Here is a 56,562-nt window from a genome sequence, read left to right on the forward strand (position 1 = left end):
CGCCCCATGGCGGCGTCCTCGCGCAGCGCCTGACGACGCTGGCGCGCCTTGCGTCACTGACCGGCAGCGACAAGCCGCTGATCGTGCTGACCACGGTGAACGCCGTCGTCCAGCGCGTGCCGGCGCGCGAGCTCGTCGCGGCGCAGGCGCTGTCGGTCGCGCCGGGCAACGTCGTGCCGATGGACACCATCATCGCCTGGCTCGAGCACAACGGCTACAACCGCTCCTCGACCGTGCGCGAGCCCGGCGAATATGCCGTGCGCGGCGGCATTCTGGACCTGTTTCCGGCCGGCCTCGACCAGCCCGTCCGTTTCGATTTCTTCGGCGACAGCCTGGAATCGATCCGCACCTTCGATGCCGAGACCCAGCGCACGCTGCTCGACATGCGCGCGCTCGATCTCGTGCCGATCTCCGAATTCCAGCTCGTCACCGACACCATCCGCCGCTTTCGCATGGGCTATGTCGCCGAGTTCGGCGCGCCCGAGCGCGACGATGCGCTCTACGAGGCCGTCAGCGAGGGCCGCCGTCATCCGGGCATGGAACATTGGCTGCCGTTGTTCCAGGACCGGATGGACACGCTGTTCGACTATCTGCAAGGAGCTTGCGTCGCGATCGAGCCGCAGGCCGAGGATGCGATCCGCGAGCGCTTCAAGCAGATCCTCGATTATTACCAGGCGCGCCGCGATGCCATGGAGCATCCGGGCGGCGGCGCCATCTACAAGCCGCTGCCGCCTGACCGGCTCTATCTGACCGAGGAGGAGTGGAGCAAGCGCGAGAGCGGGATGCCGCTGGTGCGGCTGACGCAGTTTTCGGTTCCGGCTGATGGAGTGACGGTCGTCGATGCCGGGGCACGCAAAGGCCGCGACTTCGCGCCGGAACGCAACGACAGCAAGGTCAACGTCTTCGAAGCCGTCGTCGCACATGTGCACGGGCTGCTGACAAGCCGCAAGAAGGTGGTCATCGCGCTCTGGACGGAAGGCTCGCGCGACCGCATGACCTCGATGTTGCGCGATCACAAGCTCACGCCCGTGACCAGCGTCAACAGCTGGCGCACGGTGCAGGCGACCCCGCGCAACGAAACCATGCTGGCCGTGCTCGGCCTCGAAAGCGGTTTCGAGACCGACGAGATCGCGCTCATCAGCGAGCAGGACATTCTTGGCGATCGCCTGGTCCGGCCGCGCAAGGCGAGCCGCAAGCTCGACAATTTCATCTCGGAGGTGACGAGCCTCGCCGCCGGCGACATCGTCGTCCATGTCGATCACGGCATCGGCCGCTTCATCGGCTTGCAGACGCTCGACGTCGCCGGCGCGCCACATGACTGCCTCGAGCTGCATTATGCCGCCGAGACCAAGCTGTTCCTGCCGGTCGAGAACATCGAGCTGCTGTCGCGCTATGGCTCCGACCAGACCTCGGTCGAACTCGATCGTCTCGGCGGCTCGGGCTGGCAGACGCGCAAGGCCAAGCTCAAGAACCGCATCCGCGAGATCGCGGGCGAGCTGATCAAGATCGCCGCCGAGCGCCACCTGCACGAGGCGCCAAAGCTGCCGGTGCAGCCGGGCCTCTACGACGAGTTCTGCGCGCGCTTCCCCTATGACGAGACCGAGGATCAGCTTGGCGCGATCGAGTCCACGCTGAAGGACCTCGAGCTCGGCCGTCCCATGGACCGGCTGATCTGCGGCGACGTCGGCTTCGGCAAGACCGAGGTGGCCTTGCGCGCCGCCTTCGCGGTCGCGCTGGAAGGCAAGCAGGTCGCGGTCGTGGTGCCGACCACGCTGCTCGCCCGTCAGCACTACAAGACGTTCACCGAGCGTTTCAAGGGTTTCCCGGTGCAGGTGGCGCAGGCCTCGCGGCTGGTCCCGGCCAAGCAGCTCAATCTGGTCAAGAAGGGCCTCACCGACGGCGCGGTCGATATCGTCGTCGGCACCCACGCGCTGCTCAGCAAGTCGATCAAGTTCCGCGATCTCGGGCTGCTGATCGTCGACGAGGAGCAGCATTTCGGCGTCACCCACAAGGAGCGGCTGAAGCAGCTCCGCGCCGAGGTGCACGTGCTGACGCTGTCGGCGACGCCGATCCCGCGCACGCTTCAATTGGCGCTCACCGGCGTGCGCGAGCTCTCGATCATCGCATCGCCCCCGGTCGACCGCCTCGCGGTCCGCACCTTCGTCGCCCCGCACGATCCGCTGATGATCCGCGAGGCGCTGCTGCGCGAGCGCTATCGCGGCGGCCAGGCGTTCTACGTGGTGCCGCGTATCGACGACCTCGCCGAGGTCAAGGACTTCCTCGACAAGAACGTGCCGGAGATGAAGGTCGCGGTCGCGCACGGGCAGATGCCGCCCGCCGTGATCGAGGACATCATGACCGCGTTCTACGACGGCAAGTTCGACATCCTGCTGTCGACCACGATCGTGGAATCCGGCCTCGACATCCCCAACGCCAACACGCTGATCGTGCATCGCGCCGACATGTTCGGCCTCGCCCAACTCTATCAGCTCCGTGGCCGCGTCGGCCGTTCCAAGCTGCGGGCCTATGCGCTGTTCACGCTGCCGGCGCAGCAGAAGATCACGGCGCAGGCCGAGCGCCGGCTCACGGTGCTGCAATCGCTGGAGACGCTGGGCGCAGGCTTCCAGCTCGCCTCGCACGACCTCGATATCCGCGGCGCCGGCAACATCCTGGGCGAGCAGCAGTCCGGCCATATCAAGGAGGTCGGCTTCGAGCTCTACCAGTCGATGCTGGAGGAGGCGATCGTCAACCTCAAGGCTGGCGTGTCGGAGCCCGCCGCCGATCGCTGGTCGCCGACCATCACGATCGGCATGCCCGTGCTCATACCGGAGGACTATGTCGGCGATCTCTCGGTGCGGCTGTCACTCTACCGGCGGCTCGCCGACCTCGACAGCGAGGAGGAGATCGAGAACTTCGGCGCCGAGATGCGCGATCGTTTCGGCGTGCTGCCGGACGAGGTGCGCTATCTGTTCAAGGTCGCCGCGATCAAGGCGTTCTGCCGGCAGGCCAATGTCGGCAAGATCGACGCCGGCCCGAAGGGCGCCGTCATCGCCTTCCGCGACAATTCCTTTGCTCACCCCGATCGCCTGGTGAGCTTCATCCGCAGCCACGGCCAGGCCGCGAAGGTGCGGCCCGACATGAAGGTGGTGTTCCTGCAGGACTGGGAGACGCCGGAAGAGCGTCTCGCCGGCACCACCGAGATCATGCGCCAGCTGGCGCAGCTCGCGCAGAGCAAGAAGGCGGCGTAGAAGTTTCCGGAGGCGGCGCGTCGTTTCGCGCCGCATCCGGATCCCCGAACAGCGACATATGATCACTTGCGGAATGATCGAACAGTTGCTACGTTCAGTCTATCGAGTTTCGGCCGAACGACTTGGCCTCGCCGCTGAAAAGCGCGCCTGACTGACGACCCTCCCTCCAGATCTCGACGACACACGCCGCGCTTCTGAGCGCGGCTAAACGTTTATCTATCTTAAAGGACGATCCCCATGACGACGGGAACTGTGAAGTGGTTTAACAGCCAAAAGGGCTTCGGATTCATTCAACCGGACGAGGGCAGCCAGGATGTCTTCGTTCATATCAGCGCCGTTGAACGCGCCGGCATGAATACCCTCAACGAAGGGCAGAAGGTTTCCTTCGAAATCGTTGCAGATCGCCGGACCGGCAAGTCTGCTGCTGAAGATCTGCGCGCCGCATAGGCTGCCGCAATCTCAATGACGTTGCTTTGACCACGGATGTACTGGCAGAGCTTCGGATCTTTGGACCCGCGACCGTTTATCGGCCGCGGGTTTTTTGCGCCGGCTGTCGCCCGCCGCGAATGAGAATGCGAACGGTCACGCAACGATTCCATATATGAGCAGTCGAGCTCCGACGGCAGCGGGCGCTGGCGGATGACTACGACGCCGCCCGCGACGCGTCGGCCGACAGCCGTCCCAGCAGCGACCTTGCCGTATCCGACGGCGACAGCGAATCCACCGAGACGACGGGATCGCTGCGCATCTCGTGCTTGCCGTTCGACGTGTGCCGCATCACCGCGGAGAGACGGCGGGCGATCATGTGGGCGGTGCGGAAGTCGGTCTCGGCGAACACGACGATGACCGAGCCGTCCTTCTGCGCCACGCCAAAATCCATCTGCCGCATCAGGCGGCTGAGAATGCGGGCGGCATCGAGCTGGGCGCGGGAATTGCCGGGGTCGAAGGCGAAGCGCGCGACCGAGAGGCCGCCGCCGCGGGCCAGCGTCTGCTCGACCGTCTTGGCAAAATCGCGCGCAAAAGCTTCCGCCGTGAGCAGGCCGCTGCGCGGATCGAGCCAGCCGCCGGCATCAATCGAGCGCAGCGTGCGGCTCAGCTGGGCTTCCATGGCGTGCTGGCGGATCAGGGGCAGCGCGTTGGCGGCGACCTTCGTCGGCTCGCCCGGGATCAGCTCGAGATTGGGCAGGTCGTAGGTCTGCGTCAACTGATGCGCAGTGACGATCACGGGCAGGCTGCGGAAGCGGGTGTCCTCGGCGAGCACCGTGAGGAAGGCATCGGTCACGCGGGGGGTAAAACCTTCGGCGAGCACGACGCCGTCGAGATCGCGGGTGTTGAGATGCTTGGCCGCCGCCTCGATCGAGAGCGCCCCGATGACGCCGACGCGCTCGCCGAGCGCAACGGAAAGCGCGGGGTAAGCCGCGCCGCGACCGATCAGAAGCACCGTGGCATCGCGAACGGGATCGGCCTCCGGCAGCGCGACTTTCACCTCGGGCAGCCGGCGCAGCACCGTGGCATGGAGCGTGCGAATCCGTAGTGCGGCGCGAAGCCGCGCGATCAGGCGTTCGGAATGGCCGGCGCGCGAGGAAGAGAAGGGCAGGGCGTTGTGAGGGAGCGCGCCCGCCGCATCCAGCGCCACGAAGGGGAGGTAAGGCGATTGCTCCGCGATCTTCTTGGCGAGCGGCGCCAGATGCGGCTCGTGCCCGGTGTGCATCGCGGCGAGAACCGCGGCCGGCTGTACCTCTTCGACCGCGCGCACCGCGCCGGCCCAGCTGGTGTCGATCACGGGGAAGAATCGCGCCTCGTCCAGCGCCGCAATGAAGGCCGGCCGCTCGGCATTGGACACAAACAGGATCGGGCCGGCCTGGGACATCGAGAGACTCTGATCACGCGACAGGTGCCGCGCAATCTAGTCCGGCCGCCTTAATGCAGCGTCAATGGAACCGTCGAACTACGCTTAGACCGGCCCGGAACGGTCGCGAAAAGCCTCGACCATCAGGGGGTTAAGCCCGAGTTCGCTGAGCGCTTCGCGGGCGCGGGCATTGTCCTGGGCCCGGCCCGCGAGCCGGTGACCGGAGAGCCGGTCGGGCAGCGCGGTCAGCAGGGCGCCCTGGCCGAGCCGGCGCGCCCATTCCTGGAGGTCGTTGGAGAGGAAGCGGTAGCCGCCGACGGCCATGATCCCGGAGGGCGGCGCGGTAATGCAGATCGCGCCGCTGGGGCGGTCGAGCCGTGCGGCATAGCCGGTGTCGACATAGTCGCGTGGCGGCTGCGCGATCAGGCTGTCGCCGACCGGCGGCGGAGGGGCGTAGGCCGCGATCGGCACCATCGGGCCGCGCAGCCCGAGCGTGCCCTTCGGTGTCAGCAGAATCTCGCCGGCGATCGACGAACCCGACTGCTCGCGCGGCGCGCCGTGCGGTCCCGGCATCACCGGCACCGGCATGCCGTCCTCGCCACGCCGGGCGCCGAACAATCCGGCCTCGCCGAACAGATAGACGTCAGTGAACGGCGCGTGCGGCGCGATCCATGCCTCGCTCGCCGCCACCTGCTCGGGGGCACGCCACAGGCCGATGACGTTGCGCAAGGTCGGCATCCGCGCCGCCAGTTCGGAATCGCCGAGCCGCTGGGCGAACTGTGCCGGTGCGATCAGCACGTCGCATTCGTGCGCGTTGACCTGCTGCTCCAGCACGTCGTTCTCGAACGGATGATGCAGCGCCAGCGTGCCGCCGCACAGCAGCCACACCGCGAGCGAGGAGGCGAGCCCTGCGAACGACATCGGCGTGAACGCCGCCATCACGGTCGCGCCCTGCCTGATGTCGGCTTCCAGCGACATCGCGAGCCCCCCGGCGATCAGGCTGAAATGCGGCCGCGGCACCGGACGAAAGCCTTCCGCGGTGACGTCGAAGGAGATCATCGCCGCCTTGCGACCATCCTGAATCACGGCGCGCGCGGTGCCGGGCGGACGGGCCTGCACGTCGTCGAGCGAGGCCATGCCTTCGGGCAGGTTGGTGCCGAAGCCGCAGACATGGCGGATCGAGAAGGCCTCCGCGGCCGCGTGCATGGCGAGATCGGCATAGCTGACGCTGTCGACCGTGCTCATGGTGACGATGGCGCGCGCCGCGGTGCGGTTGAGAGCGGCGGTCAGTTCGGCATGGCGCCAGAGCAGCGGCAGCACGGCGACGACGAGGCCGGCGCGATGGGCGGCGAGAACGGTGAGCACGAACTCGACCGTATTCGGCAGCTGGATGGCGATGACGGAATTGGCCGGCAGGCCCGATTCGACGAAATAGGCGGACAGCGCCTCGATGGCCGTGTCAGCCTCGGCATAGCTCATCCGCCGCGGCTGGTGCCCGGTCACGCGGAACTTGTTCAGGGGGTCGAGCAGAGCGGTCGCGTGCGGCTGCCGCATCAGCGTGCGCTGAAACAGCGTGTCGAGCGTCGGCGATACGGCTGGCTGGTTCACGGCGTCACTTTGCTTGATGAGCTTCCGGCTGCCCCTTCGACCACCAGGTCTCCGGCAAATAGCCGGACAGCGAGGTGGCCTCTGGCCGTTCTATCCGATTCCAGCGCGCGATCCATTGCTCGGATACGTTAAACAGGGGGATTGTATAGAAACCGGAGATCAAAGCGCGATCGAGCGCCCGTACCGCGGATACGAAATCCGTATGTTCACGGGCTTCCAGCAGTGCGGCAATCATCGCATCGACCGCGGGATCCCTGGCCCCCATGTAGTTGCGGGTGCCCGGATTGTCGGCGGCAGCGCTCCCCCAGTAGAAATATTGCTCGTTGCCGGGCGACAGCGACTGGTCCCAGCGGTTCTGGATCATGTCGAATTCGTAGGCGAGCCGGCGCTGGTCGAACTGCACAGGGTCGACCGATCGTACGCTGGGCTCGATGCCGGCGCGCCTGAGGTCGCGCTGGAAGGCAAGCGCGACGCGTTCCTGGTCGCGGGTCGTGACCAGGATCTCGAAGGTGAAGGGCGCCTTGGTCGCGCGATTGCGCAGCACGGTTCCGTCGAGATCGTAGCCGGCCTCCGATAACAGCTTCAGCGCCGCGCGCAGCGTGGTCCGGTCGCGCCCAGAGCCGTCGGTTACCGGCAGGCGGTAGCTGCCGTCCAGGATGTCAGGCGGGATCTGCGCGGCGAACGGCTTGAGCAACTCGCGCTCGCGAGCATCCGCAGGCTTGCCATACGCTGACAGGTCCGAGCCGGCAAAATAGCCGGCGACGCGCGAGTAGAGGTTGAAGAAGTAGTTGCGGTTGACCAACTCGAAATCGAACAGCAGCGTCAGCGCCTGGCGCACGCGGATGTCGGCGAAGATGGGACGCCTCGTGTTGAACACCAGAAATTCGGAAGGTTGCGGCACGCCCGGCTTGAAGGTGTCGCGGATCACGTCGCCATTCTTCGCCGCGGGGAAGTCATAGCCGTCGTGCCAGCGCAGCGGCTCGTGCTCGATGCGGAAATCATACAGGCCGCGCTTGAAAGCTTCGAACTGGCCGTTGGCCTCGCGAAAATAGTCGAGCCTGATCTCGTCGAAATTGTAGAGCCCGCGATTGATGGGCAGGTCACGGCCCCAATAGTCGGGATTGCGGGTGAGCGTCACGCTGGCACCGGGCCTCACCGCGGTGGCGCGGTAGGGGCCGGAGCCGACCGGGGCCGTCAGCGTCGTCTCCTCGAAAGCCGCGACGTCGACGGCGTGTTTCGGCAGGATCGGCATCAGGCCGAGGATCAGCGGCAGTTCGCGGTCATTGGCTCCCGCAAGGTCGAAGCGGACGGTGAGGGGATCCTGCGCCTCGGCGCTTGCGACCTTGCTGTAATATTGCCGGTGGTTGGGGCGGCCGTGGTCGCGCAGCAACTGCCAGGAGAACAGCACGTCCTCGGCGCGGACCGGCTTGCCGTCGGAGAAGCGGGCGCGGGGATCGATGTGGAACGCGACAAAGCTGCGCGCGTCATCGGTCTCGACCGATCTGGCGAGCAGGCCGTAGAGCGTGAACGGCTCGTCATTGCCGCGCGCGAGCAGACTCTCGACCACGTAGTTCCGCATCTGCTGCACGGCCAGTCCCTTGACGATGAAGGGATTGAGGCTGTCGAACGTGCCGAGAACGCCCCAGGTCAGCCGGCCGCCCTTGGGGGCGTCAGGGTTGACGTAAGGCATATGGGTGAAATCGGCAGGCATCGCCGGCTTGCCGTGCATGGCGATGGCGTGGGCTGCCTCGGCCCCTGCGCCGCTGGCCGGGAGCCCCAAGGCGAACGGGAGCCCCAAGGCGAAAGCCAGGATACGGAGGCGGACGCAAAGACCTTCAGGACGGCCCTCGAGAAGGCGCTGGAACATGAACATCTGCACACGTTGATTCGAGGACCGCAGGCCTGAATCCTATCACAGGGATTTTCCCCGGGGCGTACGCCAGCGCGCGGCCAAAGACGCTTGTCGGCATTGATCTTTTCGTCGGCCACGTTAAGAAGGCGGGCAATCGCGCACGAGCGCCGAGCCGTCACTTATCCGCCTCATTTGACGGGGAGAGAGCCGCGCCCAACGTGGCCAGGCTCGGTGCGTCGAAGCGGTTCGGGCGCTTCCCGTTCAGAAAGGGTTTTCCGCAATGAATTTCCGTTACTTGGCCGCGTCCGTCCGGCCGCGCGGGCGACTTCTCGCCCTGTTGACGGCGACGGCGTTGGCCGTCCCGTTTGCCGCCGAGGCCCAGGCTCCCGCTCCGGGTGCGCCCGCGCCCAAGGCGGCCCCGAAGGCCGCTCCGAAGGCCGCCCCAAAGGCGCCGGCCCCGGCCGCTCAGGCACCCGCCCAGCCGGCTCCCGCCCAAGGCGCTCCGGCGCAGCAGGGCGCGGCCCAGCCGGCCGATCAGCAGATCCAGCTGATCTACGCCCCCTGGACCAAGTTCTGCCTCAAGGGCCAGGACGCCAATGCCAAGCAGGTCTGCTTCACCGGCAAGGACGGTCGTATCGAGTCGGGCCAGCCGGTCATTGCGGCCGTCATCATCGAGCCGGAAGGCGAGCCGAAGAAGATCCTGCGCGTGACGCTGCCGCTCGGCATGCAGCTGGTGCACGGTACCCGCATCATCGTGGACAACAATCCGCCGTTGCAGAGCCCGTATGTGATCTGCTTCCAGAACGGCTGCATGTCCGACTACGAGGCCACGCCCGAGTTCATCAACAACATGAAGAAGGGCCAGAACCTCGTTGTTCAGGCGATCAATGCCAACGGCGCACCGCTGACCTTGCCGCTGCCGCTCGCCGGCGAATTCCAGAAGGCCTATGACGGTCCGCCGACGGATCCGAAGGTGTTCGAGGAAACCCAGAAGAAGCTTCAGGAAGAGCTTCAGAAGAAGGCTGACGAGCAGCGCAAGAAGCTCGAGCAGCAGGGCACGCCGCCCGCCGGCCAGAAGTAATCGGGGCCCGATCCCGGACATGAAAAAGGCGCTCGGTTTCGAGCGCCTTTTTTGCTGGCCAGTTGATGGCTGCGAAAACTCAGTTCAGCGACGGATTCCGAGGGCGATAGCCGCCGGTCTTGTCCTTGACGAAGATCTCGGCGACCTGGGAATGCCGGACGGGCTCGCCGGAATCGTCCGGCACGAGATTCTGCTCGGAGACATAGGCGACGTATTCCGATTCCGAGTTCTCCGCGAGCAGGTGATAGAACGGCTGGTCCTTGTGGGGCCGCACCTCCTCCGGGATCGACAGCCACCACTCCTCGGTGTTGTTGAATTCCGGATCGATGTCGAAGATCACGCCCCGGAACGAGAAGATCCGGTGGCGCACGACCTGTCCGATCTGGAATTTGGCGGTCCGCGCTTTAATCATTCCCCGTCGATAGACCAGGATTGTGGCCGATGCTAGTGCCCTGATCTGGAATTAACCCGCGGTTGCGGGGCAGATAACCCCCCAATCTTCAGAAAACGCTTCATCAATGGTCGATATCCTCAATCTGGCTCTACCTTATTTCGGCTTGATCTTCGTTGGATTCGCCTGTGGCAAGGTCAAATCCCTGCCGGAATCGGGCCTCGCCTGGATGAACTTCTTCCTGCTCTATGTGTCGCTGCCGGCGCTGCTGTTTGCGATCATGTCGAAGACGCCGTTCTCGGAATTGAACAACCCGCCATTCCTGGTCGCGACCACGCTGTCGACCGTTGCGGCGTTCACACTCGCGCTGGTCGTCGGCAAGGTTCTCGGCGGGCTGACGCTGCGCGAGGCGACGCTCGCCGGGCTCTCCGGCGGCTACGGCAATATCGGCTACATGGGACCTGGGCTGGCGCTTGCCGTGCTCGGGCCGAAGGCCTCGGCGCCGACCGCGCTGATCTTCTGCTGCGACAGCATCTTCCTGTTCACGATCGTGCCGCTGCTGATCGAGCTTTCCGACCGCGATCATCCCTCGATCGTGCATGCCTTCGGCGTCGTGCTGAAGCAGATTGTGCTCAACCCGCTGATCATGTCGGCCTGTTTCGGTGCGGCCTTCGCATCGCTGCATGTCGAGATGCCGGTCGCGCTCGATCGCACCATCACGTTCCTCCAGAACGCAGCCGCCCCGACCGCGCTGTTCGTGCTCGGCGTGACCGTGGCGCTCCGTCCGTTCGATCGGGTCCCGTGGGAGGTGCCGGGCGTGATCGCGATCAAGCTCCTGGTCCATCCGCTCGCAGCGTTCGGCCTGATGCTGGCGTTCGGCCCGTTCGCGCAGCCCTGGGCCGCGACCGCCGTGCTGATGGCTTCGCTGCCGCCGGCGCTGAACGTGTTCGTCATCGCCCGGCAGAACGACGCCTGGATCGAGTCCGCCTCCGTCGCGGTGTTGCTCGGGACGTTTGCGTCCGTGGTTACGCTGACCAGCGTGATGTGGGCGATCCAGACTGGCCGGTTGGCGTTTCCCTGAGCGGCGGTTACTTCCGCCAAGTTGGCGTGAGCCCCTCGCGCATTGCAAAACGGCGGAGCGGGCCGATCGCGCCGAGCAGGTGCATGCCGACCGCGCGGACCGGCTGCAGCGGGAGGAAATCGTTGAGCAGCGAGCGGTTGGCGATGTCGATCGCAAAGGTCCGGCTCAGAATGTCCGGACGCCGGGCCCGGTCGTAACGCTTGAGCACGTCTGCTGCGCCAGGATCCTGACCGGCCGCGATGGCCTCGCCCGCAAACCTCGCAATGTCGGCGGCATCGCGGAGGCCGAGATTGAGACCCTGGGCGCCGATGGGGGGAACCACATGGGCGGCTTCGCCGACCAGCGCGATGCGGTCGCGGCCAAAGGATTTGGGACGCTCGATCGCCAGCGGGAACAGATGGCGGCCCGGCTCGACCGTCATCCGTCCGAGGATCGAATGCGACTGCTTCTCGATCGCGGCGGACAATTCCTCATCGCTCAGGCCGCGAAGCCGCTCGGCGTCCGCAGGCGCCGAGACCCAGACGACGCTGGAGCGATCGCCGGGCAGGGGCACGAACACGCAAGGACCATGCGGGGTGTGGAACTCGGTCGAGACGTTACGGTGGGGCCGCGCGTGGCCGACATTGAAGGTCAGCGCCGTCTGGGTCAGCTCGCGCCGCGTCACCGCGATGCCGGAGGCTTCGCGGCACAGCGAATGCCGGCCGTCGGCGCCGACCACGAGGCGGGCCGAGAGGAATTGCGCAGCGGCGGTGCGGATGGCGACGTCATCGGCTTCGATGATCACAGTTTCGGCCTCGTCATCGAAACGGACGACCTGGGGCAGTTCGGCCGCGCGCGCTTCCAGCGCCAGCATCAGCGAGCGGTTGTCGATGTTGTAGCCGAAGGCATCGAGGCCGATTTCGTGGCAGGAGAACCGGACCTCCGGGCTGCGAAACAGCCGGCCGGTGTCGTCGACGAGCCGCATGATTTCGAGCGCGGCCGCCTTGTCCTTGCAGCGCGGCCAGACGTCGAGGCTCTCCAGCAGATCGACGGAGGCACCGAGTAGCGCCGTAGTGCGATTGTCGGCATAGGGCACGCGACGCGCCACCAGCGCGGTCCGTGCGCCCGCCTGCGCCAATGCGATGGCCGCGCTAAGTCCCGCCGGTCCGCCGCCGATCACGGCCGCGTCAAAGAGTGTCGATGCATCTGTCATGGAACGACATTGGACACGCCCCGCAGCAAATTCAAGCCCGCTGATATTTCCCTGATTTTATGACGAATTGTGCGACCGGACGCCGCAATGGCTTATGTGCAAACCGGTGTCATTCTGATAGCAGAAGCCATGGACAGCCAAGAGGATTCCCTGAAACCCAGGCCCGCGATCCGCGCCGCTGCCTTCTCGGTGCATATCTTCACCGCGTTCGGTGCGGCGATCGCGCTGCTGGCGATGCTTGAGGCCGTGCGCGAGCACTGGGCGGCGATGTTTCAGTGGCTGGGCGTCGCCCTCATCATCGATGCGATCGACGGGCCGATCGCGCGCCGACTCAACGTCAAGGACGTGCAGCCGAACTGGTCGGGCGACGTGCTCGATCTCGTGGTCGATTTTGTCACCTACGTCTTCGTGCCGGCCTATGCGATCGTGGCCAGCGGGTTGCTGCTGCCGGTCGCGGCTCCCTTGCTCGGCGTCGCCATCATCGTCACCAGCGCATTATATTTCGCCGATCTGCGCATGAAGGCGGACGACAATCATTTCCGCGGTTTTCCGGCGCTGTGGAATGCGGCGGCGTTCTACCTGTTCCTGCTGCACTGGCCGCCGTTGCTGTCGACACTGCTGGTAGCGGCCCTGGTGGTGCTGACCTTCGTGCCGTTCCACGTGCTGCATCCCGTGCGCGTCGTGCGGCTGCGCCGGCTGACGATGACGTTGATCGCCATCTGGGCTCTGCTCTCCTTCTACACGCTGCAGATGGACTTTCGCGTCGGCACCGGCGTGACTGTCGCGCTCTGCGCGATCGCGCTCTGGATCAGCTTCAGCGACGCATTGATACGGCTGACAAGATCCTTTGCATGATGCACCTGTTGACCAGCCCCGAAGCCTGGGCCGCGCTCCTCACTTTGACCGCGCTCGAGATCGTGCTCGGCATCGACAACGTCATCTTCCTGTCGGTGATCGTCTCGCGCATTCCCGAGAAGCAGGCGCACCGCGCCCGCCAGATCGGGCTCGCGCTGGCGTTGATCTTCCGCATCATCCTGCTCAGCGTCCTGGTCTGGCTGATCGGCCTGACCGCGCCGGTGTTTTCGTTTTCGGGTTACGGCTTCTCCTGGCGCGACCTCATCCTGATCGGTGGCGGCCTGTTCCTGATCGCGAAGGCGACGCACGAGATTCATGGCGAGGTCGAAGCAGACGAGGGCGCGGGCGACGCGAAGTCCCCTCGTAACGCTTTCTTCTGGGTCATCGTCCAGATCGTGATCATCGACATCGTATTCTCGCTGGACTCGATCATCACGGCGATCGGCATGGCGCAGGACATCGAGATCATGATCGCGGCCGTCGTGATCGCCTGCCTGATCATGTACATTTCGGCCGGGCCGGTGTCGCGATTCGTCGCGGAGCACCCGACAACGAAAATGCTGGCGCTGGCCTTCCTGGTGCTGATCGGCGTCGCGCTGGTTGCGGACGGATTCCAATTCCACATCCCGCGCGGCTACATCTATTTCGCGATTGCGTTCTCGGCGACGGTCGAGTTCTTCAACGTGCTGGCGAAACGCAACCGCAGGAACACCCGCAAGCGGTCGGTCTAGGCGTTCCAGCCGGCGTCGAGTTGACAAGGCGGGCGCGATGTCTTTCGCTGGCCCGCGAGAAGAGGAGGTCAGGTGATGACCAAAGCCGTCCGTGTGCACAAGGTCGGAGGCCCCGAAGCCCTGGTCTATGAGAGCGTCGATGTTCCGGCGCCCGGCCCCGGCGAGGTGCGCATCCGCCAGCATGCCGTCGGCCTGAATTTCATCGACGTCTATTATCGCACCGGCCTCTACAAAGCGCCGGGGCTGCCCTTCATCGCCGGCAACGAGGCCTCGGGCGAGGTTCTCGCGGTCGGGCCGGGCGTGACGAATTTCCATCCGGGCGACCGCGTCGCCTACTACCACAATCTCGGCGCCTATACCGGGGAGCGCAACATCCCCTGGGAGCGGCTGGTCAAGCTGCCCGACCACATCACCTACGAGCAGGGCGCCGTGCTGATGCTGAAGGGGCTGACGGTCTGGTATCTCCTGCACAAGACCTTCAAGGTCGAGCCGCATCATCGCGTGCTGATCCATGCCGCGGCCGGCGGCATCGGCCTGCTCGCCTGCCAATGGGCGAGGGCAATGGGTGCCCACGTCATCGGCACCGTCGGCTCGCGCGAGAAGGCTGCGCTTGCCGAGGCCAATGGCTGCGACCATGTCATCCTCTACAACGAGGAAGACTTCGTCGCGCGCGTCAAACAGATCAGCCGCAACGAGGGTTGCGATGTGGTCTATGACGGCGTCGGCAAGGCGACGTTCCCGGGCTCGCTGTCCTGCCTGAAGCCGCGCGGGATGTTCGTCTCCTTCGGCAATGCCTCGGGCCCGGTGCCGCCATTCTCGATCGCCGAACTCAACACTCACGGATCGCTGTTTGCGACCCGGCCCAAGCTCAACGACTATATCGGTACCCGCAAGGAGTTGCTGGAAGGCGCCGACACGCTGTTCGCCGCCGTGATCAACGGCAAGCTGCACGTGCCGATCAACCATGCCTACGCGCTCAAGGACGCCGCCAAGGCGCATATCGATCTCGAAAGCCGCAAGACCACCGGCGCGTCGATCCTGAAGCCGTAGCTCGCCGTCATTGCGAGCGAAGCGAAGCAATCCAGAATCTTTCCGTCGAGGCAGTCTGGATTGCTTCGTCGCTTCGCTCCTCGCAATGACGAACGCGTCACGCCACGCGCCGTGCCGCGCCTGCCCTGGTCAAAATCGCGTCGAGACAATCGATCATCTCGGCGATCTCGGCCCGCGTGACGTTCAGCGCCGGCATGAAGCGCAGCGTGTCGACCTGCGGCGCGTTGAGGAGCACGCCGGCCTCGAACGCCTGTGCGACGATGCCGGGTGCGATCGGCAGCTTGAGGTCGAGCGCCAGCAGGAGCCCCCGGCCACGCACTTCGCCGAGCCCGTGCCGCGCCGAGACCTTCTGCAATTCGCTTTCGAGCAGCAGTCCGGTTTCGGTCGCCGTCTTCAGGAAGTCCGGCTTGCTGACCTCGTCGAGCACCGCGAGCCCCACCGCACACATGATCGGGTTGCCGTTGAACGTGCCGCCCTGGTCACCGTGCTCGAAGCAGGCCGCGCGTTCGGTCGCGAGCAGCGCCGCGAGCGGCACGCCGCCGCCGATGCCCTTGCCGAGCGTCATGATGTCGGGCGCGACGCCGGTGTGCTCGTAGTGGAAGAGCTTGCCGGTCCGGCCCATGCCGGTCTGGATCTCGTCGAAGATCAGGAGGAGGCCGTGCGCGTCGGTGAGGGCGCGCAACTCCTGCAAGAACTGATCAGTCGCCGGCCACACGCCTGATTCACCCTGGATCGGCTCGAGCATCACAGCGACGGTGTTGTCGTTGATCAGCTTTTTGACTGAAGCAATGTCGTTGAGCTTCGCCTTCTTGAAGCCGGCGACCTTCGGCTCGAACAGCGGCTCAAAGGCCTTCTTGCCCGAGGCCGACATCGTCGCCAAGGTGCGCCCGTGAAAGCCGCCTTCGAAGCTGATGATCTCGAACGCGCCGCCTCTGTGGATGCCGCCATATTTGCGCGCGAGCTTGATCGCGCCCTCGTTGGCTTCCGCACCGGAATTGGCGAAGAACACCTGGTCGAACGCGCTGTTTGCGACAAGCTGCTCAGCGAGCTTCAGGCTGGGCTCGTTGTAGAAGGCCGGGCTTGGCGTCAGCAGCCGCTTGGCCTGCGCGGCAAGCGCGTCGGCGATTGCGGGCGGGGAGTGGCCGAGGCAGTTGACGGCCCAGCCCTGCACGAAATCGAGATAGCGCTTGCGGCTGTCATCCCAGAGGTAGGAGCCGGCGCCGCGGACGAACACGGCCTTGGGCCGGGCGGTGATGTCCATCAATGCGTCATACGGATGGGTGGCGCTGGTCATGTCGAACTCCTCTGGAGGCGGGGGAAAAGGGCGCGCGAAAAGCAAAAAGGCCGCACCTTGCGGGTGCGGCCTTTTCGAAAACTGACGCTGAATTCAGCGCTTCAGCGGCGTCTTCGGACATGGCGCACCCTCTCATCGTCGCGGGAGCGACGGCGGAGCATTTCGGTGCGCTGATGGGTCCGAGCGTTGATCATGGGGCGCGGCAATACAGGCGAATGGTGCGGCTTGTCAAGCGGGCGCTTTACAGACCACCCGCCCAGCGTGCATGGGCAGGAGAGAGATGCGTGCCTGGAAACCATTACGTCTCTAGCGCGTTTGTGATCACAGGACGCGAATTGGTTCGAACCGACCGCATGACGGTTCAGACCAAGAGGGGCGGGACCAACCAGATAGTTCAAAGCCTTGTCCGAGACGCCTTATCCGATCGACCTCGACAGCATTCGCGGCGCGTTTCCGCCGGGTGTCGAGGCACCGTCGCTCCTGGTCGACTTCGCCGGGTGGCTGAACGGGCGCCCCTGGGGCAGCGTCGGCTGCTTTTCCTTGCAAGGCCAATTCTCCGATCACGCTCCGATTGTCGACGGTAGTCCATTGCGCGACAGGTTTTCGCTGTTCATGCGGCTGCCGGATGGCTCGGCTGTTGGCGGCTGGTATGGCGCAGGTCTCGACCGCGACAATCCCCCGATCGTGGGGCTTGGGTCCGAGGGCGACTACGAGCTGCTGGCGCCCAGTCTCGACGGCCTGCTCGCGAAGTTGACGTCGCAACAGTTCGACAAGGCCTGGAGCGATCTCAAGCCGCATGACGATGTCGAATGCCAGACGGTCGAGCTCGCGCAATGGCTCACCGGACGGCTGAGCGGGGAGACGGCGACGCCCGATGACGATCCGTCGGAGCTGCCCGACTTTCGCGGCTTCGTGGAAAAATGGAGCCGTGATCGCGAAGACTATTGGGCCAATCATCGCTTGATGGCCGAACTCGGCTGGCGCCTCGCCGCGCATCTGCCGAAGGGCAAGAAGCCCTGGGACAAGACGAATTTCGAGATCGCGATCGTCGGCAGGCAATACCAGGCGCGCGTCCTGACGCGCGGGCCGCAGGCGTTCGAAGAAGCCGCCTCGATCGAATCCCTGCTGCGCGATCTGCGCGAGGAGATGCGCCGCGCGCAGCCCGAGCTCGGGCTGTGGTACGCGATGAAATTCGGGCTCTATGCCGACGGCCGGGTGATGCCGAAATTCGAATACGATGTGCGCCCGATCATCGACGGTGAGCCGGCGAAATTATCCGAAGCGCAGGCCGATCTTGCCCGCGCGCCGCGGCCGGAGCGATGGGTGCCGAAATGGCTGGCGGGATCTTGAAGCTTGGAATCCCGCGATGCTGCCGCCGAGCCGGCGCGCCGAGATCTTCGGCCGTTGTGCCATCATGACCTCGCGGGAACGGCACCTTCGATCCCCCTTGACTTAGAGCGCGCTCGAAGGGGTATCTGTACGTGCGTCAGTACGAGAACGGGCACACATGAAGATCGGCGACCTCGCAAAACGGACCGGCCTGTCGACGCACACGCTGCGTTACTATGAGCGCATCGGGCTGCTGCCCTACGCTGACCGGGATCGCTCCGGCCAGCGTGACTTTGACGCATCGATCCTCACATGGATCGCATTCCTTGGTCGGCTCAAGACCACCGGGATGCCGATCCGGGACATGTTGCGTTACGCGGCGCTTCGTGACGAAGGCGACGCTACCGGCACAAGCCGGCGGCAGATGCTGGAAGTCCACCGCGAACAGGTGCGCACGCAGATCGCCGAACTCCAGGAATGCCTGCTCGTCCTTGATACCAAGATCGCCGGCTATGCCAGCGACGAACAGAGGACGAAGGAAAATGACGCACGCCCAGACACAAGACGAAAGCCGCTTCGATCGCGGCCAGCGGGCCCTGTCACGCATTGACGGCAGTGCCGGCGAAAAGGTCGTCGCTTCACTCGCCGACATCGCTCCGGATTTCGCACGATACGTGATCGAGTTTCCGTTCGGCGACATTTACTGCCGCCCGGACCTCGGCCTGCGCGATCGAGAGATCGCCACGATCGCGGCGCTGACGGCGCTAGGAAATGCCGCGCCTCAGCTCAAGGTGCATCTCGAGGCGGGTCTGAATGTCGGGCTGTCACGCGACGAGATCGTGGAGATCATCATGCAGATGGCCGTCTATGCGGGCTTCCCGGCGGCGCTGAACGGGCTGTTCGCAGCCAAGGAAGTGTTCGCCGCGCGTGACGAACAGCAGGTGTCGGGAGAAGCGACATGACCTCCTAGTCCCGCGCCCAGCCTCACGCCGGCTGGTGGAATGCCTGAGGCGCGCCGGTCTTGCCGGCGTGCCGCGGCCGGAATCTCAGAATCCCGCGACGCTGCCGTGCAGGTCGTATTGGTCGGCGCGTTCGATTTTCGCGGTGACGATCTCGCCAACGCGCAAGGGGCGGCGGCTCGACAGGTAGACGGCGCCGTCGATCTCGGGCGCATCGGCCTTGGAGCGGCCCTTCGAGACGGTCGGGCCGACCTCGTCGATGATGATCTGCTGCCGCGTGCCGACCTTGCGCTTCAGCCTGCGCGCGGAAATCTTCTGCTGGCGCGCCATCAGCGCGTTGTAGCGCTCCTGCTTGATCTCTTCCGGCACGGGATTCTCGATCGCGTTCGCGGTGGCGCCGGCGACCGGCTCGTACTTGAAGCAGCCGAGCCGATCGATCTCGGCCTCGTCCAGCCAGTCGAGGAGATAGGCGAAGTCGGCATCGGTTTCGCCGGGAAAGCCGACGATGAAGGTCGAGCGCAAAGCGAGATCGGGACATTGCTCGCGCCAGCGCTTGATGCGCGCCAACGTCTTGTCCTGCGCCGCCGGACGCTTCATCGCCTTCAGCACCTCGGGGCTCGCATGCTGGAACGGGATGTCGAGATAGGGCAGCACCTTGCCCTCGTTCATCAGCGCGATGACCTCGTCGACATGCGGGTAGGGGTAGACATATTGCAGCCGCACCCAGGCCCCGAGTTCGCCGAGCTCGCGCGCGAGGTCGATGAATTTGGCCCGGACCTGGCGATCCCTCCACGGGCTCTCGGCGTATTTGAGATCGATGCCGTAGGCCGAGGTGTCCTGCGAGATGACCAGCAGCTCCTTCACGCCGGCGCCGACGAGGCGCTCGGCCTCGCGCAGCACGTCGTTGGCCGGTCGCGAGACGAGGTCGCCGCGCAGCTTCGGGATGATGCAGAAGGTGCAGCGGTTGTTGCAGCCCTCGGAGATTTTCAAATAAGCATAGTGCCGCGGCGTCAGCTTGATGCCCTGCGGCGGCACCAGATCGAGATGAGGATTGTGGGCGGGCGGCAGCGCGCGATGGACGGCGTCGAGCACGCTCTCATATTGCTGCGGGCCGGTGATGGAGAGCACGCCGGGATAGGCCTGCTCGATCTGCTCGGGTTCCGCGCCCATGCAACCGGTCACGATCACCTTGCCGTTCTCGGCCATGGCCTCGCCGATCGCCGAGAGTGATTCCTGCTTGGCGCTGTCGAGGAAGCCGCAGGTGTTGACGATGACGATGTCGGCCCCGTCATGCTTGCGGGCGAGCTCGTAGCCCTCGGCGCGCAGGCGCGTGATGATGCGCTCGGAATCCACCAAAGCCTTGGGGCACCCGAGCGACACGAAGCTGACCTTGGGCGCAGCCGTCTGATCCATATCCAAATCTGCCTGATTGACAGGGTTGAGCTAGTCCCAATTGCCCATAATTACAACCCTTTGCATGGCCTGAGGGCGTGCTATGGATGAATCGCTGGTGGTGAGTGAGCAATGAGCGCCGAACAGTCGCCCAAAATCGTGATCGTCGACGAAAGCCCGATCCGGGCTGCGATCCTCGAAGAAGGGTTGCGGGAGGCCGGATTCACGCAGATCGTCCATATCAGCGAGATGCAGAGCCTGCTCGCCCGTATTTATGCGGTCGACCCTGACATCATCCTGATCGATCTGGAAAACCCCAGCCGCGACGTGCTGGAAGCGATGTTCCAAGTCAGCCGCGCCGTGAAGCGGCCGATCGCGATGTTCGTCGACCAGAGCGATTCATCCTCGATCCAGGCCTCGGTCGAGGCGGGGGTCTCCGCCTATATCGTCGACGGGCTGAGGAAGGAGCGCATCAAGCCGATCCTCGACCTGTGCGTGTCGCGCTTCAATGCCTTCGCAAAACTCCAGGAGGAGCTGGAGCGCACCAAGTCGCAGCTCGAGGATCGCAAGGTCATCGAGAAGGCCAAGGGCATCCTGATGAAGGTGAAGGGCCTGACCGAGGACGAGGCCTATGTGCTGCTGCGCTCCACCGCGATGCGCGAGAAGAAGAAAATCGGAGAGATCGCCCAGTCGATCATCACCGCGTCGGAGATGCTGAAATGACCGTTCCCCTCCGCATCGGGTTCATTCCGCTGGTCGATGCCGCAGCGCTGATCGTTGCCGTCGACAAGGGATTTGCCGCGGCCGAAGGGCTCCAGGTCGAACTGGTCCGCGAGGTCTCCTGGTCCAACGTCCGCGACAAGCTCAATATCGGCTTGTTCGACGCCGCGCATCTGCTCGCGCCCGTCGCGATTGCGTCCTCGCTCGGTCTCGGCCACGTCAAGGTGCCGATCGCGGCGCCCTTCAATCTCGGCATCAACGGCAACGCGATCACGGTCTCTCCGGCGCTTCATGCCGCGCTGATGGAGGAGATCGACGGCGACCGCTTCGATCCGCTCGCCACGGCAAAAGCGTTGGCGCGCGTGGTCGCCAATCGGCGCAAAGCGGGTGCCGATCCATTGACCTTCGGCATGACCTTTCCGTTCTCGACCCACAATTATCAATTGCGGTTCTGGATGGCGGCGGCCGGCGTCGATCCCGACGAGGACGTGCGGCTGGTGGTGCTGCCACCGCCCTATATGGTCGACAGTCTCGCCAATGGGCATGTCGATGCGTTCTGCGTGGGCGCGCCCTGGAATTCGATCGCGGTCGATCTCGGGATCGGCCACATCCTGCATTTCGTCTCCGACATCCTGGCGCATGCGGCGGAGAAGGTGCTGGCGCTCCGCCAGGTCTGGGCCGACAAGAATCCCGACGTGGTCGCTCGCCTGGTGCGCGCGGCCGTGAAAGCCGCGGAGTTCATCGAGCACCCGGAAAACCGGACCGAAGCGGCGCGGATCCTGGCGCAGCCGGAGCGGATCGGCGTCGATGCCGAAGTCATTCAGCGCACCCTCACGGGACGCCTCAAGGTTTCGCCGGACGGCACCTTTCGCGAGAGCGGCAGCTACCTTCTGGTGGGACGCGAGGAAGCAGGGCGCCCCGATCCGGTCCAGGCCGCCTGGCTCTATGCGCAGATGGTGCGCTGGGGGCAGACGACGCTGACGCCCGACGGCGTCAAGACGGCGATGGCCGTGTTCAGGCCCGATCTCTACGACGGCGCTCTCGGCCGCCGGCCGCCCGCCCAAGCCCCCGCGGCATTCGGCGCATTCGCCGGCCCCGCCTTTGATCCCGCCAATATTCGGGGGCATCTCGAAGCCTTCGAGGTGGGCCGCTGGAAGGTGTGATTCGGGCCTGCATCGTTTTTGAGCGCTGGAGATCCGAGTCTAAATTTTAGGCCGACTGCTCGAATTTCGGAAGAGCTCCAGAACCCTGAGTTCCCTTTTGCGCTCTTAATTGCTTGATCCTACACACATTTTCATTTCATCGAAGCTGGCACGCAACTTGAATGTTGCAGTGCGGCCAGCCTGTCACAGATGCCTGCTGCGCCAGTCCCCAGCAACGAAGCTGATCGGACCGTTGGGCGCACAGCCGGCTTTCGAGCCAGCCGAGCTCCTCGTGGGTCGTGCACTTTCCGTCGATACCACCTAGGTGGCCGCAGGAGCTTCGTTACTGACCATGAAACTCGACACCGTCTCAGTCGACTTTACCGACGACCAGAAACGCTATCTCGAAGGCTTCACGACCGGTCTGCAGATCAGCCGCGTCGGTCGCGGTCTCGGCGGCGGCGCCGGCAAGGCGAACGCCGAGCCCACCGGTCCCGATGCCGTGCACATCAAGGCGCAGGACAAGGTCATCGCCGCGGGCAAGAAGCTCGCCGACCAGGAGAAGGTCAAGCGCGACGAGCATCCCTTCGATGCCTATCCGCGTCTGCGCCAGCAGGCGCTCGATAATGCGCCGCCGAGCCCGGCGGACAATTTCCGCTGGCGATATTACGGGATCTTCTATGTCGCGCCGACGCAGGACTCCTACATGTGTCGTCTGCGCATTCCGAACGGCATCATGAGGCATTGGCAGCTGGCCGGCCTTGCCGATCTCGCCGATGAAACGTGCGGGCCCTATAGCCACGTCACGACGCGCGCCAATCTTCAGCTTCGCGAGATCCCGCCGAAGAACGCCGTGAAGCTGATCGAGGGCATTCAGGACCTCGGCCTGTGTTCGCGCGGCTCCGGCGCGGACAACATCCGCAACGTGACGGGAACGCCGACGGCGGGTATCGATCCGCAGGAGCTGATCGACACACGGCCTTATGCGCGCGGTTGGCACTACCACATCCTGAACGATCGCTCGTTGTATGGCTTGCCGCGCAAGTTCAACGTCGCCTTCGACGGTGCCGGCAGGATCGCCGTGCTCGAGGAGACCAACGACATCGCTTTCACGGCGTATGAGGTGAAGGACGGTTTCGGCGTCGAGCCCGGGGTCTGGTTCCGCCTCGGCCTCGGCGGCATCACCGGTCACAAGGATTTCGCAAAGTACTCCGGCATTATCGTCAAGCCGGAGCAGGCGACCGCTGTTGCGGACGCCATCGTGCGCGTCTTCATCGAGCACGGCGACCGCACCAACCGCAACAAGGCGCGGCTGAAATACGTGCTCGACGCCATGGGCCATGACGGCTTTCTCAAGCTGGTCGAGGAACGGCTGAAGACGCCATTCACGCGTGTGCCGGAAGAGGCGTTTGCCCCGCGGCCGGCCGCGGACCGCATGGCGCATATCGGCGTGCACAGGCAGAAGCAGGACGGCTTGAACTGGATCGGTGTGTCGCTGACGCTCGGCAAGATCAGCTGCGATCAGATGCGGGGCCTCGCCAAAGTGGCGCGGGACCTCGGCGACGGCGAGATCCGTCTGACCGTCTGGCAGAACCTGCTGATATCAGGGGTGCGTGATGAGAATGTCGAGCTTGCTGTCGCGGCGATCAAGCAGTTCGGGCTTGCGGTCGAGGCCTCGCACATCCGCGCCGGCCTGATCGCCTGCACCGGCAATGCCGGCTGCCGCTTTGCCGCCTCCAACACCAAGCGTCACGCGGCCGAGATCGGCGACTGGTGCGAGCCGCGCGTCGAGATGGACAAGCCGGTCAACATCCACGTCACCGGTTGCCACCATTCCTGTGCCCAGCACTACATCAGCGACATCGGCCTGATCGGGGCTCGCGTGCCTGTCAACGAGGAGGACACGGTGGAGGGCTATCATCTCTTCACCGGCGGCGGTTTCGGTCCTGACGCCGACGTCGGGCAGGAGGTCTATCACGACCTCAAGGCCGAAGACGCGCCGAAGACGGTCGAAGGGCTGCTCAAGGCCTATATCGCCCATCGCTCGTCTCCCGAGGAAACCTTCCTGTCCTTTGCGCGCCGCCATGACGGCGAAACGCTGCGCAAGCTTGCCGATGCACAGGTGTCCGCATGAACCAGATCAGCCCTCCGCCGAAACTCGACATCATTCCCACGAGCGCCCCGTTCTCCGACGCACAACGTTCCTGGCTGAACGGCTTCTTTGCCGGGCTGCTGTCGCCCGAGGCGGCCACGCCGCTGTCGGCCGAGCAGGGCGCCGCTGTCATGCAGGCCGGTGATGGTGACGACGGCGAAGCGCCGTGGCACGACCAGACCATGCCGATCGCCGACCGGATGAAGCTTGCCGAAGGCCGTCCCGTGCGGCGCAAGATGATGGCGGCGATGGCGCAGCAGGATTGCGGGCAGTGCGGCTACAATTGCCACGACTATTCGGAGGCGATCGCGAGCCGCAGCGAAGCGCGGCTCAACCTTTGCGTCCCCGGCGGCAAGGAAACCGCGCGGATGCTGAAGTCGCTGCACGAAGAGCTGGACAAGGCGCCGGCGGCCAAGGCGTCCGACAAGGTCGATGCGGTGGCGGCCCCCGCCGTGACCGTGACGATCGCCGAGCCCGGCCGCTCGCGCGACAACCCTGTTGCGGCGACCTTCCTGTCGCGCCGTCTTCTCAACAAGGGAAAGTCGGAGAAGGAAACCTATCACGTCGAGTTTGATCTTTCCGAGAGCAAGCTCGACTATGTCGTCGGTGACAGTTTTGGCGTGTTCGCGCGCAACGAGCTCGGTCTCGTCGACCAGGTCATCGCGTTGCTCGGCGCCTCCCACACCACCAAGGTCAACGGCAAAACGCTGCGCGAGGTGCTGATCGACGACGTCTCGCTCTCGCCGGCGCCCGACACGCTGTTCGAACTGCTCTCCTTCATCACCGGCGGCGCGCAGCGCGAGAGGGCACGGGCACTGGCGCAGGGCGAGGATCCAGATGGCGACGCCGCCACGCTCGACGTCATGGCGGCGCTACAGAAGTTTTCGGGCACGCGGCCGCATCCCGAAGCCTTCGTGGAGGCGCTGGAGCCGCTGCAGCCGCGGCTCTATTCGATCTCATCCTCGCACAATGCGACACCTGGAAGGCTGTCGCTGACGGTCGATTCCGTGCGCTACGTGATCGGCAAGCGCAAGCGCATCGGCGTCGCCTCGACCTTCCTCGGCGAGCGCATCGCCGAGGGCGAGAAACTCAAGGTCTATGTGCAGAAGGCGCACAATTTCGGCCTGCCACAGGATCCGAAGACGCCGATCATCATGGTCGGGCCCGGCACCGGCATTGCGCCGTTCCGCGCCTTCCTGTTCGACCGCAAGGCGACCGGTGCGCCCGGCAAGAACTGGCTGTTCTTCGGCCATCAGCGCAGCGATTGCGACTTCTTCTACCAGGATGAGCTCAACGCGATGAAGACCTCGGGCCTGCTCACGCGCATGTCGCTGGCCTGGTCGCGCGACGGCGAGAAGAAGTTCTATGTGCAGGACCGCATGCGCGAGGTCGGCCGCGAGCTGTGGACGTGGCTCGCCGAGGGGGCGCATCTCTACATCTGCGGCGACGCCAAGCGCATGGCCAAGGACGTCGAGCGCGCGCTGGTCGATATCGTCGCCCAGTTCGGGGCGCGTTCGACCGACGAAGCCGTCAGTTTTGTCGCCGAGCTCAAGAAGACGGGCCGCTTCCAGGCTGACGTCTACTAGCTGTCACTCTATCGTCATCCGAGCCGGTTCCAACTGGCTCGGATTTGAACGAATAAGATTCTCGGAACCTGCGGGCAGGGAGAATTTGCTCCTGCGTTGCGGGGTTTTCAGAGAACCCGCATCGCTATTTCCGCGGGTCTCTTGCCCGCCACCCTGGTTGATCCCTCATAATCCCGCAAATGGGGCGTTGGAGATCGACCATGCGCGAACTATCGGCGGAAGCCAGGCTGCACTTCTACGCGCGTTCGCTCTCGCGGCGGACCGGTGCGAGCGTGCATCATGCCGCGATGTACAGCGCCTTCGCCGTCATCGCCGCGATCGTGTTCGGCACGCTGTCGGTGCACCCGTTCTAAGTTGTCGTTCCGGGGGGCGAAGCCGAACCCGGAACCTCGAGATTCCGGGTCTGATGCTGCGCATCATCCCGGAATGATTGAAAGCCTCACGCCCGGCGCTTGAACGGCGCGACCTCGATGCCTGCATCCTTCAACGCCTGCCGCAGGCCGCGCGCGATGTCGACGGCGCCGGGCGTATCGCCGTGGATGCACACCGTGTCGGTGCGCATCTTGATGACCTTGCCCGTGACCGAGACCACCGCACCGTCCTGCACCATGCGCACCACTCGGTCGGCGATCGCCTTGGCGTCATGCAGCACCGCGCCTTCCTTCTTGCGCGAGACGAGATTGCCATCGTCCTCATAGGCGCGGTCGGCGAACACCTCGTGCACCATCGGCAGATTGGCGGCTTCACCGGCCTTCACCAGCTTCGAATTGGCGAGCACGACGAAGATCAGGCTGGGATCGACCGCCTTGATGCCGGCGGCGATCGCCTTCGCCGTCATGTCGTCCTCGCAGGCGACGTTGGAGAGCGCGCCATGCGCCTTCACATGCGTCACCTTGTGGCCGGCCGCGGTCGCGATCGCCTGCAACGCGCCGATCTGGTAGGCGACGAGGTTCTCGATCTCGGAGGCTTTCAGGCCCGCGATCGGATGGCGGCCGAAGCCGTGCAGGTCGCGATAGCCAGGATGCGCGCCGACCGAGACGCCGCGCGCTTTCGCCAGCTCGACCGTCCGGCGCATGATATCGGGATCGCCGGCGTGGAAGCCGCAGGCGACGTTGACCGAGCTCGCCAGGTCGATCATGGCGGCATCGTTGCCCATCTCCCACGCGCCAAAACCTTCGCCGAGATCGCAATTGAGATCGATCGTCTTCATGGGGTGCTCTCCGTCTCTGATCGTCTTGTCGTTACGGTTCCACCGCGACCTGCCAGGTCCCGGCATCAACGGCACTCACAGCATAGCCCGCGACATTGGCATCGCTGAGCGCTTCGATGTTGAGCGCGACGGTATCGGCGGAGCGCAGGCGATCGGGCAGGTTGCGGATCAGTTGCGCAAATTTCCTCGCCTCGTCCTGCGCCTCGGCCATGCTGACCGCCTCGAAGCGGAACGCCGTTCCTGCCGAGGTCTGCGCGAGACGTCCGACATCGGCCGTGATCACGGTCGCGATCTTCGGGTAGCCGCCGGAGGTGCCGCGGTCCATCATCAGCGCGATCGGCGCGCCGTTGCCGGGCACCTGGATGCTGCCGTTGACCGTTCCGTCGGAGACGATGTTGTGGCCATGCAGATGCTTGATCGCGGGACCCTCGAGCCGGTAGCCCATGCGATCGGAGGTCGCCGAGATCTTCCACTCGCTGTCGAGGAACAGCGCCTTGTTGACGTCGTCGAATTCGTCGTCCTGCGGTCCCAGCAGGACGCGGATCGGACCGCTCGATGGCTTCGGCAGTTCGATGCGCAGGTCCGGTGCACCGCTTGCGGCATCGACTGTGAATTCGTCGCCGGCCTGCAACGGGCGCGGGTAGGGGCTGCCGAGACCGGCACGGGCGTTGACCGCGAGACTGCCGAACACCGGCTCGCCCTTGATCCCGCCTTCGATCGCCAGATAAGTGAACGCGCCGCCGCGGGCAAAGCCCAGGGTCAGCGTCTCGCCGTCTTTCAAGGTCACCGATGTGTCCATGGCGACCGGACTTCCGGCGACGTCCGCATTGCGCGGCGCGCCTGAAATCGCGACGCGCACGGCACCGTCGCGCGCGGTGAACGAGGTGCCGAACGGGCCGACCTCGACAACGGCTGCAAATGGTTCGTTGCCGACAAGCGTGTTCGCCGCCGCGAGCGACAGGCGGTCCATCGCTCCGCTGACCGTCAGGCCATAGCGCTGCGCGCCATGGCGTCCGCCATCCTGGACCGAGCTTGCGGGCCCGATGCTGGCGATCACGAGCCGGCTCATGCGACCACCTGCTCGGCGATGATCTCGCCTGCCTCGGCGGCGCGGTCCTGTTCCTCGAACGTCTTGTGGTCGATGGCGAAAAACGTCACGCGATCGCCGGGTTCGGTGAGGAAGGTCGGATTGCGGTGGAGCTGATAGGTCCGCACCGGCGTGCGGCCGAGCAGGTGCCAGCCGCTCGGGGCCGCCAGGCACTGGATTCCGGCCTGGATGCCGCCGATCGAGATCGTGCCGGCAGGCGTCAGCAGCCGTGGATTCTGCCGCCGCGACATCTGCAGGAATTTGTCGAGCCCGCTGAGATAGGACCAGCCCGGCGTGAAGCCGATCATGGCGACCTTGTAGTCGCCGGCGACGTGGCGCGCGACGATGTCGTCGGGCGTGGTGTTCAGCGCCTTCGCGACGTCCTCGAGGTCGATGCCGTGCTCGCCGCCATAGGCGACGGGAATACGCCAGCGGCGTGCCTTGGTCGCCGGCGGCAGCGGCTGGCTGGCGAGCGCGAGCAGCTTTTCGCCAAGAGCATCGAAGCCGATCTTGCCGGGATCATAATGCACCAGCAGCGAGCGATAGGTGGGCACGGACTCGGTGATGCCATCGATCGGGCTTGCTGCGAGCACCTTGTCGAGCGCCAACACGCGCTGGTTGGCGCCGTCGTCGATGGTACGGCTGAACTCGACCGTGACGGCGCTGTCGCCACTGGGCAGAAGGCGGGGCGGGGGAAGCGTCGCGGACATGGGCTGTCGAAATCGGGCTTCTGGAGATACGCGGGCTCGGCCTTGAGCTCCGCTTGTTCCTGCTTCGCGTAAATGCGCCCGCAAGTCCAATAAATTAATGCAGGGGGAGCCGATAAAGCCTTGTTATCGCGACGCATAACTGCGCTGCGGCCCTGCATGATTGGTAGCTTGTTGGCCCTTGACGCAAGGCCCGCACCCCGCAAGATGCGCGCGTTCTTTCCCGCCCATCCGGAGCTCGTCTGTTTCCATGTCGCTGTCCCCCGAAGCCCGCAAGACCCTCGCCGGCATCACCACTGCCACCATCACCACGGTCCTGCTGAAGAAGGGCCTGCGCAACATCTGGATGCGCGGCGCGCGTCCGCTGCGCCCGGGTCTTCCCCGCCTGGTGGGACCGGCCTTCACGCTGCGCTTCGTGCCGGCGCGCGAGGATCTGGCGACGCCGGAATCCTGGTCGTCGCCGATCTCGACCCGCACCGCGATCGAGGCGATGCCGGAGGGCTGCATCGCCGTGGTCGATGCCATGGGCATCACCGACGCCGGCATCTTCGGCGACATCCTGTGCGCGCGCATGATGAAGCGCGGCGTCACCGCACTCGTCACCGACGGTGTCGTGCGCGACGTCGAGGGCGTGCTCGGCACCAACCTGCCGGTCTGGTGCGACGGCTATGCCGCGCCGCCGTCGGTTGCCGGCCTGACCTTCGTCGGCTGGGGCGAGCCGATCGGCTGCGGTGGCGTTGCGGTGTTCCCGAACGACATCGTGGTCGCCGACCAGGACGGCTGCGTGCTGATCCCGCAGGCGATGCTCGAACACGTGCTCAACGAGGGTGTCGAGCAGGAGCGGATGGAAGCCTGGATCGTCAAGGAGGTGAACAATGGCGCGGTTCTCCCGGGCCTCTATCCCATGAACGCCGAGACCAAGGCGCGCTACGCCGCAAGCAAGAAGTAATCGGGAAAGAAGCGAGGTAAATCCAATGGAGATCACTGTTGCAGGCACGCGGCCGACACGCCGTGCGCCCGGGGAACACTTCACCGGCACCGTGTGGCAGGACCCCGTGATCATGGCGCCCGCGCCGGCGCGGCTGAACTGCTCGCGCGTCTCGTTCGAGCCGGGTGCGCGCACCAACTGGCATCACCATCCGCTCGGGCAGACGCTCTATGTGATTTCGGGAGTCGGGCGGGTGCAGTCCAAGGGCGGGCCTGTCAGGGAGATCCGTCCCGGCGACACCGTCTGGATTCCACCGGGCGAGCTGCACTGGCACGGCGGGTCGCCGACCAACGGCATGACCCACATCGCGATGCAGGAAGCGCTCGACGGCGTGTTCTCGACCTGGCTGGAGCCCGTGACCGACGCGGAATACGGCGCGGCGGTCGGCTAACGTCTGGTGTCCCGGACAAGACGCATCGCCGCAGGGCGATGCGGCGCCGATCCGGGACCCAGAGATTTGGGACGCACCAAGAATGCTGGGTCCCGGCTCTGCGGAGCAGCGTTGCACGCTGCACCGCGTCCGGGGCACGCGCACTTACATCCGCTCGGCCGTCCACGTGCCCGTGCACATGCTGCCGCGCCAGGTGCCGGAGCCGGAGGTGCCGCTGAGCCGGCCGAAGCCGACGGCGCGCTTGATGCCGGTGCTCAAGGTGACATTGATGCTGCCGGCATCCGCGACGCGGCCTGACGCCGTCACCATGGCGCTGCTCGAGGCGATCTGACCGTTGTTGATGCCGATCGCGACCGTTGCGCCGTTACCGCAGGTCTCGCTCGATGACGAGATACGGACATTCCATGCGCCGTCAAAGGTGGAGGTGGTAGCGCCTGCCTGCGTCAGCGGGAAGGCGATGGCGACAATGGTGGCGAAGAGACCCTTGCGAAATCCGTTCATGACACGCCCCTTGGGTTGATCCGGGGGCACCATGACAGACGCGGCGGGCGGACGATGTGAGGGCCGTCACGCACCTCACCGGAGCAGTGTTCCGGGGTGTCGGAATGGGTTTGCTCGGCTCCAAGCCCGGACGGGCCTGCCATAAACGGTCATTTTGACGTCGAAGCGCGATCGAGCACGCGCGCTAGCGCAACGGCGGAGTTGGCATCGACCCGCGCCACCTTGGCGATCGTTTTCCTCAATTCGGACGCCTCGGATGCGAAAAGTCTGTCCGGATCGTCCGGGGCTCCGGTGACGCCGGAGAGGAGGCTGAGCTGCATCCCTCCCAGAACCTGCGCCACGGCCGGCATTGCGCTTTTGCCGAGGGCTCCGTTCAAGAGAGGTCCCCGTGAGCCGCGGTGGGCGTTTTTCGGCGTCATTCGTTCGACGAGCTTGTCGAAGCTCGTTTGGTAGGCGCCGATGGCGATGAGGCGATCGTTTTCAGCCAGTTCCGGCGACGTGATGACCTCGGAGCGCAGCGCCAGCATCTGCTCCTCTGCACGGTCGAAATCTCGCGTCATGACGACGCGCGCGACGTCTTGCCAGCGCCGATGGAAGCCCAGCTGCGTCAGCGGATTGATCGTGTCCGGTCCGTCGGCGAACAGAGTGCCCGTAAACTCGACGGCGAGCAGACAGTAGTTCAATCCGGCGACACGCTTGCCGTCCGACAAAAGCTGGTCGTCGGTGACGACCAATCGCTTTGCCGCGGCCTCGTCGAGTTCGGGGCCTGCGACCAGGAGATAGCCGCTGCGGCCGAGCGCGTTTCCGTCCGCATAGGACAACAGTGGCGTGACGATGTTGAGTCCGAACAAGCCAGCGACGCGGTCGTAGACTTTTTCTGCGACACGCACGCCCTCCGACACGCCGGGCACCAGCCCGGTCTGCGTCGTCAGGTCGGCCGCAAGTTGCAGGATTTGCTGGGCGACGTCATGGTAGGGCAGGCGGAACAGGCCCACGAACAGGGACAGATTGTCTTCCTTCATGGGCGCGCGCCTGACGGCGTAGATATTCCTGAACTCGATATAGCCCGGAGCAGCCGCCCCCGCGGACTTGAGTTGGGCGGCGATCTCGTCATTGCTCAAGATCGTCGGCCTGCGCTGCCGGCCGTCGCCAAAGCTGAACTCCGTCAGGACGACGCCAAGCGGCAGGAACGAACTGAAGAATTTGCCGCCTTCGCTCAGTCCCATCTCGACCATGCGGAGTCCGAAGTAGCTTGCTTCGGGAACGAAGGCTGCTCCCGTTGAAATCGCGTTGTCGCCGGAGGCGGGCACATAGCCGACATAGGGACGCTTCAATTCGCGGCTCGCCCAATGTTCGACAGTGTTCTTGAATGTGGTCCAGACAGTCATGACAGGATCCGATCTCGGCTCAATTGCAGCGTGTTGCCCAATCCGTCGACTGCGCGAGCAAGATGGGCGAAAGCCAGATCGGGCTGTCCTCGTCGTCGGCGAGACGCTCCCAAGAAGCTCGGCAGGCCTTCCGGAACGCAAGGCAAACGGACCGCGTTTCATGCAGTTCGCTGTAGAACGCCTTGGCGAAATGAGGCGCGCGGTCATCCTCCACGTTCCAGCGGAATCCCAAGGCATAGGGGATTCCGTTCATCACCAGCTGTTGCACGCTGCCCCTGGAGATGCCGCGGCAAGCGGAGAGATAGACCAGCGTAGCCGTCGAAAGACCTTCGGATGCGACCATTCTGTCGAGCTTCAGCCCGATCGCTTCTTCCGGCCTTGTGCCGGGAAGGACGAGAGACACAGTTTTCTGGCCGTCACTCCAGGCATGGCCGGCGTAGTGGAGGATCGACGGCCGAAAATGAGCAAGCCGCTGCAGCAAATGGGGCACGGCCTCGTTGCTGGGGGTGCCGGATAGGTCGACAACCTCCAGCTCGAAGCAGCCGGCGTCGGCCAATTCCTTCAGGTATTGGAGTTCAACGTCGATATTGCCGAGCTTGTCGAACGTCTTGCCGTCGCAGATCACCCGTTCGAGCTTGCGGTCTGGGTGCTCGCCGACCTGCGAGCGAACGAACATGAGCCTCGAGCCTGGCTCGATGCGCCCGCGCTCGGCTCTTGCCCCTCTCTGCAGCCGAACAACCGACGGCACGCGTCGGACGATAGGGGCATGAAGAAGCACGAATGGCCCGTTCTCTTCAGCGAGATATCGCACGCTGGCCTCGAAGGGGACAGGATAGTATCCGGCATCGTTGATCACGAAGCGGAACGACAGTCCTGCCAGCCCACCGGCCGCCCTCTCGATCTGCGAAAACAGGTGTTCGCCGATCGCCTTGACGACGAAGCTCTTGAACAGCCGTGTTCCGACACCCCGCGTCTGGGCGAGCCAGTTCTTGGGCAGGCTGGTGCCGATCCAGTGATCCGAATCCGCGCGGTCCTGGGGCATCTCGTCCCGCCCGTAGTCCCGGGCGGCAGACTTCAGATCATCCAGATCGCTGACGGTGTTCCAGCGCAGCATTGGAGAGCCGTCGTCGCCGGTTCCGAGGCGGCATTCGACCTTGGCGCTATGGATCTCCGTTTCGATCACCCGGAACGCGCCAGGGATGGCGCCCTTCTCATCGGGATGCCCGGTCAGCATCGCAATGAACGGCCTGAGGATTCGATGCCGGTGGAGCTGCAGGGCGTCCATGGGCAGGATCAGAGCGTTGTCGGCTCTGCTGCACTCCTGCTCCAGATCAGGGCAGGCCCCGAACGACGGTGCGATGACGAGGACTGACGTGTGAGGGTCTCGGGCCTGCACGACGGTGCTGAGCAGATCCTGCGCGCCGGCCGTCGTTCGCGTGTCGCGAAGGGCGCGCGGATCCATCGGCAATCCGGCATCGAGGACGAGCAACTCGGGGTCGTTCGCAATGAGCCACTCGTTGGTCTGGTCCGAAGTCATCAGCGGCTTGTCGTGCAGGTTCTCCGGCTCGACGCCTGCCGCGAGCAGATGCGTGCGCAGCGTTTCGAACATGCTCGGTTCCGCCGTGGCTATCGCTATCCTTGCGGTCATGCTGATGCCTCCTGCGCACATAATGGCAAGTCGAATTCGAATCCCATGCCGTCCAGTTCGGTCAAGCTCCCGTCATGCTGCTCGACGGCTTTCTGTATCGCCTCTACGGCGACGCTGGCCATTTGCCGGGCCCGGGACTGACTCCGTTCGATCAGATCGGCGGCCGACGGATCCAGCGGCTGCGCGGTGACCGCTGGGATGCGCATGGATACGAACAGACGATGCGGTGGTCGTTCCGCGATGGTCACAGTGAGCCGATCGGTCGGGGTGACGCGGAGCGATAGAAGCGAGCTGAGCGCCGAACGAAATGCGAAGCTCAATCGCTCCAACCAGCCGCTGACGATCAGATGAGATTCGTCCGTGATTTCGTCCTCTATATCGATCGCGTCACGGTCGTCGACAGGAAGTCCCTCGATCTCGTGATAGATTGCTTCCAATACGTTGAACGAGGTCGGTGCTTCCTGCGGCGTCTGCTGCACGGTCAAACGCTCGGACAGACGTTCGAAGGTGAGATCAGCCTTCAGGAGATGATTGGCGGCCTGCTCCAGCATGTTGGCGCAATTTCTCATCAGTTCGGGTTTGCTTAGAAGGGACTGGGCGCCGCGCAACAAACCGTCGGCCATGAGCAGAGGGGCCCGGGTCTCGCGCGCAACAGCCGTGACCGTCTCCTCCAGATATCCCCAGTCGCTCTCTCGGCTTTGATCGGCAAGGCTCGTGAACAGCCACAGGTGGTGGCCATAGTCGTCATTCAACGGCTCGCGGTTTGCAAGAGTGGTCACCTCGGTGCGAGGTGCGTCGCCGATCGTCAGGTGGATGTGAAGTCGGTGCTGGATACCAGATTGCGACAGTTCCTCGATATCTTCGTCTCGTGCCCCGAACGACACGAGTTCGCGGTCTCGTGCCTGACCGAAAATACTCTCGGCCGCGCCATTCATGTGACAGATCTTGCCGATCGCGTCGACGATGACGGCCGCCTGCTCAATCCTGTTCATAAGCGCCAGCTCGATCGCTTCGTGCCAGCGCGCTGCAAAAATCTGCTCGCAGTCGGCGGCGAGTCCGCGGGCCGCTTCGCGATCGGGTCCGAGAAAGGCGTTGGATTCCGAGGATTCCATATCGAGGATCATCTCGATCTTGCCATTCACGAAGAGGGGGACGGTCATCGCGGATCGCTGATCCGGCGCAGTCTGAATGAAGCCGTAGTTCCGCTTGGAATCGCTGATGTCTGGAACGACAAGAATGGACCGCTGGACGAGACAGCTGCCGAGCATTCCGCTGGATAGGTCCTGGGTGTACTCGGACTTTTGGGCGGCGGACTTCACGAGCAGGTTTCGGTCGTTCTTGACGTGCTCGGCGACCAGCACGAACTTGCCACGGGCGCGGTCCACCCGGAATACACCGACGTACTCCCAGCCGAAGCATTGTGTCGTGCCGGTCGCCAGCAGTGTGGCAATGGTGCGGGCGCTGGGCGCCTTGTTCAAATTGTCCTTGAGCTCGCGCAAGGCGCGCGCCTGAGCGTGCTCGATGGCCGCGTCCGCAGCCTGCAGGATTTCCTCGACCCCGAGATTCTGCAGGGTCCGGAGGTCGGCGGCCGTATATTTGTGGTTACGGGACATGAGAGCCAGCGAGCTTCCGAACCGGCCGCCCGCCTTCCGAATCGGCAACACAACCATCGATTTGAAATCGTCGGAGAGGATCGCCTTGCTGACGGGGTTGTCCTTTTCCTCCGGATTGAGCTGCTCGACGAATTTGCTCAGGTCGTTATTCCACGTCTTGCCCTGCTCGAGCCATTGAATCACATCGGCCGTTACCTTGAACCAGCGTGTACTCCACTCCCAGCGAGGTTTAGGAAAGACGGTGAGCGCTCGCCAATGGTCGCTGAGGTCGTTGTAGACCCCGAAAGCAGACATCTCGAACGGAATGACCTTTTCGACGACCCGCAGCATGGCCTCGATGATCTCTTGCGGGTCTGCGTGCTCGGCAAGAACGGTCTTCAGCTGTTGGCGCGCCAAATCCTCGTTGAGGGGAGCGAACAACAACAACAGCCCGGTCGAGCTATTCTGTTCCTCCATGTACGGCGCTGCACTGACTCTCGCCAGGACGGAACGGCCATCCATCGGACGAAGCCGCACGAAATCCGTAAATCCCGTTTGTGTGCCGATCCATTCGTCAAACCGGCTCGTCGTGCCCTCGTCGTCGGGCGCGAAGACATCGGACAGCGACATCTCCTTGAGAGCCGCCTCGGCGAACCCGAGAATCTGCACGGCTCGCTCGTTTGCGAACCGGATCTTGCCCGCCCGATCGGTCCTGAGCACGCCGTCCTGCAAGGCGTCAAGGCGGCTCCGTTCGGCGCTCTGATCCAGGAGGAGGGCGTAGTTGCCTTGCTGCCCGTCTTCGTCGCGCAGCGGGCCGATCTCGACCCTGACCTGGCGGATCAACTTATTGGTCCGGATGTCTACGCGCAGGCTTGTGTTGTGGTTTGCCTTGAGGGCTGCGCCCACGTCGGCCGCACGGGACCCGAATAGCCGGGGAAACGGAGCGTTGCGGCCGTCGGGAACGAGCTTGTCGAACGCCGCATTCGCATAGACGATGCGGCCATCGCCTGCCAGTTCGACGAACGGGATGTCGCTGTGATGCGCGGCCTCGTCGAGCGCGTCGTACCGATCGGAAAGCACACTCAGGAGCGTGGTTTGCGATTGAAGGATCTTGTCGACGGCTTCGGCAGCCAGACCAAACTCCGAAACGAGCATTCGGGCCAGCTCGTCGACGAGGGGCTTGAGCGCGGTCTTCAGGCCGTTCTGCCTGCTCCTGAGCGCGCCGATCACATGGCGCCGGATACCTTGCTCAGTTTTCAAGAAATCCTGGTCCCAGTCACCTGAGATGAGCGATGGCGCTGCACGGAGTTCCTCCATAACAACCTCGCTAACGCAACTGTGGAGCGAAACGATAAGGTGCTTGAGCCGGCACAAAAATTCGAGTGTCGGTCTGAGCGCATCGGCGGGATCAGAGGCGCCAAGGCGACTTTTGACCGCGGAAATTCGTCGTTCAACCTAAGCTAGAGGCGATCGCGGCCGTCCTAGTATTAACTAGTTCACAGAAACGGCCTGAATTTCAGCGATCGGGTCCGACGCTGTGTCTTTGCCGGGCAAGCACAGGCGCAGCGGCAATCCTCGTTGCCCGCTGGCGCAGGGTAACGCTCAATCCCACCGTGTCACGCGCGCGTGATAGGACCCTCAGTTCACCCGCGTCCAGGTCTGGCCGCCGCAGAACATGCCGCCGAAAGCGCAGCCCTGCACGCGCAGGCGATCGGTGCCCTTCAGCGCGATGGTTGAATCGTAGGTCGAGCCGGAGTTCGGATCGAGGATGCGGCCGGACCATTTTGGGTCTTTGTTCTGATCCTTGCCGGGCTTCATGTTGATCAGAACCTGCTCGCCATTCTGGTTCGATTTCGAATCGACCGAGTAGCCGCAGAGATTGCTGCCGCATTGCTCGATCCGGACCTTGCCTTCCTTCTCCTCGGTGAGCCAGACGCCGAGCGGTGAATTGAGATCGCGCGTGGGCGCGGTTGCGGGAGCTGGCGGCGCGACGGCCGCCGACTGAACGGGGGCAGGTGCCGGCGCCGGGACGGGAGGCGGAGACGGCGCCGGAGGCGCGGCTGCGACGGCCGGGGCTGGCGGTGGTGCGGGCGGTACTGCGGCCACCGTCGGGGCAGCACTTGGGGCCGGCTGAGGCGGCGGCACAAGCGCGTCTTCCGCCGGAGCGTTGTTAGCCGTGGTGGCCGGAGACGCCGGCGGGGCAGGAGGCGCGACGGCCACGGGAGCTTGGACGGGAGCTTGGACAGGGGCCTGCTCGGCCGCCGGGGGTGCCGTGACAGGTGCCGGGGCCGGCGCCGGATTGGCAGGCGACTGCGGGTCAGCCTTGGCCTGTTGCGGTGCCTGCGGGTCCGCTTTGGGAGCCCCCTTGGCATCGTTCTTGGTTCTCTTCGCCTTGCCCTGGCCGGTGTTGTCAAAGACGCCGGGAATTTGCACCGTGCCGCGGTCGGGATCGATGCGGATGGTACGCCCGCCATAGTCGAATGTGTACTGCGCCTGCGCAGCGGTGCTCGCCAAAAGGAATGCGGCCGTGGCCAACAGCTTCCTCATTTCGCATCTCCTGAAACAGGTGGTCCCCGCACCGACGCTTACGCCCCGGTTCGATCGCAAAAAGTGATCTAGATCACTGTCACCGTATGAGTCGTGCTCCGGCGGCTGCGGGTTCAATAACACCGGAGCCGGTCCAAAGTTTGGCCGGGGCAAGCGACAGGAGGACGCGGTCCTAATCGAACCAGGCGGCGTAGATCTTCTTGTAGCTGCCGTCCTGCATGGAAATGTGCAGCCATTGATCGACGAACGCCTTCAGCGCCATGTCGCGCTGGAGCCAGTAGGCCTTCTCGGAGAAGTCGAACGGCTTGTCGGGATGCACCGCGCAGAGCACGCCTTGATGCTGCTTCTGCTGGTAGCGCGTCTCGGAGGCGTCGGTCATCATCAGGTCGGCATTGCCCTTGGCGATCTCGTCGAAGATCACGGTATTGTCCGGGAAGACGGTGATGTCGGCTTCCTTGATGTTGGCACGCGCGAAGCGCTCGTTGGTGCCGCCGGGATTGACGATCACGCGGGTGCCCTTCTTGTCGATGTCGGTGATGTTCTGGTATTTGCCGACATCGGCACAGCGCGCGATCGGCGTCTTGCCCTCGCGCATGATCGGCGTGGAGAAGAAGCCCTTCTTCTGCCGGTCGAGCGTGACCGAGACGCCGCCCATGGCGATGTCGAACTGATCGGCCTCGAAATCCTTCATCAGCTTCGGCCAGGCCGTCGGCACGAATTCGACCTTGACGCCGAGCGCCTTGCCGAGCGCCTCCGCCATGTCGACATCGAAGCCGTTGAACTGCTGCGTCGTCTTGTCGAGATAGGTGAAGGGCTTGTAGTCGCCGGTCATGCCGACGCGCAAAGTGCCGCGCTTGACGATCTCGTCGAGGCGGGACGGCGCCGCCTGCTGTGCATGGGCCGACAGGTTTGCCAGCAGGACCACGGCCAAAGCCGCCAGAATTCGACTGGTCATTCGAACGATCATCTCTTTTCCACCCATGCCCAAGCTGTCATTGTGCAGCTCTCGATGCCTGTCTTGAGGCTTGGATTTAGACCAGATGCCCGTCGCTGGCGAGGCGGGAGTGAAGGGAATTTTGAAGTGACGATCTCGATGTATGACGCCTCCGTCGGACTTTTCGTGCCGTATCTGCGCAACCTGTCCGCACTGCTCGACAAGGGCGTTGCCTATGCCGAAGCGCGGAAGTTCAATCCGGCTGTGCTGCTCGGCATGCGCATGGCGCCCGACATGTACGATCTGGCGCAACAGATCGGTGAGGCCTGCCGCCACGCCACGGTCGCCGCGGCCTTGCTGGCCGACCGCGAGCCGGTGACGCTGCCGGTGCTGGAGCACGACATGGCCGGACTCCAGGCCCGTATTGCGACTTCGATCGAGTTCATCGAAAGCCTGCCGCGCGCGGAGATAAATGCCGCGGCGGAACGGAATGTCTTCTTCAGGCTGAAGAACGGGACCGAGTTGCCCTTCACGGGGCGGACGCTGCTGCTGACCTTCAGCGTTCCGCAGTTCTTCTTTCACGTCACGACCGCCTACGACCTGTTGCGGCACGCAGGCGTCGAGCTCGTGAAGAAGGATTATCTCGGACGACGATGAGCCGAACCGGCATCCACGTCGTGCGAAAGCGCGCTAGGCTTCGCCCTTGCGCTCATAATCGGCGAGCGAGCTGCGGCCAGCGATCTCGCTGCGCAGCTCCTCGAAGCGCCGATGGGCCTCGTCCTCATGCGCGTCGACGAAATGCACCGCGGCTTCGCCGGTCATCGGGCCGCTGACCACGGGCACGGACTGCTCGCCGATGGTCTCGTGGACGTAGAACTGGCCGTCGTCGCCGCGATGGACCGTCCATTTCAGACGGATCGCCACCATCGGCCCGGGGCCGACCTTGCTGTAGCCGTCGGCGTCGGTGTGCTCCGGCACCAGCGGCTGCTCCTCGACCACCGGATGCTCATCGACCGTCAGGTGCTCGTCGACGAACGCGTGCTCGTCCGCGACCCCATGCTCACCGGCAACCACCATTTCGGTCACGGTGACGGTCTCGGTTTCGCGCACGGTCTCGGTCTCGCGCACCACGAGGACGGGTTCGGGATGCTCCAGGATGCTGGCAATGGTCGCCAACGCGTGGTCGGTCGGGTCGATCTCTGACAAGGGTCCATCCTCCAGCTCGACGCGGCCGGCAAGTCTGTCCCACTGCCGCCGCGGCCGGACTATTACGCGGGTTTGATTAAGGCTGAGTGAGGGCTCGATCTGCACCAAAATGGGACTCATTCTGGCGTTCCGAAGGCGGGCGGGTTGATCGTCCGTCCAGAAGAACCCCCGCCCGGGAGACCAGCCTAGCCCAAGACGTCCTGATTGATGATGTTCTGCCGGATGGGATCGCCGTCCAGCACACTCAGGATGTTGCGCGCGGTCTGCTCGCTCATCCGGATCACCGCCTCGACCGTGACGCCGGCGACATGCGGGGCCATGATGACGTTGGGCAGCGCGAACAGCGCGTTGCTGACCGGCGGCGGCTCGACCTCGAACACGTCGATGCCGGCGCCGGCGAGCTTGCCCGAGACCAGTGCGTCGTACAGCGCCGCCTCCTTCACGATGCCGCCGCGCGCGGTGTTGATGAGATAGGATTTCGGCTTCATCCGGCCGATCCTGTCAGCATCGAACAGGCCGACGGTCTCCGGCGTCTTCGGGCAGTGGATGGTGACGAAATCTGCGTGCGGCAGCGCGGCATCGAGATCGGCGACCGGCTCGCAGCCGGCTGCCTTGATCTCCGCGGCTCCCTTGTAGGGATCATAGACCTGTACATTCATGTCCATCGCCAGGCAGCGCTTGGCGGTGCGGGTGCCGATACGGCCGAAGCCGATGATGAGGACGGTCTTGCCGTAGAGATCGAACGGCAGCATGCCGAGGCGGTCGGCCCATTTGCCGTCCTTGACGCAGGAATGCATCTCCTGCGCGCGTTTGGCCAGCGTCAGCATCATGAACAGCGCCTGCTCGGCGACCGAGGGCGAGTTCGCGCTGCCCGCGACCATCAGCGGCACCTTGCGGCGGGAAAGGGCTGGGACGTCGACGGCGTCGTAGCCGACGCCGATCCGGGTCACTACCTTCATGTCCTTTGAGGCTTCGAGCTCGGTCTCGCCGAAAGCGGTGGCGCCGAGCGCCACGCCATGGACCGGCGCGTGGCTCTTCAGCAAGGCCTCGAAATCCCTGGCGGAGATCAGGTTCGGAAACTCGATGAGCTCGATGTCATCTCGCTGGGTGAGGAGGGCGCGCGCCCCTTGCGACAAAGTTTGCGTGACAAAGATTTTCTTCTTGTTGGTCGACATCGTCCCTACCTGCACGAGTTTCTTGCCCGGCCGTCACAATACGGCGCCGGTCGCCTCGTTTAGCAGGTGCATATTGTTGAGGTCCATCGCCAAACGCATGGGGCCGCCGTCCTTGGCGCCCGCATTGGGATCGACACGGCCGCAGATCGGCGTGCCGTCCAATGCGAAATAGACCAGCGTCTCCATTCCCATCGGCTCGGTGACGTCAAGCACGGTGTCGAAGGTCTCGACACCCGGCTCCAGATGCGCATGCGATTCCGTGAGATGTTCGGGACGGATGCCGAGCAAGAGGTTTTCAGCTCGGGGCAGTGCGCTGTAATGGGCGGCGCGGGCCGGCGGCAACGGGAATGAGATGCGGTCCGTCAGGCGGACGTTGAGCTTGCCACCGACGTCCTCGAGCCGGCACGGAATGAAGTTCATCGCCGGCGAGCCGATGAAGCCCGCGACGAAGCGCGTCGCCGGCTTGTGGTAGAGCTCGTTCGGCGTGCCGATCTGCTCGATCCGGCCCTTGTTCATCACCACCACGCGATCGGCCAGAGTCATCGCCTCGACCTGGTCGTGGGTGACGTAGACCGTGGTGGTTCGGACCTTCTGGTGCACCTTCTTGATCTCGATCCGCATCTGCACGCGCAGCTTGGCGTCGAGATTGGACAGCGGCTCGTCGAACAGGAAGACTTTCGGGTTGCGCACGATAGCCCGCCCCATGGCAACGCGCTGGCGCTGGCCGCCGGAGAGCTGCTTCGGCTTGCGGTCGATCAGGTCGGTGATGTCGAGGAGGCGGGCGGCCTCGGTCACCCGCGCCTTGATCTCGGCCTTGGGATAGTGCTTGAGCCGCAACCCGAACGACATGTTCTCCGCGACCGTCATGTGCGGATAGAGCGCGTAGTTCTGAAACACCATCGCGATGTCGCGGTCCTTTGGCGGCACGTCGTTGACGACGTCCCCGCCGATCATGATGTCGCCGTCGGTGATGTCCTCGAGCCCCGCGATCATCCGCAACGTCGTCGACTTGCCGCAGCCGGAGGGGCCGACGAGCACGATGAACTCATGATCGGAGATGTCGAGATCGATGCCGCGCACCGCCTCGACGTCGTCGTAACGCTTGATCACCTTCCGCAACGCAACCTCAGCCATAAGACATCAACCCTTTGTCGCGCCGGCGGTCAGGCCGGCAATGTAATAGTCCATCAGGAAGGCGTAGATGACCAGCGGCGGGGCTGCGCCAAGCAGCGCGCCGGTCATGATCTGCCCCCAGTTGAAGACGTCACCCTTGATCAGCGTGGTGGTGATGCCGACCGGCAGCACGAGCTGGTCGATGGATGTCGTGAACACCAGGGGATAGAGGAACTGCGCCCAGGACACGGTGAAGGCGAAGATGGTCGCTGCGATCAGGCCGGGCAGGGCGACGGGGATGAAAATCCGCGTCAGGGTCTGGAGCCAGGAGGCGCCGTCGATGAGAGCAGCCTCGTCCAGCTCCTTCGGGATCGAGGCGAAATAACCGATCATGATCCAGGTGCAGAACGGCACGGTTAGCGTCGGATAGATGAACACCAGCACGTACCAACGGTTCAGAAGAGTGATGCCGGTGACGTCCTGGACCACCGCGAGCATCTTGAACAAGGGAATGAACAGGAGGCTGTCCGGGATCAGATAGGTGAGAAAGACGCCGGTCGCGAGCGTCGCCGAGCCCCAGAACTTCATCCGCGCTAAAGCAAACGCCGCCGGAATGCTGATCAGCATCGTCACGATCACGACCACGATCGAGATCATCGACGAATTCCAGAAGAACCGCAGGAATTGGTTCGAGGTCAGTAGCTCGACATAGTTCGACAGGGTCGGATGAAATACCCACCACGGATTGGTGGCGGCCGAGATCTCCGCGCTGCTCTTGAGCGAGGTGATCAGCATGTAGATTGGCGGGATCAGGAAGAAGATCGCAAACAGCACCAGGAAAAAGTAGGACCAGCGCAGCGCCCAGGTGCGGTCGCGGCTCATGCTTCGAAGCTTGACCTTGCGTGTCGGTCCGGCCTTGTCGATTGCGAGCGTGCTCATCAGGCTTCGTTCCCACGTTTGTTGACATCGCGCAGGATGAAGACCGCTGCGACGGCGAGGATCGGCACCATGAACAGCGAGACGCAGGCGCCGAGCGGAATGTCGCTGCTCTGGATGCCGACCTGGAACGCCCAGGTGGCGAACAGATGCGTCCGGTCGAGCGGACCGCCGGAGGTGAGGATGCGCACGATGTCGAAATTGGCGAAAGTGACGATCAGCGAGAACAACGTGGTGATGGCGATGATGTTGCGCATCATCGGCAGGGTGATGTGCCAGATCTTCTGCCACCAATTGGCGCCGTCGATCGCTGCGGCTTCGTAGAGCTGGTCGGGTACGGATTTCAGCGCGGCCAGGTACATGATCAGGAAGAACGGCGCGCCGTACCAGACGTTGACGAGGATGACGGAGAAACGCGCCCAGAAGGTGTCGCCGAGCCAGGGGATGGGACCGATGCCGAAGAACGAGAGGGTATAGTTGAAGGCGCTGTAGGACGGGTCGAACAGCCACAGCCATGCCAGCGTGCTCATCGCCGGCGGGATCACCCAGGGCACCAGCAGCATGCCGCGCCATTTACGTTGCTTCTTGCCGGGAATGTTGTGGACGAAATGCGCGACGATGAAGCCGATTAGCGCCTTGAAGACCACGGCGGTAATCGCAAAAATGCAGGACTGTCTCACCACCATCCAGAACGTTTCGCGCTTGAACAGGAAGGTGAAGTTGCTGAGGCCGACGAACTTCGTCATCGCCTTGTTCAGCGTTGCCAGGTAGACCGAATAGAAGGCGGGATAGAGCACGAGCAGGGCAATCAGGAGGATCAGCGGCAGCGTCAGGAAGAACGCGACGGTCGATTTCCTTCCCATTGCGTTGCGCAGGCTCGCCCGTTTGCGCGGGCTTGCGGCTCGAGCGGGACGGCCTTGCTCAACGACGACATCGGCCATGACGTTAGCCTCTTTTGCAGGACACGTAGCAGGACATCTGGAACGGCGAAGCCGGCGCAGCCGTCGGCTTCATTCGGCAAGCGGATCGAGCGAGGGTGCCTCGGCGGCTCACGCGCGAAGCGTGAACCGCCATGGCACGTACCCGGCTCAGGTCCGCATGAAGCCTTCGCACTCGCCCTCGGCCCAGGCGAGCGCGGTTTCCAACTTCTCTCCTTGCGCAAAGCGCAGCGCCATCTTGGTCAGCGTCGCCTGGAAGTAGATCTGCTGGGCGATCTTCGGCGGCGCCGGAGACGCGGCGATCGACATCGTCTGCTGCTTGTAGGGATCCGGATAGTGGAAGAGCGTGCCCTTCGGCGGCCCTTCCTCGGCCCAGGTCTTGAACTTCGTCATGTTCGCGTAGGCCGGGAGATCGTACCCGCCGCTCGCCGCGACGAACTTCTCGATCGCCGCGGGCGAGGACAGGTGAACGAGCAGGCTCTTGGCCGCTTCCTTGTTCTTGCCAAAGGCCCAGACGCCCCAGAAGTACGGCAGGAAGGGCGCAAAACGTCCCTTCGGACCGGACGGGAAGCCGTGCGTCCAGCACTGTTCGGCGACTTGCGGTGCGTCGCGCTTGGCGACCGCCCAGGCACTCGGCGGATTCAGGATCATCGCCCCGCGGCCCGAGATCAGCCATTTGTTGTTGGAGGCATCGTCCCAGGACGGTGCATCCGTGGGCAGGACGGCGATCAGCTTCTTGTAGAATTCGAGTGCCTGCCGCACTGCGTCGGTCTTGACGGTGATATCGCCCTTGGCGTTGACGAGCTCGGCGCCGAACGACTGGAAGATCGCGCCGGCGGTGTCGACGCTGTCGGTGGTCTCGCCGAGACCGATGCCGAAGGGGAAGCCGGCCTTGTGGCAGGCCTCGGCCGCCTTCAGGAACGTCTCCATGGTCCAGTTGTCCGCCTTCGGCGGAGCGCCGATTGGATACATCTCCTGCACGTCGATGCCGGCGTGCTTCTTCATCAGATCTATGCGGGAGCAGGGGCCCTTGATCTGGCTTCCCGGCGTCGCGGGCACTGCGAGCCATTTGCCGCCCGACCGCCCGAGATATTTGACGGTGTCGTTCACCTCGCCGTTCTGCTTGATGAGCGGCTCCATGACGTCGTTGAGCGGTTCGAGATTCTCGGAATAGGCGTGCGGCCACCAGCTCGGCATCTGGAGAATGTCGTGACCGGACTTGGCCTGGGCCTCGGCCGCTGCCGTCAGCTCGATCTTCTTGTTGTTGCTGGTGATGTAGTCGATCGAGACCTCGACCTTCTCCTTCTCGCCCCATTCCTTGACGAGCGCGGTGGAGGCATCGTTGGCGCCGGGCACCCAGTGGTCCCAGAAGCCGATCGAGAGCTTGCCGGCGGCGTAAGCGCCTCGGACATAGGGCGCCGTGATCAGCGCCGCGGAGGACAGTGCAGTGGCAGCCACAAATTGACGTCGCGTCAGTGTCTTGCGTGACATCTCGTTTCCTCGCTTGGGTGTTTTATTGTTCTGGCGTTTCCTCTGAACTCTTCCGAGTTCTACTTTTGATTTTCTTTTCCAAAGTTTCTTGTTCGACGTTTCTTGTTGATGCCGTCGGCTTCGAAGGCAAATTGGTAGCGCGATCAGATCATGATTGATTGCGTCTGTCGAGAAAACCGAACGGCTTGCGCCTAGAACTAACGTTGTGTCCGGGAACGCGGCAGCGCCCTCGACATTATGCGCGGGCCATGAACCACGGCCGGTTGTTTTGCGACGCACACTCGGCGCTGGCGCGCCAGGCCGACATGTGCGCAATTACGCCGCAGTTTCCAAGGAGCCTGCATAAGCACCTCGCGGCAAAGACTTTTCGGGCGTGGATAGCAATTGCCCTTGGCTAGACCTCGAAGCGGTGAAAACGATAGAGTTGCAACCGGCAAGTGGTTCTCACCCCCAACAACCTAATCAGATCGAGATGGAGACCAGAATGATCAACCCGGCGCCGCCCGCGCGGCCGAACCTGCGACGATGGTTCGCGCTGGGATCCGTTTTCGTGTTGCTGCTCGGCGCAGCCGCGGCGAACGCTCAAGGCCTGGTCAAAGGGGTTCAGGAAGGAGCGGCGGCCGGGAACAAGGCGGCAGGTCCGGTCGGTGGCGTGCTCGGCGGCGCCATCGGCGGTGTGGTCGGTGTCTTCACCGGCGTGCTCGGCGTTGGCAATAATGGCAATCAGGCGCCTGCAGCCAAAGATGCGAGCAAGGACGCCAGCAAGGATGCGGCCAAGGACGCCAAGCAGGGCGCCGGCAAGGACAAGGATGCCAAGAGCGCCAAGCCGGGCAAGGGCGCCAAGGCGAGCAAGGAGGCGAAGAACGCGCCGCAGGACAAGGATGTCACGGTCCTGACCCAGACCGGCGCGCCGCAATTGACCGCCGACCAGATCGTCACCAACAGCGACTCCTATATCGAGCGGATCAAGGCCGAACTGAACCTCACGCCCGAGCAGGAGAAGCACTGGTACGGCTTCTCGAGCGCCATGCACTACCTCGGGCATAACGGTGCCGAGCGGCTCAACCTGCGGGTTGCGCGCGCCAAGCGGGATCCTCCCGACGACATCGTCGAGCAGATGCGCAACGAAGCCCAATTCCTCATCGACCGCGCTGCCGATCAGCGCAATGTCGCCGACGCCGCCGAGCCCCTCTATTCGAGCCTCGATGACAAGCAGAAGCAGGTGTTCGTACAGGAGATGGTGCGGCTCAGCCACGAACGAGGACTGGATTGATCAAGTTGAATCGGATCGGGCGCGTCTGAATTAACGGCGCCCGCCACGAATTCGTGAATCCTCTTCGCGATTCGGTTATGATTAGCTTCGGAAGCTGATTGCGGGGTTGATATGGCGGACGGACTCTCCGTTTTCCTGGTCGAAGACGAGACGTTGATCCGGATGATGATGACGGACATGGTGGAGGAACTCGGCCACCACGTCGCCGCGGAAGCGGATAATGTTCGGGACGCCAGCGCTTTCGCCATGACCGCGCAGTACGATCTTGCGATCCTCGACATCAATCTCAAGGGCCTCTACGTCGATCCGGTCGCCGATTTGATCGAGCGTCGCGGCAAGCCGTTTTTGTTCGCCACGGGCTACGGTCCGGAACTGCTGCCGTCCTTGCTCAGGCGCCGGCCGATCCTGCGCAAGCCGATTTCGATCGATCAGCTCAAGGCGATGATCGATTCGATGTTTCCGGAAGCGGCAGCGAAGACGCCGCACTGAAACCAAAAACAAAATGGCCGCCCGTCAGGGGCGGCCACTTCGCGACGGAATGCGTCGCGTCTCACATCAGGCCGGCGCCGAGATCGATGCCGTGCGCCATCAGGCCGAACGAGGCGACCAGGCCCGTGCAGCAAAACAGCAAGATGGTCTTGAACGAAGAATCAGCCAAACGCGTTTCGATGGTGGCCGGCATCGCGGCGATCGAAATCATGCTCATGTTCATTCCCCCCTTTGTTGCCCCTGAATTGGATCAGGTGAGGGAACTTCTAGAGCAAAAAGTTTGACGCGAGCTTTCGAGGGATCGTTAACGAAATGGCAATTGATGCCGCGTTTTCCGGCACCGTAGTGCAATCATTCGTTTCACTGGCGCCCGTTCTTCAGCACGGTAGCGATAGTGTGGGCTGTCATGGCGGCGCGGTCCGAAGCGCGCTGGGCGGCAAGCCGGTCACGCGCCTTTTCCTCGATCAAGAGCTCGATCAGCGCCAGCCGCTTGCCCTCGTCGTCCGCCTCGAGCAGAAGGCGGTGATAGCGGTGATAGTCGAAACCCAAATCCTGCTTACGCATGTCACGCCCCCGCAACCACGCCACACACAAGCCAGGATTGTTTCTCATCCGGGACGTGCGCGCAAGCACGATCCCGCGCCGAGCGCGCGTGCTGTGCAATCAGCTGTGCATGACTGGAACCCGCGGCCGGAGGCGCGCGCCGTTAAGGCTGGTTGTGCTCGGCGAACATCGTCAGGCCAACAAAACTCGCATCAGGTTTCGTGACCAGTCTGGTCGGGATGTCGCGGAGATAGTCCTGGAAGCGTCCCTTGGCTTCGAAGCGCGCCCGGAATGCGGAGGCTGCAAGGAAGTCGGGAAAGCGCGGCACGATTCCGCCGGCGATATAGACGCCGCCGCGTGCGCCGAAGGTCACCGCGAGGTTGCCCGCGACCGAGCCGAGAATGGCGCAAAACATCTCCAGCGTTTTGCGGCTGAGCTCGCAACTGCCTTCCAGGGCCGCCTTCGTGATGGCGGCAGCATCGCGATGCGGCACCTGAGCGCCTTCCACCTCGGCCAGCGCCTCATAGAGGCTTTGCAGGCCGGAACCGGACAACGCGCCACGCTCGATGGAGACATGGCCGAGGCGTCGGCGCATGCACGCGATCACGCGTTCCTCGCGCTCGTCCTCTGCCGGCAGGGTCGCGTGGCCCGCCTCGGTGACGACGGCCAGCCGTGAGCCGTGGCGCTCGACCAGGCAGGAAACGCCAAAGCCGGTTCCGGGTCCGACGACCAGCAACGGCTCTCCGGGAAGACCCTGCTGTCCGCCGAGCGGGATCAGGTCGGCGGGCTGCAGGGCGGGCAGGGACCAGGCCACCACCTCGAAATCGTTGAGAACATGGACGCTGTCAAAGCCGAGGGCCGGCTGAAGCTCGTTGCCGTCGATGACCCAGGGGCTGTTGGTCATGACGCAGCGGTTGTTGGTCACCGGCCCCGCGACGGCCAGCACGGCCCTTGAGGGAGGTTTGCCGTCGGAGCGACGTGCGAGAACATCGGCAATGGCTTCGCGGACGGTCGGGAAGTCCGCCACTTTGACGTAGTCGATCGGTCCGGTCTGATCGCCCTGACTGAGCGCGAAGCGCGCATTGGTCCCGCCGATATCGGCGAGAAGAATCTGTCCTGTCTTGCCGATGGTCATGTCCATATGGCTGCCGCGGCCTTTCGGGCTGCGGGAACCGCTTCCTCCGCTCTATCCGATCGCAAAATGCGAACGGCTTTCAGAATCCGCCCCCGGCGGGATCTAGTCAACACGCATCAGCCCAAACCGTTGCATCCCGGGGCCGACGGGGTGCATTCGCGCAGATGGCCGCACCTGCGGGTGGTTGCGAAGCAGCGCGGGAAGATCGACACTGGAGACGTGCCTTCGGCGCCGGTCGCGCGGGATGGCCTGGAATGGACCATGCGATGAAGATTTCCGACCGCGACGTGCTGCTGGTCATCGACGTGCAGAACGATTTTTGCACGGGCGGGGCGCTCGCGGTGCCGGGCGGCGAGAAGGTCGTCCCCGCCATCAATCGGATCGCCCAAAAATTCGCCAATGTGGTGCTGACCCAGGACTGGCATCCCCGCGATCATGTCTCCTTTGCCTCGAACCATGCGGGCAAACAGCCGTTCCAGACCATCGCGCTCGACTACGGCGCCCAGGTGCTGTGGCCGAGCCATTGCGTGCAGGGCACGGCGGGCGCTGAATTTCATCGCGATCTCGACACCACCCGCGCAAGCCTGGTGGTGCGGAAAGGGTTTCGGCGCGGCATCGATTCCTATTCGGCGCTGTGCGAGAACGATAAGAAAACGCCGACCGGCCTGCTCGGATTTTTGCGCGAACGCGAGTTGAACACCGTCTTCGTCGCCGGCCTCGCGTTCGACTACTGCGTCCGCTTTTCGGCGGAGGATGCTCGCAAGGCGGGGTTCGAGGTCGCCGTTATCGAGGACGCCTGCCGCGGCATCGATCTCGACGGCTCGGTGGCCGCGACCCATCAGAGTTTTCGGAAGCGCGGTATTTCGCTCGTCAACTTCGAGGCCTTCCTGTGAGGACCGTAAAATAGCCATGGCGGAGAAGACCGGTAAACAGCTGCGCGCACCGGGCCCGGTCCCGGATGACCCGCTGCTGTGGCCGTTCGCTGCGGCTCGGCTGGCCATGGACGCCTGCTTTGGATGGCTCGAGCGCGGCCCTCCAGAGCGAGCCGAAAGCAGCCTGCCGTGGACCACGCCCAACTCCGTCGCGCTGGAGCTTGCGACCATGCGCCTGCGCAATTGCGCGCGCACGGGGGCCGGTCAGCCGGCACTGGTCTGCGCGCCCTATGCGCTGCATCGGGCCCTGATCGCCGACTTCGCCCCCGGCCACAGCGTGGTGCAGTCTCTGCAAAATGGCGGCATCGACCGGGTCTATCTTACCGACTGGCGCTCGGCCGCACCCGACATGCGCTATCTCTCGATCGACAGCTATCTCGGCGATCTCAACGTCGCCATCGACGAGATCGGCGCGCCGGTCGATCTCGTCGGCCTGTGCCAGGGCGGCTGGCTGTCGCTGCTCTATGCGGCGCGCTTTCCCGCCAAGGTGCGGCGGCTGGTGCTGGCAGGCGCGCCCGTCGACCTCTCGATCGAGTCCAGGCTGTCGCAGCTCGCCCGCAACGCGCCGGAGATGGTCTATGACCAGCTCGTCGCGCGGGGCGGCGGCAATGTCAGCGGCGACGAGATGCTGCGTGTCTGGTCGAAGGCGCCGAGCCACGACGACATCGTGACGGCGCTGCAAAGCGGGGAGGAAGGCGCGGCGTTGCTGGCACGCTTCGAGCGCTGGAACGCCGAGCCTCTCAATCTGCCCGGCACCTATTATCTCGAGATCGTCAATTGGATTTTCCGGGAGAACCGGATCGCGCGCGGCGAATTCACGGCACTCGGCCGCGTGATTGATCTGAAGGACGTCAAGGCGCCGGTCTTCCTGCTGGCCGGGCTCGATGACGACGTCGTGCCGGCTGCGCAGGCGCTCGCCACCGCCGGCTTGCTCGGCACACCACCGGCCTTCATTGCGGCGGCCTCCCAGCCTAGCAACCATCTTGGCCTGTTCATGGGCGCGCGGACCCACACCCATGCCTGGCCCCGGATCGCCGAGTGGCTGCGCGACGATCTGCCCGGCATGCTGGTGCGCAGCGCCTGAGACGACCCCAAGGGCCGGGCGGCGAAGCTGCAAATCCGTTATGCATGCCGTCGAATGGCCTGCACGGGGCCATGTCGATGGGTTAAATGGAGTCCAGAGCTGGCGGAGGCCGGTCGCGACGAGACAAAGGGACTGTGCTCGATGAGTTTCCACTCGATCTATGCCCACGGATTTGCGCGCGTGGCGGCCTGCGTCACCACCTCTCATGTGGCCGATCCCACGGCCAACGCGACTGCGGTTCTGGCGGCGGCGAAGGACTGCCACGAGCAGTCGGTGGCGGTTGCCGTGTTTCCCGAGCTCTGCCTGTCCGGCTATGCGATCGAAGATCTCGTAAAGCAGGACCCGCTGCACGATGCGGTCGAGCGTGGGCTTGTGGCCATCGTCGAGGCATCCTCGGCGCTGATGACCGTCCTGATCGTCGGCGCGCCGCTGCGCTTCGGCAACCGCATCTACAATTGCGCGGTCGTGATCCATCGCGGCAAAGTCCTCGGCGTCGTGCCCAAGAGCTACCTGCCGACCTATCGCGAATTCTACGAGGGACGGCATTTCGCCTCCGGCGCCGGCATCGTCGGAGAGATGGTCGCCTTTGGCGGGTTGCACGCCCCGTTCGGCGTCGACCTCCTGTTCGCGGCCGAGGACGTACCGGGCCTGACCATCGGCGTCGAGATCTGCGAGGACATGTGGATCCCGGTCACGCCGGCCTCCGAGCTCGCGCTCGCGGGCGCGAGCGTGCTGATCAATCTCTCGGGCAGCCCGATCACGATCGGCCGCGCCCGCTCGCGCGCGCTGTTGTGCCAATCGACGTCGGCGCGCTGCCTCGCGGCCTACGTCTATTCCGCGGCCGGGGCAGGGGAATCGACCACCGACCTTGCCTGGGACGGCCAGACCTCGATCTACGAGAACGGCGTCCTATTGGCCGAGGGTGAGCGGTTTCGGCAGGGCGGCCAGATCACGCTGGCCGACGTCGATCTCGACCTGCTCAGGCAGGAACGCGCGCTGATGGGAACCTTCGACGACAACCGCCGGCAGCGCGAAGCCTTCTTTCGGAAAGTCGGCTTCGCCCTGAAGCCGCCGACGGCCGATATCGGCTTCCTGCGCAAGGTCGAGCGCTTTCCGTTCGTGCCGAGCGACGAGAGCCTGCTCGAGCAGGACTGTTATGAGGCCTACAACATTCAGGTCGCGGGCCTCGTCCAGCGCATGCGCGCGACCGGCACCAGGCGCGTCGTCATCGGCGTCTCGGGCGGGCTCGATTCCACCCACGCTTTGATCGTCGCCGCCAAGGCGGTCGATTTGCTCGGCCTGCCGCGTGAGAACATTCTCGCCTACACCATGCCGGGCTTTGCGACCGGCAGCGAGAGCAAGACGAATGCGCTGGCGCTGATGAAGGCGTTGCAGACGAGTTGGCAGGAGCTCGACATTCGCACCACGGCGACGCAGATGCTCAAGGACATCGGCCATCCCTTCGGCAAAGGCGAGAAGGTCTACGACGTCACCTTCGAGAACGTGCAGGCGGGCCTGCGCACCGACTATCTGTTCCGGCTCGCCAACCATCAAGGCGGCATCGTGATCGGCACCGGTGATCTCTCCGAGCTCGCACTGGGCTGGTGCACCTATGGCGTCGGCGACCAGATGGCGCACTACAACGTCAACGCCGGGGTGCCAAAGACGCTGATCCAGCATCTGATCCGCTGGGTGATTGCCTCGAAGCAGTTCGGCGACGACGTCAACCGGACGCTTGGTCTGATCCTGGTTGCTGAAATCTCGCCCGAGCTGGTTCCGGCCGAGCCGGGCGAGAAGCCGCAGAGCACGGAAGCTTCCGTCGGTCCCTACGAACTCCAGGATTTCAACCTGTTCTACACACTGCGGTTCGGCATGCGGCCGTCCAAGATCGCCTTCATGGCGCTGCAGGCGTGGAAGGACGTGGCCCACGGCGAATGGCCGCCGGCATTTCCGACCGATAAGCGCAAGGCATACGATCTCAAGGAGATCCGCCGCTGGCTGGAGGTGTTCCTGCGCCGCTTCTTCGCATTCAGCCAGTTCAAGCGCTCGGCGATGCCGAACGGACCCAAGGTTTCGGCCGGCGGCTCGTTGTCGCCGCGCGGCGACTGGCGCGCGCCGTCGGATTCGAGCGCAGCGGCGTGGCTTGAAGATCTCGAGCGGAATGTGCCGGTTTGAACGGGAGATGAGCGATGTCGGCCGGCGATGGGCCCGAGCAGGGCGGCAACCCACAGAAGGTCCTCAACGGCCTCTACATCTTTGAGATTGAGATGCGCGACGGCAAGCGTGGCCAGGCCAAAGGCGTCGTCGTGCTCTGCGAGGGCCGCATCATGGGCGGCGACAGCTATTTCTACTACACCGGCAGCTACACCTTCCGGAACGGGAAATGGCGCGGCGACATGACCGTCAATCAGCACACCGAGGCCGTCGGCAAGCCACTCGCGTTCGGCGGCAGGGAAGTGACCTGCGGCTTTTCGGGCGACTACTCCGCCGACGGCGCCGAGGTCGAAGGCATGGCGCTGGTTGGCAAGACCAGCGTGACATTCACGGCGCGGCTCACGCTGAAGGACCCGATGCGAGACCCGCCCGAGATGTGAGACCCGCGTGATCGTCCCTCGTTCCTGATCAGGAACCTTCGCACCCACAGAACGTTCGCGTCTGTTGTTGCGAATTTCCGAGGAGAGGGACCATGCGCAAGCACTTGATGTTATCGACCGCAGCTATCGGACTGATGCTTGCTTCGGGCATCGCCTACGCCCAGGCGCCCGGTGAGCGGAGGGACGAGCCGAGACGGACCGAGGAGCCGGCGAAAGGCGCCGCGACGCAACGCGGCGGCGGCGCCCAGGAGCGCGTTCAAGAGCGGGCGCAGGGCGCCCAGGAGCGATTGCAGGGCGCCGGCCGCGAGGAGAAGGGCGGCGCTGCCAAGCAGGAGGCGAGTGACGATAAGCGCAAGCCGGCCGGTTCTGCAGAGCGCAACCAGCCGAAGTCGAAGGATCAGGCCCAAGACTCCCGCGAGCCCTCCCGCGAGCCTTCGCGCGATCGCAACGCGGAAAGCACGAAACCGGGTCGCGACAGCAAGAGCAGCGCCGAGACGAAGCCGGACAAGTCCGCGCCGCAGAAATCAACGGCGGAGTCCGAGAAGTCCAAATCCGGTACGTCTAGCCAGCAGAACGAGCGCACGGGAGCTGCGGCCAACCAGAACGAGCGCAACCAGACCCAGCCGCCGCGCAACGCGGCTGAGCAGCAGCCGTCCGCCCAACAGAACAACCGGCCGGCCACCGCGACCGACACGAACCGCACGGCGCCGACCAACAATGCGCAGACCGCGCCTGCCAATTCGGGCACGCAGACCAATCAAGCCAACCAGACGACCCAGACCAACACGCAGACCAATCAGCAGACGCAGGTGACGTCCGAGAAGCAGGTGCGGATCTCCGAAACGGTGAGCCGTGCTCACCTGGCGGAGCCGGAGCGCAATCTGAACATCTCGATCCGTGTCGGCGAGACCATTCCCTCGCGCGTGCGCCTCCACAGGCTTCCGCCCGAGATCGTCTCGATCGAGCCCGAATATCGAGACTATGAATACTTCACGACCGGTGACGACGTCGTCATTGTGGAGCCGCGGACGCATCGCATCGTCAGCCAGGTCCCTCGCGATCCCTCACGAGCCCGCGCCCAGATGAGCGGCGGCACCTCATCGAGCGTGGCGGCCGCCGGCGGCAGCAATGTGAACTGCCAGATTATGCGGCGTGACGCGTCGGGCAATGTGGCCCAGGCAGAACCCTCGACCGTAGGCTCGACCGCGCGAACGGACTCCCTGAGCGTGACTGTCCAAATGCCCGGCGGCGGCTCGTCCGCTCCGATCGCCCTCGGTGCTCCCGCGGGCAACATCGTGGTGGCGACGCAAGGGCAGGGCGACTGCACGGTGACGATCGAGCCACAGACGCGCTAGCGCTCGTGTCGGCATAACGACGCCAAAACGACTTCGCGCCGCACGGCTGATCAAGCCGGCGGCGCGAAATCACGTTCAATCTAGAAAGTCCCGAGGTCCGGAGTGCCTAGGAGTCCGGACCTCGTAACCTTGCCCCAGCCTTTGATCCCCCCGCCCTATGTGGGCCCCCAACCCCGTGGTGCGCGATCAGAAGGTGATGCCCTTGGAAGGCCGCCGATCGATGTCCCGCGATGTACGCGACATCGAAATAGGATTCCATTCCGGATCACTACGGACTCAATCGTGCTTGATCCGCGCGCCGATGCATGCCGCTGCACGCGCTACGCTCGGCACTGCCTGAAATCGATGCAAGCACGCGACAGGATGTCCACATCTCCTGCGGCTTGCGGAACCTGCATTTCACCGGCCTGTCATTGAACTGGTCTAGCGCTGCTCCCGTGATCGCTGACGGTCAAAGGAGCAAGCCATGTCAAAGCCGGTACTGGGCGCCGCATTGTCCATTAAATCGATCCCTGCGCATCGCGACTGGCTCCTGGAACGGCAGCGCGATCTCGAAATTCAGGATTTCTTTCGCGCGGATCTGCTCGACGGCGACTGGCGAAGTGCTGCCAGCGAAATCAAGCAGATGCTCTCAGGTCACACCGGCCGGCTCGGCATCCACGGACCGTTCTGGGGCTTCGCGATCGGTAGCCACGACCCGATGATCCGCCAAGTCGTGACGAAACGCCTGCTTCAGGGCCTCGAAGCCGCCGAGTTTCTCGGCGCGACGCAGATGGTGATCCATTCGCCGTTCACGACCTGGGACCACAACAACCTCGACCTCTATCCGGATAATCGCGCGAATATCGTCGAACGCGTCAAGGCGACACTCGCCGAGGTGATTGTGCGCGCCGAAACCATCGGCTGCGAGATCGTCATCGAGAACATCGAGGACAAGGATCCGCGCGATCGCGTGCGTCTCGCCAAGGCGCTCGAAAGCAGCAAGGTGCGCGTCTCCCTCGACACCGGCCACGCCAACTACGCGCACATCTCCACTGGCGCGCCGCCGGTCGACTACTATGTCGAAACCGCCGGCGACATGCTGACGCACGTCCACCTGCAGGACACCGACGGTTTTGCCGACCGGCACTGGGCCCCAGGCGAAGGCAATATCCCGTGGGTCGCCGTGTTCCGCGCGCTGGGCCGGCTGAATTCCAACCCCCGGCTGATCCTCGAACTTCGCAATCACGACGACGTCCGCGCCGGCGCAGCCCATCTCGCCGCGCTTGGTCTCGCCGAATAACCGCATCATCCAGGGCAGGGGTTCCCGTCATGAGCAAGCTTACCCGTCGCACCATCCTGAAATCCGGCGGCGCTGCCGCAAGCACACTGCTTCTGCCGCGTTTTGCCATCGCGCAGGCCGACAACCGTCCCTCGGTGACGATTGCCGTGCAGAAGGTGACCAATTCGAACGTGCTCGATGTGCTGCGCGAGCAGTCCAATGTCGGCGAGCGCGTTTTCTTCTCCTCGATCTGGGAAGGCCTGATCTCCAAGAACTGGCGCGGCAGCCTTGAGGCCGTGCCGGGGCTTGCCACCGAGTGGCGCCGTATCGACGACCAGACTGTCGAGGTGAAGCTGCGCCAGGGCGTCAAATTCCACAATGGCGACGAACTGACGTCCGAGGACGTCGTCTTCACGTTCAGCCGCGAGCGCATGTTCGGTGAGAGCGAGGCCAAGAGCCGCAGCACCATCCAGGCTTTTGAGAAGATCCCGACGCCGCGGCCGGGCAAGGAGCTGCCGCCGGACGTGCCCGC

52 protein-coding genes (2 of these 52 running past the window's edge) are annotated in these 56,562 nt (G+C 64.3%); 27 read left to right on the forward strand and 25 right to left on the reverse strand.

Annotated features, from left to right (window positions below; translation table 11 throughout):
• Together mfd and AC0L2J_RS12705 are read left to right on the forward strand one after the other, a co-directional pair.
• Positions 1 to 3,248, forward strand: partial view of a transcription-repair coupling factor gene (mfd, locus tag AC0L2J_RS12700; protein ID WP_473390136.1) — the 3' portion only. The gene continues 271 nt to the left of window position 1, outside the view; 3,248 of the gene's 3,519 nt are visible here — the last part of the coding sequence; the start codon falls outside the window, past its left edge; it ends in the stop codon at positions 3,246 to 3,248.
• Between the two features lie 237 nt (positions 3,249 to 3,485).
• Complete coding sequence (locus AC0L2J_RS12705) at positions 3,486 to 3,695, forward strand: cold-shock protein (protein WP_007610535.1); 210 nt, start codon at positions 3,486 to 3,488, stop codon at positions 3,693 to 3,695.
• A gap of 196 nt (positions 3,696 to 3,891) precedes the next feature.
• Here AC0L2J_RS12705 and AC0L2J_RS12710 read toward each other — a convergent pair whose 3' ends face one another.
• The 3 genes from AC0L2J_RS12710 to AC0L2J_RS12720 form a co-directional block, all read right to left on the reverse strand.
• A complete protein-coding gene (locus AC0L2J_RS12710) occupies positions 3,892 to 5,118 on the reverse strand; it encodes a GGDEF domain-containing protein (protein ID WP_473390140.1) in 1,227 nt (408 codons plus the stop codon).
• An 84-nt stretch (positions 5,119 to 5,202) separates the two neighbouring features.
• Positions 5,203 to 6,705, reverse strand: a complete 1,503-nt coding sequence (locus tag AC0L2J_RS12715; RefSeq protein ID WP_473390144.1) for an AMP-binding protein — start codon at positions 6,703 to 6,705, stop codon at positions 5,203 to 5,205.
• A gap of 4 nt (positions 6,706 to 6,709) precedes the next feature.
• Positions 6,710 to 8,578, reverse strand: a complete 1,869-nt coding sequence (locus AC0L2J_RS12720; RefSeq protein ID WP_473390316.1) for an extracellular solute-binding protein — start codon at positions 8,576 to 8,578, stop codon at positions 6,710 to 6,712.
• Positions 8,579 to 8,837: 259 nt separating this feature from the next.
• Here AC0L2J_RS12720 and AC0L2J_RS12725 point away from each other — a divergent pair, with 259 nt between their 5' ends.
• On the forward strand, positions 8,838 to 9,638 hold the full coding sequence (locus tag AC0L2J_RS12725; RefSeq protein WP_007610528.1) for an invasion associated locus B family protein: 801 nt from the start codon (positions 8,838 to 8,840) through the stop codon (positions 9,636 to 9,638).
• A gap of 79 nt (positions 9,639 to 9,717) precedes the next feature.
• Here the strand turns inward: AC0L2J_RS12725 and hspQ are convergent, their stop codons facing one another.
• Entirely contained in the window at positions 9,718 to 10,050 is a 333-nt protein-coding gene (hspQ, locus tag AC0L2J_RS12730) for a heat shock protein HspQ (protein WP_007590865.1), read from the reverse strand.
• Positions 10,051 to 10,156: 106 nt separating this feature from the next.
• On the opposite strand from hspQ, the gene AC0L2J_RS12735 reads away from it, so the two are divergent.
• Positions 10,157 to 11,110 (forward strand): AEC family transporter, encoded by a 954-nt coding sequence (locus AC0L2J_RS12735; protein WP_007610526.1) that lies wholly within the window; start codon positions 10,157 to 10,159, stop codon positions 11,108 to 11,110.
• Positions 11,111 to 11,117: 7 nt separating this feature from the next.
• Here the strand turns inward: AC0L2J_RS12735 and AC0L2J_RS12740 are convergent, their stop codons facing one another.
• Positions 11,118 to 12,302 (reverse strand): UbiH/UbiF family hydroxylase, encoded by a 1,185-nt coding sequence (locus tag AC0L2J_RS12740; RefSeq protein WP_473390148.1) that lies wholly within the window; start codon positions 12,300 to 12,302, stop codon positions 11,118 to 11,120.
• An 87-nt stretch (positions 12,303 to 12,389) separates the two neighbouring features.
• Between AC0L2J_RS12740 and pcsA the strand changes: the two genes are divergently transcribed.
• The 3 genes from pcsA to AC0L2J_RS12755 all read left to right on the forward strand — a co-directional run bounded on the left by pcsA (position 12,390) and on the right by AC0L2J_RS12755 (position 14,938).
• Complete coding sequence (pcsA, locus tag AC0L2J_RS12745; protein ID WP_473390151.1) at positions 12,390 to 13,157, forward strand: phosphatidylcholine synthase; 768 nt, start codon at positions 12,390 to 12,392, stop codon at positions 13,155 to 13,157.
• The gene (locus AC0L2J_RS12750) at positions 13,154 to 13,888 is read left to right on the forward strand and encodes a TerC family protein (protein WP_473390155.1); all 735 of its coding nucleotides are present in this window, start codon (positions 13,154 to 13,156) and stop codon (positions 13,886 to 13,888) included. Before pcsA ends, AC0L2J_RS12750 begins: the two co-directional genes overlap by 4 nt.
• A gap of 75 nt (positions 13,889 to 13,963) precedes the next feature.
• Positions 13,964 to 14,938, forward strand: coding sequence for a quinone oxidoreductase family protein (locus AC0L2J_RS12755; protein WP_007610513.1), 975 nt, complete (start codon positions 13,964 to 13,966; stop codon positions 14,936 to 14,938).
• 97 nt (positions 14,939 to 15,035) lie between these two features.
• On the opposite strand, the gene AC0L2J_RS12760 is transcribed toward AC0L2J_RS12755, so the two are convergent.
• Positions 15,036 to 16,232, reverse strand: a complete 1,197-nt coding sequence (locus AC0L2J_RS12760; RefSeq protein WP_473390159.1) for an acetylornithine transaminase — start codon at positions 16,230 to 16,232, stop codon at positions 15,036 to 15,038.
• Positions 16,233 to 16,634: 402 nt separating this feature from the next.
• Here AC0L2J_RS12760 and AC0L2J_RS12765 point away from each other — a divergent pair, with 402 nt between their 5' ends.
• The 3 genes from AC0L2J_RS12765 (at position 16,635) to AC0L2J_RS12775 (ending at position 18,523) form a co-directional block, all read left to right on the forward strand.
• Positions 16,635 to 17,582, forward strand: coding sequence for a hypothetical protein (locus tag AC0L2J_RS12765; RefSeq protein ID WP_473390163.1), 948 nt, complete (start codon positions 16,635 to 16,637; stop codon positions 17,580 to 17,582).
• A 157-nt stretch (positions 17,583 to 17,739) separates the two neighbouring features.
• Complete coding sequence (locus AC0L2J_RS12770) at positions 17,740 to 18,171, forward strand: MerR family transcriptional regulator (protein ID WP_035974127.1); 432 nt, start codon at positions 17,740 to 17,742, stop codon at positions 18,169 to 18,171.
• Positions 18,104 to 18,523 carry a carboxymuconolactone decarboxylase family protein gene (locus tag AC0L2J_RS12775; protein ID WP_063996303.1) on the forward strand — a complete coding sequence of 140 codons (420 nt, stop codon included), beginning with the start codon at positions 18,104 to 18,106 and terminating at the stop codon, positions 18,521 to 18,523. The genes AC0L2J_RS12770 and AC0L2J_RS12775 overlap by 68 nt, the downstream gene beginning before the upstream one ends.
• Positions 18,524 to 18,607: 84 nt before the next feature.
• On the opposite strand, the gene rimO is transcribed toward AC0L2J_RS12775, so the two are convergent.
• A complete protein-coding gene (gene rimO, locus AC0L2J_RS12780; protein ID WP_007610505.1) occupies positions 18,608 to 19,933 on the reverse strand; it encodes a 30S ribosomal protein S12 methylthiotransferase RimO in 1,326 nt (441 codons plus the stop codon).
• 111 nt (positions 19,934 to 20,044) lie between these two features.
• On the opposite strand from rimO, the gene AC0L2J_RS12785 reads away from it, so the two are divergent.
• From AC0L2J_RS12785 to AC0L2J_RS12805, 5 genes are all read left to right on the forward strand, one after another.
• Complete coding sequence (locus AC0L2J_RS12785) at positions 20,045 to 20,635, forward strand: ANTAR domain-containing response regulator (RefSeq protein ID WP_007610503.1); 591 nt, start codon at positions 20,045 to 20,047, stop codon at positions 20,633 to 20,635.
• A complete protein-coding gene (locus tag AC0L2J_RS12790; protein WP_473390171.1) occupies positions 20,632 to 21,795 on the forward strand; it encodes a CmpA/NrtA family ABC transporter substrate-binding protein in 1,164 nt (387 codons plus the stop codon). Before AC0L2J_RS12785 ends, AC0L2J_RS12790 begins: the two co-directional genes overlap by 4 nt.
• 331 nt (positions 21,796 to 22,126) lie before the next feature.
• Positions 22,127 to 23,908 carry a NirA family protein gene (locus AC0L2J_RS12795; protein ID WP_473390174.1) on the forward strand — a complete coding sequence of 594 codons (1,782 nt, stop codon included), beginning with the start codon at positions 22,127 to 22,129 and terminating at the stop codon, positions 23,906 to 23,908.
• Positions 23,905 to 25,512, forward strand: a complete 1,608-nt coding sequence (locus tag AC0L2J_RS12800) for a sulfite reductase subunit alpha (protein WP_473390178.1) — start codon at positions 23,905 to 23,907, stop codon at positions 25,510 to 25,512. Before AC0L2J_RS12795 ends, AC0L2J_RS12800 begins: the two co-directional genes overlap by 4 nt.
• A 200-nt stretch (positions 25,513 to 25,712) precedes the next feature.
• The gene (locus tag AC0L2J_RS12805; protein ID WP_007590908.1) at positions 25,713 to 25,865 is read left to right on the forward strand and encodes a hypothetical protein; all 153 of its coding nucleotides are present in this window, start codon (positions 25,713 to 25,715) and stop codon (positions 25,863 to 25,865) included.
• A gap of 86 nt (positions 25,866 to 25,951) precedes the next feature.
• On the opposite strand, the gene AC0L2J_RS12810 is transcribed toward AC0L2J_RS12805, so the two are convergent.
• Genes AC0L2J_RS12810 through pxpB form a run of 3 tightly spaced genes read right to left on the reverse strand, consistent with a single transcriptional unit; the run spans position 25,952 to position 28,519 of the window.
• Positions 25,952 to 26,722, reverse strand: a complete 771-nt coding sequence (locus AC0L2J_RS12810; protein WP_473390187.1) for a LamB/YcsF family protein — start codon at positions 26,720 to 26,722, stop codon at positions 25,952 to 25,954.
• Positions 26,723 to 26,753: 31 nt separating this feature from the next.
• Positions 26,754 to 27,791, reverse strand: coding sequence for a 5-oxoprolinase subunit C family protein (locus AC0L2J_RS12815; protein WP_473390192.1), 1,038 nt, complete (start codon positions 27,789 to 27,791; stop codon positions 26,754 to 26,756).
• Complete coding sequence (gene pxpB / locus AC0L2J_RS12820) at positions 27,788 to 28,519, reverse strand: 5-oxoprolinase subunit PxpB (protein WP_473390193.1); 732 nt, start codon at positions 28,517 to 28,519, stop codon at positions 27,788 to 27,790. The genes AC0L2J_RS12815 and pxpB overlap by 4 nt, the downstream gene beginning before the upstream one ends.
• Before the next feature lie 247 nt (positions 28,520 to 28,766).
• Between pxpB and AC0L2J_RS12825 the strand changes: the two genes are divergently transcribed.
• Positions 28,767 to 29,465, forward strand: a complete 699-nt coding sequence (locus AC0L2J_RS12825) for a ribonuclease activity regulator RraA (RefSeq protein ID WP_473390197.1) — start codon at positions 28,767 to 28,769, stop codon at positions 29,463 to 29,465.
• A gap of 25 nt (positions 29,466 to 29,490) precedes the next feature.
• A complete protein-coding gene (locus AC0L2J_RS12830; RefSeq protein WP_027518001.1) occupies positions 29,491 to 29,895 on the forward strand; it encodes a (R)-mandelonitrile lyase in 405 nt (134 codons plus the stop codon).
• 144 nt (positions 29,896 to 30,039) lie between these two features.
• Here the strand turns inward: AC0L2J_RS12830 and AC0L2J_RS12835 are convergent, their stop codons facing one another.
• From AC0L2J_RS12835 to AC0L2J_RS12860, 6 genes are all read right to left on the reverse strand, one after another.
• Positions 30,040 to 30,396: a hypothetical protein gene (locus AC0L2J_RS12835; protein ID WP_473390202.1), complete on the reverse strand. Its 357-nt coding sequence runs from the start codon at positions 30,394 to 30,396 to the stop codon at positions 30,040 to 30,042.
• Positions 30,397 to 30,545: 149 nt separating this feature from the next.
• Positions 30,546 to 31,784 carry a hypothetical protein gene (locus AC0L2J_RS12840; protein WP_473390207.1) on the reverse strand — a complete coding sequence of 413 codons (1,239 nt, stop codon included), beginning with the start codon at positions 31,782 to 31,784 and terminating at the stop codon, positions 30,546 to 30,548.
• A gap of 19 nt (positions 31,785 to 31,803) precedes the next feature.
• Positions 31,804 to 33,393, reverse strand: a complete 1,590-nt coding sequence (locus tag AC0L2J_RS12845) for a CHAT domain-containing protein (protein WP_473390211.1) — start codon at positions 33,391 to 33,393, stop codon at positions 31,804 to 31,806.
• Between the two features lie 35 nt (positions 33,394 to 33,428).
• Positions 33,429 to 36,341 (reverse strand): PAS domain-containing protein, encoded by a 2,913-nt coding sequence (locus AC0L2J_RS12850; RefSeq protein WP_473390214.1) that lies wholly within the window; start codon positions 36,339 to 36,341, stop codon positions 33,429 to 33,431.
• A 321-nt stretch (positions 36,342 to 36,662) separates the two neighbouring features.
• Positions 36,663 to 37,571 carry a DUF2147 domain-containing protein gene (locus AC0L2J_RS12855; RefSeq protein WP_473390218.1) on the reverse strand — a complete coding sequence of 303 codons (909 nt, stop codon included), beginning with the start codon at positions 37,569 to 37,571 and terminating at the stop codon, positions 36,663 to 36,665.
• Positions 37,572 to 37,743: 172 nt separating this feature from the next.
• Positions 37,744 to 38,526, reverse strand: a complete 783-nt coding sequence (locus AC0L2J_RS12860) for a transporter substrate-binding domain-containing protein (protein WP_473390223.1) — start codon at positions 38,524 to 38,526, stop codon at positions 37,744 to 37,746.
• Between the two features lie 138 nt (positions 38,527 to 38,664).
• Between AC0L2J_RS12860 and AC0L2J_RS12865 the strand changes: the two genes are divergently transcribed.
• Positions 38,665 to 39,162, forward strand: a complete 498-nt coding sequence (locus tag AC0L2J_RS12865; RefSeq protein WP_473390320.1) for a DUF1993 domain-containing protein — start codon at positions 38,665 to 38,667, stop codon at positions 39,160 to 39,162.
• A 33-nt stretch (positions 39,163 to 39,195) separates the two neighbouring features.
• Here AC0L2J_RS12865 and AC0L2J_RS12870 read toward each other — a convergent pair whose 3' ends face one another.
• The 6 genes from AC0L2J_RS12870 to AC0L2J_RS12895 form a co-directional block, all read right to left on the reverse strand.
• Positions 39,196 to 39,711 carry a hypothetical protein gene (locus tag AC0L2J_RS12870; RefSeq protein ID WP_007590921.1) on the reverse strand — a complete coding sequence of 172 codons (516 nt, stop codon included), beginning with the start codon at positions 39,709 to 39,711 and terminating at the stop codon, positions 39,196 to 39,198.
• 185 nt (positions 39,712 to 39,896) lie between these two features.
• A complete protein-coding gene (locus AC0L2J_RS12875) occupies positions 39,897 to 40,886 on the reverse strand; it encodes a hydroxyacid dehydrogenase (RefSeq protein WP_473390226.1) in 990 nt (329 codons plus the stop codon).
• 33 nt (positions 40,887 to 40,919) lie between these two features.
• Positions 40,920 to 42,020: an ABC transporter ATP-binding protein gene (locus tag AC0L2J_RS12880; protein ID WP_007610467.1), complete on the reverse strand. Its 1,101-nt coding sequence runs from the start codon at positions 42,018 to 42,020 to the stop codon at positions 40,920 to 40,922.
• A gap of 6 nt (positions 42,021 to 42,026) precedes the next feature.
• Positions 42,027 to 42,938: a carbohydrate ABC transporter permease gene (locus AC0L2J_RS12885; protein ID WP_018457902.1), complete on the reverse strand. Its 912-nt coding sequence runs from the start codon at positions 42,936 to 42,938 to the stop codon at positions 42,027 to 42,029.
• Entirely contained in the window at positions 42,938 to 43,876 is a 939-nt protein-coding gene (locus AC0L2J_RS12890) for a carbohydrate ABC transporter permease (protein ID WP_007590928.1), read from the reverse strand. The genes AC0L2J_RS12885 and AC0L2J_RS12890 overlap by 1 nt, the downstream gene beginning before the upstream one ends.
• Positions 43,877 to 44,023: 147 nt before the next feature.
• On the reverse strand, positions 44,024 to 45,364 hold the full coding sequence (locus tag AC0L2J_RS12895; RefSeq protein ID WP_063996315.1) for an ABC transporter substrate-binding protein: 1,341 nt from the start codon (positions 45,362 to 45,364) through the stop codon (positions 44,024 to 44,026).
• Positions 45,365 to 45,848: 484 nt separating this feature from the next.
• Here AC0L2J_RS12895 and AC0L2J_RS12900 point away from each other — a divergent pair, with 484 nt between their 5' ends.
• On the forward strand, positions 45,849 to 46,637 hold the full coding sequence (locus AC0L2J_RS12900; RefSeq protein ID WP_473249024.1) for a Spy/CpxP family protein refolding chaperone: 789 nt from the start codon (positions 45,849 to 45,851) through the stop codon (positions 46,635 to 46,637).
• Positions 46,638 to 46,748: 111 nt separating this feature from the next.
• Entirely contained in the window at positions 46,749 to 47,126 is a 378-nt protein-coding gene (locus AC0L2J_RS12905) for a response regulator (protein ID WP_063996316.1), read from the forward strand.
• A 61-nt stretch (positions 47,127 to 47,187) separates the two neighbouring features.
• Here AC0L2J_RS12905 and AC0L2J_RS12910 read toward each other — a convergent pair whose 3' ends face one another.
• From AC0L2J_RS12910 to glk, 3 genes are all read right to left on the reverse strand, one after another.
• Complete coding sequence (locus AC0L2J_RS12910; protein ID WP_167552307.1) at positions 47,188 to 47,343, reverse strand: hypothetical protein; 156 nt, start codon at positions 47,341 to 47,343, stop codon at positions 47,188 to 47,190.
• Between the two features lie 143 nt (positions 47,344 to 47,486).
• Complete coding sequence (locus AC0L2J_RS12915) at positions 47,487 to 47,690, reverse strand: hypothetical protein (RefSeq protein ID WP_063996317.1); 204 nt, start codon at positions 47,688 to 47,690, stop codon at positions 47,487 to 47,489.
• A gap of 142 nt (positions 47,691 to 47,832) precedes the next feature.
• Positions 47,833 to 48,804, reverse strand: coding sequence for a glucokinase (gene glk, locus AC0L2J_RS12920; protein WP_473390323.1), 972 nt, complete (start codon positions 48,802 to 48,804; stop codon positions 47,833 to 47,835).
• A gap of 254 nt (positions 48,805 to 49,058) precedes the next feature.
• On the opposite strand from glk, the gene pncA reads away from it, so the two are divergent.
• The 7 genes from pncA to AC0L2J_RS12955 form a co-directional block, all read left to right on the forward strand.
• A complete protein-coding gene (pncA, locus tag AC0L2J_RS12925; protein WP_473390234.1) occupies positions 49,059 to 49,697 on the forward strand; it encodes a bifunctional nicotinamidase/pyrazinamidase in 639 nt (212 codons plus the stop codon).
• 16 nt (positions 49,698 to 49,713) lie between these two features.
• Positions 49,714 to 50,820, forward strand: coding sequence for an alpha/beta fold hydrolase (locus tag AC0L2J_RS12930; RefSeq protein WP_473390238.1), 1,107 nt, complete (start codon positions 49,714 to 49,716; stop codon positions 50,818 to 50,820).
• A gap of 141 nt (positions 50,821 to 50,961) precedes the next feature.
• Positions 50,962 to 52,995, forward strand: coding sequence for an NAD(+) synthase (locus AC0L2J_RS12935; protein WP_473390243.1), 2,034 nt, complete (start codon positions 50,962 to 50,964; stop codon positions 52,993 to 52,995).
• Between the two features lie 14 nt (positions 52,996 to 53,009).
• Positions 53,010 to 53,414, forward strand: coding sequence for a GrlR family regulatory protein (locus AC0L2J_RS12940; protein ID WP_063996320.1), 405 nt, complete (start codon positions 53,010 to 53,012; stop codon positions 53,412 to 53,414).
• Positions 53,415 to 53,506: 92 nt separating this feature from the next.
• Positions 53,507 to 54,769, forward strand: a complete 1,263-nt coding sequence (locus AC0L2J_RS12945; RefSeq protein ID WP_473390249.1) for a DUF1236 domain-containing protein — start codon at positions 53,507 to 53,509, stop codon at positions 54,767 to 54,769.
• A 466-nt stretch (positions 54,770 to 55,235) separates the two neighbouring features.
• A complete protein-coding gene (locus tag AC0L2J_RS12950; RefSeq protein WP_473390254.1) occupies positions 55,236 to 56,051 on the forward strand; it encodes a sugar phosphate isomerase/epimerase family protein in 816 nt (271 codons plus the stop codon).
• A 29-nt stretch (positions 56,052 to 56,080) separates the two neighbouring features.
• On the forward strand, positions 56,081 to 56,562 hold the beginning of the coding sequence (locus AC0L2J_RS12955; protein ID WP_473390258.1) for an ABC transporter substrate-binding protein. The gene runs 1,156 nt beyond the window's last position; 482 of the gene's 1,638 nt are visible here — the first part of the coding sequence; the start codon lies at positions 56,081 to 56,083; the stop codon falls past the right edge of the window.

The sequence above is a fragment of the Bradyrhizobium sp. MV1.5 genome, assembly GCF_055807615.1.

Coding starts and splice junctions, on each gene's coding strand:
- AC0L2J_RS12705 (WP_007610535.1), top strand. CDS start 3,486: ATGACGACGGGAACTGTGAAGTGGTTTAACAGCCAAAAGGGCTTCGGA.
- AC0L2J_RS12710 (WP_473390140.1), bottom strand. CDS start 5,118: ATGTCCCAGGCCGGCCCGATCCTGTTTGTGTCCAATGCCGAGCGGCCG.
- AC0L2J_RS12720 (WP_473390316.1), bottom strand. CDS start 8,578: ATGTTCATGTTCCAGCGCCTTCTCGAGGGCCGTCCTGAAGGTCTTTGC.
- AC0L2J_RS12725 (WP_007610528.1), top strand. CDS start 8,838: ATGAATTTCCGTTACTTGGCCGCGTCCGTCCGGCCGCGCGGGCGACTT.
- hspQ (WP_007590865.1), bottom strand. CDS start 10,050: ATGATTAAAGCGCGGACCGCCAAATTCCAGATCGGACAGGTCGTGCGC.
- AC0L2J_RS12735 (WP_007610526.1), top strand. CDS start 10,157: ATGGTCGATATCCTCAATCTGGCTCTACCTTATTTCGGCTTGATCTTC.
- AC0L2J_RS12740 (WP_473390148.1), bottom strand. CDS start 12,302: ATGACAGATGCATCGACACTCTTTGACGCGGCCGTGATCGGCGGCGGA.
- pcsA (WP_473390151.1), top strand. CDS start 12,390: ATGGCTTATGTGCAAACCGGTGTCATTCTGATAGCAGAAGCCATGGAC.
- AC0L2J_RS12750 (WP_473390155.1), top strand. CDS start 13,154: ATGATGCACCTGTTGACCAGCCCCGAAGCCTGGGCCGCGCTCCTCACT.
- AC0L2J_RS12755 (WP_007610513.1), top strand. CDS start 13,964: ATGACCAAAGCCGTCCGTGTGCACAAGGTCGGAGGCCCCGAAGCCCTG.
- AC0L2J_RS12760 (WP_473390159.1), bottom strand. CDS start 16,232: ATGACCAGCGCCACCCATCCGTATGACGCATTGATGGACATCACCGCC.
- AC0L2J_RS12770 (WP_035974127.1), top strand. CDS start 17,740: ATGAAGATCGGCGACCTCGCAAAACGGACCGGCCTGTCGACGCACACG.
- AC0L2J_RS12775 (WP_063996303.1), top strand. CDS start 18,104: ATGACGCACGCCCAGACACAAGACGAAAGCCGCTTCGATCGCGGCCAG.
- rimO (WP_007610505.1), bottom strand. CDS start 19,933: ATGGATCAGACGGCTGCGCCCAAGGTCAGCTTCGTGTCGCTCGGGTGC.
- AC0L2J_RS12785 (WP_007610503.1), top strand. CDS start 20,045: ATGAGCGCCGAACAGTCGCCCAAAATCGTGATCGTCGACGAAAGCCCG.
- AC0L2J_RS12790 (WP_473390171.1), top strand. CDS start 20,632: ATGACCGTTCCCCTCCGCATCGGGTTCATTCCGCTGGTCGATGCCGCA.
- AC0L2J_RS12795 (WP_473390174.1), top strand. CDS start 22,127: ATGAAACTCGACACCGTCTCAGTCGACTTTACCGACGACCAGAAACGC.
- AC0L2J_RS12800 (WP_473390178.1), top strand. CDS start 23,905: ATGAACCAGATCAGCCCTCCGCCGAAACTCGACATCATTCCCACGAGC.
- AC0L2J_RS12805 (WP_007590908.1), top strand. CDS start 25,713: ATGCGCGAACTATCGGCGGAAGCCAGGCTGCACTTCTACGCGCGTTCG.
- AC0L2J_RS12810 (WP_473390187.1), bottom strand. CDS start 26,722: ATGAAGACGATCGATCTCAATTGCGATCTCGGCGAAGGTTTTGGCGCG.
- AC0L2J_RS12815 (WP_473390192.1), bottom strand. CDS start 27,791: ATGAGCCGGCTCGTGATCGCCAGCATCGGGCCCGCAAGCTCGGTCCAG.
- pxpB (WP_473390193.1), bottom strand. CDS start 28,519: ATGTCCGCGACGCTTCCCCCGCCCCGCCTTCTGCCCAGTGGCGACAGC.
- AC0L2J_RS12825 (WP_473390197.1), top strand. CDS start 28,767: ATGTCGCTGTCCCCCGAAGCCCGCAAGACCCTCGCCGGCATCACCACT.
- AC0L2J_RS12830 (WP_027518001.1), top strand. CDS start 29,491: ATGGAGATCACTGTTGCAGGCACGCGGCCGACACGCCGTGCGCCCGGG.
- AC0L2J_RS12835 (WP_473390202.1), bottom strand. CDS start 30,396: ATGAACGGATTTCGCAAGGGTCTCTTCGCCACCATTGTCGCCATCGCC.
- AC0L2J_RS12840 (WP_473390207.1), bottom strand. CDS start 31,784: ATGACTGTCTGGACCACATTCAAGAACACTGTCGAACATTGGGCGAGC.
- AC0L2J_RS12845 (WP_473390211.1), bottom strand. CDS start 33,393: ATGTTCGAAACGCTGCGCACGCATCTGCTCGCGGCAGGCGTCGAGCCG.
- AC0L2J_RS12850 (WP_473390214.1), bottom strand. CDS start 36,341: ATGGAGGAACTCCGTGCAGCGCCATCGCTCATCTCAGGTGACTGGGAC.
- AC0L2J_RS12855 (WP_473390218.1), bottom strand. CDS start 37,571: ATGAGGAAGCTGTTGGCCACGGCCGCATTCCTTTTGGCGAGCACCGCT.
- AC0L2J_RS12860 (WP_473390223.1), bottom strand. CDS start 38,526: ATGACCAGTCGAATTCTGGCGGCTTTGGCCGTGGTCCTGCTGGCAAAC.
- AC0L2J_RS12865 (WP_473390320.1), top strand. CDS start 38,665: ATGTATGACGCCTCCGTCGGACTTTTCGTGCCGTATCTGCGCAACCTG.
- AC0L2J_RS12875 (WP_473390226.1), bottom strand. CDS start 40,886: ATGTCGACCAACAAGAAGAAAATCTTTGTCACGCAAACTTTGTCGCAA.
- AC0L2J_RS12880 (WP_007610467.1), bottom strand. CDS start 42,020: ATGGCTGAGGTTGCGTTGCGGAAGGTGATCAAGCGTTACGACGACGTC.
- AC0L2J_RS12885 (WP_018457902.1), bottom strand. CDS start 42,938: ATGAGCACGCTCGCAATCGACAAGGCCGGACCGACACGCAAGGTCAAG.
- AC0L2J_RS12890 (WP_007590928.1), bottom strand. CDS start 43,876: ATGGCCGATGTCGTCGTTGAGCAAGGCCGTCCCGCTCGAGCCGCAAGC.
- AC0L2J_RS12895 (WP_063996315.1), bottom strand. CDS start 45,364: ATGTCACGCAAGACACTGACGCGACGTCAATTTGTGGCTGCCACTGCA.
- AC0L2J_RS12900 (WP_473249024.1), top strand. CDS start 45,849: ATGATCAACCCGGCGCCGCCCGCGCGGCCGAACCTGCGACGATGGTTC.
- AC0L2J_RS12905 (WP_063996316.1), top strand. CDS start 46,749: ATGGCGGACGGACTCTCCGTTTTCCTGGTCGAAGACGAGACGTTGATC.
- AC0L2J_RS12910 (WP_167552307.1), bottom strand. CDS start 47,343: ATGAGCATGATTTCGATCGCCGCGATGCCGGCCACCATCGAAACGCGT.
- AC0L2J_RS12915 (WP_063996317.1), bottom strand. CDS start 47,690: ATGCGTAAGCAGGATTTGGGTTTCGACTATCACCGCTATCACCGCCTT.
- glk (WP_473390323.1), bottom strand. CDS start 48,804: ATGACCATCGGCAAGACAGGACAGATTCTTCTCGCCGATATCGGCGGG.
- pncA (WP_473390234.1), top strand. CDS start 49,059: ATGGACCATGCGATGAAGATTTCCGACCGCGACGTGCTGCTGGTCATC.
- AC0L2J_RS12930 (WP_473390238.1), top strand. CDS start 49,714: ATGGCGGAGAAGACCGGTAAACAGCTGCGCGCACCGGGCCCGGTCCCG.
- AC0L2J_RS12935 (WP_473390243.1), top strand. CDS start 50,962: ATGAGTTTCCACTCGATCTATGCCCACGGATTTGCGCGCGTGGCGGCC.
- AC0L2J_RS12940 (WP_063996320.1), top strand. CDS start 53,010: ATGTCGGCCGGCGATGGGCCCGAGCAGGGCGGCAACCCACAGAAGGTC.
- AC0L2J_RS12945 (WP_473390249.1), top strand. CDS start 53,507: ATGCGCAAGCACTTGATGTTATCGACCGCAGCTATCGGACTGATGCTT.
- AC0L2J_RS12950 (WP_473390254.1), top strand. CDS start 55,236: ATGTCAAAGCCGGTACTGGGCGCCGCATTGTCCATTAAATCGATCCCT.